At 69.5% G+C, this 55880-nt stretch carries 57 protein-coding genes (1 of these 57 only partly in view); 37 read left to right on the top strand and 20 right to left on the bottom strand.

Annotated elements, in window-relative coordinates:
* The 15 genes from R4P08_RS15485 to R4P08_RS15415 all read left to right on the top strand — a co-directional run.
* Positions 1–1061, top strand: partial view of an iron ABC transporter permease gene (locus R4P08_RS15485; protein WP_317814791.1) — the 3' portion only. Its footprint begins 613 nt before the window's first position; only the last 1061 of its 1674 coding nucleotides appear in the window; its start codon lies off the left edge, out of view; it ends in the stop codon at positions 1059–1061.
* Positions 1062–1143: 82 nt separating this feature from the next.
* Entirely contained in the window at positions 1144–2244 is a 1101-nt protein-coding gene (locus tag R4P08_RS15480; RefSeq protein ID WP_317814790.1) for an ABC transporter ATP-binding protein, read from the top strand.
* 134 nt (positions 2245–2378) lie between these two features.
* Positions 2379–3167, top strand: coding sequence for an enoyl-CoA hydratase/isomerase family protein (locus R4P08_RS15475; protein WP_317814789.1), 789 nt, complete (start codon positions 2379–2381; stop codon positions 3165–3167).
* Positions 3168–3222: 55 nt separating this feature from the next.
* A complete protein-coding gene (locus tag R4P08_RS15470; RefSeq protein WP_317814788.1) occupies positions 3223–3618 on the top strand; it encodes a Zn-ribbon domain-containing OB-fold protein in 396 nt (131 codons plus the stop codon).
* On the top strand, positions 3618–4775 hold the full coding sequence (locus R4P08_RS15465; protein WP_317814787.1) for a thiolase family protein: 1158 nt from the start codon (positions 3618–3620) through the stop codon (positions 4773–4775). The genes R4P08_RS15470 and R4P08_RS15465 overlap by 1 nt, the downstream gene beginning before the upstream one ends.
* Positions 4772–6001, top strand: coding sequence for an acyl-CoA dehydrogenase family protein (locus tag R4P08_RS15460; RefSeq protein WP_317814786.1), 1230 nt, complete (start codon positions 4772–4774; stop codon positions 5999–6001). Before R4P08_RS15465 ends, R4P08_RS15460 begins: the two co-directional genes overlap by 4 nt.
* Positions 5998–6990 (top strand): phosphotransferase family protein, encoded by a 993-nt coding sequence (locus R4P08_RS15455; RefSeq protein WP_317814785.1) that lies wholly within the window; start codon positions 5998–6000, stop codon positions 6988–6990. The genes R4P08_RS15460 and R4P08_RS15455 overlap by 4 nt, the downstream gene beginning before the upstream one ends.
* Before the next feature lie 29 nt (positions 6991–7019).
* The gene (locus tag R4P08_RS15450; protein WP_317814784.1) at positions 7020–8240 is read left to right on the top strand and encodes an acyl-CoA dehydrogenase family protein; all 1221 of its coding nucleotides are present in this window, start codon (positions 7020–7022) and stop codon (positions 8238–8240) included.
* 2 nt (positions 8241–8242) lie between these two features.
* Entirely contained in the window at positions 8243–9007 is a 765-nt protein-coding gene (locus R4P08_RS15445; RefSeq protein WP_317814783.1) for a glucose 1-dehydrogenase, read from the top strand.
* On the top strand, positions 9007–9771 hold the full coding sequence (locus tag R4P08_RS15440) for an SDR family NAD(P)-dependent oxidoreductase (protein ID WP_317814782.1): 765 nt from the start codon (positions 9007–9009) through the stop codon (positions 9769–9771). The genes R4P08_RS15445 and R4P08_RS15440 overlap by 1 nt, the downstream gene beginning before the upstream one ends.
* The gene (locus R4P08_RS15435; protein WP_317814781.1) at positions 9768–10895 is read left to right on the top strand and encodes an alcohol dehydrogenase catalytic domain-containing protein; all 1128 of its coding nucleotides are present in this window, start codon (positions 9768–9770) and stop codon (positions 10893–10895) included. The genes R4P08_RS15440 and R4P08_RS15435 overlap by 4 nt, the downstream gene beginning before the upstream one ends.
* A gap of 52 nt (positions 10896–10947) precedes the next feature.
* Positions 10948–12441, top strand: a complete 1494-nt coding sequence (locus tag R4P08_RS15430) for a class I adenylate-forming enzyme family protein (RefSeq protein WP_317814780.1) — start codon at positions 10948–10950, stop codon at positions 12439–12441.
* 87 nt (positions 12442–12528) lie between these two features.
* Positions 12529–13164, top strand: a complete 636-nt coding sequence (locus R4P08_RS15425) for a TetR/AcrR family transcriptional regulator (protein WP_317814779.1) — start codon at positions 12529–12531, stop codon at positions 13162–13164.
* Positions 13165–13271: 107 nt separating this feature from the next.
* The gene (locus tag R4P08_RS15420) at positions 13272–13598 is read left to right on the top strand and encodes an EthD domain-containing protein (RefSeq protein ID WP_317814778.1); all 327 of its coding nucleotides are present in this window, start codon (positions 13272–13274) and stop codon (positions 13596–13598) included.
* Positions 13595–14626 (top strand): MBL fold metallo-hydrolase, encoded by a 1032-nt coding sequence (locus R4P08_RS15415; protein WP_317814777.1) that lies wholly within the window; start codon positions 13595–13597, stop codon positions 14624–14626. The genes R4P08_RS15420 and R4P08_RS15415 overlap by 4 nt, the downstream gene beginning before the upstream one ends.
* A gap of 74 nt (positions 14627–14700) precedes the next feature.
* Here R4P08_RS15415 and R4P08_RS15410 read toward each other — a convergent pair whose 3' ends face one another.
* Positions 14701–15465, bottom strand: coding sequence for an SDR family NAD(P)-dependent oxidoreductase (locus R4P08_RS15410; RefSeq protein ID WP_317814776.1), 765 nt, complete (start codon positions 15463–15465; stop codon positions 14701–14703).
* Positions 15466–15575: 110 nt separating this feature from the next.
* Complete coding sequence (locus tag R4P08_RS15405) at positions 15576–16043, bottom strand: MaoC family dehydratase (RefSeq protein ID WP_317814775.1); 468 nt, start codon at positions 16041–16043, stop codon at positions 15576–15578.
* Between the two features lie 123 nt (positions 16044–16166).
* Here R4P08_RS15405 and R4P08_RS15400 point away from each other — a divergent pair, with 123 nt between their 5' ends.
* A complete protein-coding gene (locus R4P08_RS15400) occupies positions 16167–16958 on the top strand; it encodes a substrate-binding domain-containing protein (RefSeq protein ID WP_317814774.1) in 792 nt (263 codons plus the stop codon).
* Here R4P08_RS15400 and R4P08_RS15395 read toward each other — a convergent pair.
* Entirely contained in the window at positions 16955–17575 is a 621-nt protein-coding gene (locus R4P08_RS15395) for a TetR/AcrR family transcriptional regulator (protein ID WP_317814773.1), read from the bottom strand. The two genes, R4P08_RS15400 and R4P08_RS15395, sit on opposite strands and share 4 nt — an antisense overlap.
* A gap of 127 nt (positions 17576–17702) precedes the next feature.
* Between R4P08_RS15395 and R4P08_RS15390 the strand changes: the two genes are divergently transcribed.
* The 6 genes from R4P08_RS15390 (at position 17703) to R4P08_RS15365 (ending at position 25164) form a co-directional block, all read left to right on the top strand.
* Complete coding sequence (locus tag R4P08_RS15390; RefSeq protein WP_317814772.1) at positions 17703–19373, top strand: class I adenylate-forming enzyme family protein; 1671 nt, start codon at positions 17703–17705, stop codon at positions 19371–19373.
* Positions 19374–19407: 34 nt separating this feature from the next.
* The gene (locus R4P08_RS15385; protein ID WP_317814771.1) at positions 19408–20766 is read left to right on the top strand and encodes an MFS transporter; all 1359 of its coding nucleotides are present in this window, start codon (positions 19408–19410) and stop codon (positions 20764–20766) included.
* Positions 20767–20819: 53 nt separating this feature from the next.
* A complete protein-coding gene (locus R4P08_RS15380) occupies positions 20820–21893 on the top strand; it encodes a phosphotransferase family protein (RefSeq protein WP_317814770.1) in 1074 nt (357 codons plus the stop codon).
* A 59-nt stretch (positions 21894–21952) separates the two neighbouring features.
* The gene (locus tag R4P08_RS15375; protein ID WP_317814818.1) at positions 21953–22714 is read left to right on the top strand and encodes an SDR family NAD(P)-dependent oxidoreductase; all 762 of its coding nucleotides are present in this window, start codon (positions 21953–21955) and stop codon (positions 22712–22714) included.
* A gap of 22 nt (positions 22715–22736) precedes the next feature.
* Positions 22737–23942, top strand: a complete 1206-nt coding sequence (locus tag R4P08_RS15370) for an acyl-CoA dehydrogenase family protein (RefSeq protein WP_317814769.1) — start codon at positions 22737–22739, stop codon at positions 23940–23942.
* A gap of 79 nt (positions 23943–24021) precedes the next feature.
* Complete coding sequence (locus R4P08_RS15365) at positions 24022–25164, top strand: thiolase family protein (RefSeq protein WP_317814768.1); 1143 nt, start codon at positions 24022–24024, stop codon at positions 25162–25164.
* Positions 25165–25329: 165 nt separating this feature from the next.
* Here the strand turns inward: R4P08_RS15365 and R4P08_RS15360 are convergent, their stop codons facing one another.
* Entirely contained in the window at positions 25330–26433 is a 1104-nt protein-coding gene (locus R4P08_RS15360; RefSeq protein WP_317814767.1) for a zinc-binding dehydrogenase, read from the bottom strand.
* A gap of 144 nt (positions 26434–26577) precedes the next feature.
* Here R4P08_RS15360 and R4P08_RS15355 point away from each other — a divergent pair, with 144 nt between their 5' ends.
* From R4P08_RS15355 to fabG, 3 genes are read left to right on the top strand one after another with little or no spacing between them, the layout of a single operon-like run.
* Positions 26578–27774 (top strand): acyl-CoA dehydrogenase family protein, encoded by a 1197-nt coding sequence (locus R4P08_RS15355; RefSeq protein WP_317814766.1) that lies wholly within the window; start codon positions 26578–26580, stop codon positions 27772–27774.
* Positions 27771–29009 (top strand): CaiB/BaiF CoA transferase family protein, encoded by a 1239-nt coding sequence (locus R4P08_RS15350; RefSeq protein WP_411741218.1) that lies wholly within the window; start codon positions 27771–27773, stop codon positions 29007–29009. Before R4P08_RS15355 ends, R4P08_RS15350 begins: the two co-directional genes overlap by 4 nt.
* 16 nt (positions 29010–29025) lie before the next feature.
* The gene (fabG, locus tag R4P08_RS15345) at positions 29026–29766 is read left to right on the top strand and encodes a 3-oxoacyl-ACP reductase FabG (RefSeq protein ID WP_317814765.1); all 741 of its coding nucleotides are present in this window, start codon (positions 29026–29028) and stop codon (positions 29764–29766) included.
* A gap of 75 nt (positions 29767–29841) precedes the next feature.
* Here fabG and R4P08_RS15340 read toward each other — a convergent pair whose 3' ends face one another.
* Positions 29842–30606 carry a FadR/GntR family transcriptional regulator gene (locus R4P08_RS15340; protein ID WP_317814764.1) on the bottom strand — a complete coding sequence of 255 codons (765 nt, stop codon included), beginning with the start codon at positions 30604–30606 and terminating at the stop codon, positions 29842–29844.
* A gap of 64 nt (positions 30607–30670) precedes the next feature.
* On the bottom strand, positions 30671–31672 hold the full coding sequence (locus tag R4P08_RS15335) for a MaoC family dehydratase (protein WP_317814763.1): 1002 nt from the start codon (positions 31670–31672) through the stop codon (positions 30671–30673).
* A gap of 126 nt (positions 31673–31798) precedes the next feature.
* On the opposite strand from R4P08_RS15335, the gene R4P08_RS15330 reads away from it, so the two are divergent.
* The 4 genes from R4P08_RS15330 to R4P08_RS15315 all read left to right on the top strand — a co-directional run bounded on the left by R4P08_RS15330 (position 31799) and on the right by R4P08_RS15315 (position 36124).
* Positions 31799–32953 carry an acyl-CoA dehydrogenase family protein gene (locus R4P08_RS15330; protein WP_317814762.1) on the top strand — a complete coding sequence of 385 codons (1155 nt, stop codon included), beginning with the start codon at positions 31799–31801 and terminating at the stop codon, positions 32951–32953.
* A complete protein-coding gene (locus R4P08_RS15325; RefSeq protein WP_317814761.1) occupies positions 32950–33402 on the top strand; it encodes a MaoC family dehydratase in 453 nt (150 codons plus the stop codon). The genes R4P08_RS15330 and R4P08_RS15325 overlap by 4 nt, the downstream gene beginning before the upstream one ends.
* 683 nt (positions 33403–34085) lie before the next feature.
* Entirely contained in the window at positions 34086–35438 is a 1353-nt protein-coding gene (locus tag R4P08_RS15320; RefSeq protein ID WP_317814760.1) for a PhoH family protein, read from the top strand.
* Positions 35439–35563: 125 nt separating this feature from the next.
* Positions 35564–36124 (top strand): hypothetical protein, encoded by a 561-nt coding sequence (locus R4P08_RS15315; RefSeq protein ID WP_317814759.1) that lies wholly within the window; start codon positions 35564–35566, stop codon positions 36122–36124.
* A gap of 80 nt (positions 36125–36204) precedes the next feature.
* Here R4P08_RS15315 and R4P08_RS15310 read toward each other — a convergent pair whose 3' ends face one another.
* Positions 36205–37608: a class II fumarate hydratase gene (locus R4P08_RS15310; protein ID WP_317814758.1), complete on the bottom strand. Its 1404-nt coding sequence runs from the start codon at positions 37606–37608 to the stop codon at positions 36205–36207.
* A gap of 64 nt (positions 37609–37672) precedes the next feature.
* The gene (glpX, locus tag R4P08_RS15305) at positions 37673–38683 is read right to left on the bottom strand and encodes a class II fructose-bisphosphatase (protein WP_317814757.1); all 1011 of its coding nucleotides are present in this window, start codon (positions 38681–38683) and stop codon (positions 37673–37675) included.
* A 62-nt stretch (positions 38684–38745) separates the two neighbouring features.
* Between glpX and R4P08_RS15300 the strand changes: the two genes are divergently transcribed.
* Entirely contained in the window at positions 38746–39393 is a 648-nt protein-coding gene (locus R4P08_RS15300) for a DUF4245 domain-containing protein (RefSeq protein ID WP_317814756.1), read from the top strand.
* A gap of 72 nt (positions 39394–39465) precedes the next feature.
* On the opposite strand, the gene R4P08_RS15295 is transcribed toward R4P08_RS15300, so the two are convergent.
* Genes R4P08_RS15295 through R4P08_RS15285 form a run of 3 tightly spaced genes read right to left on the bottom strand, consistent with a single transcriptional unit; the run spans position 39466 to position 41371 of the window.
* Positions 39466–39699 (bottom strand): exodeoxyribonuclease VII small subunit, encoded by a 234-nt coding sequence (locus R4P08_RS15295; RefSeq protein WP_317814755.1) that lies wholly within the window; start codon positions 39697–39699, stop codon positions 39466–39468.
* The gene (xseA, locus tag R4P08_RS15290) at positions 39699–41009 is read right to left on the bottom strand and encodes an exodeoxyribonuclease VII large subunit (protein ID WP_317814754.1); all 1311 of its coding nucleotides are present in this window, start codon (positions 41007–41009) and stop codon (positions 39699–39701) included. The genes R4P08_RS15295 and xseA overlap by 1 nt, the downstream gene beginning before the upstream one ends.
* Entirely contained in the window at positions 41006–41371 is a 366-nt protein-coding gene (locus R4P08_RS15285; RefSeq protein ID WP_317814753.1) for a hypothetical protein, read from the bottom strand. The genes xseA and R4P08_RS15285 overlap by 4 nt, the downstream gene beginning before the upstream one ends.
* Before the next feature lie 71 nt (positions 41372–41442).
* Between R4P08_RS15285 and R4P08_RS15280 the strand changes: the two genes are divergently transcribed.
* Positions 41443–42423 carry a 4-hydroxy-3-methylbut-2-enyl diphosphate reductase gene (locus R4P08_RS15280; RefSeq protein WP_317814752.1) on the top strand — a complete coding sequence of 327 codons (981 nt, stop codon included), beginning with the start codon at positions 41443–41445 and terminating at the stop codon, positions 42421–42423.
* A gap of 35 nt (positions 42424–42458) precedes the next feature.
* On the opposite strand, the gene R4P08_RS15275 is transcribed toward R4P08_RS15280, so the two are convergent.
* The gene (locus R4P08_RS15275) at positions 42459–42902 is read right to left on the bottom strand and encodes a DUF6542 domain-containing protein (RefSeq protein WP_317814751.1); all 444 of its coding nucleotides are present in this window, start codon (positions 42900–42902) and stop codon (positions 42459–42461) included.
* A 59-nt stretch (positions 42903–42961) separates the two neighbouring features.
* A complete protein-coding gene (locus R4P08_RS15270) occupies positions 42962–44470 on the bottom strand; it encodes an AI-2E family transporter (RefSeq protein ID WP_317814750.1) in 1509 nt (502 codons plus the stop codon).
* Positions 44471–44580: 110 nt separating this feature from the next.
* Between R4P08_RS15270 and ychF the strand changes: the two genes are divergently transcribed.
* Together ychF and R4P08_RS15260 are read left to right on the top strand one after the other, a co-directional pair.
* Positions 44581–45660: a redox-regulated ATPase YchF gene (gene ychF / locus R4P08_RS15265; RefSeq protein ID WP_317814749.1), complete on the top strand. Its 1080-nt coding sequence runs from the start codon at positions 44581–44583 to the stop codon at positions 45658–45660.
* A 164-nt stretch (positions 45661–45824) separates the two neighbouring features.
* Positions 45825–47177 (top strand): carotenoid oxygenase family protein, encoded by a 1353-nt coding sequence (locus R4P08_RS15260; RefSeq protein ID WP_317814748.1) that lies wholly within the window; start codon positions 45825–45827, stop codon positions 47175–47177.
* 151 nt (positions 47178–47328) lie between these two features.
* Here R4P08_RS15260 and R4P08_RS15255 read toward each other — a convergent pair whose 3' ends face one another.
* Both R4P08_RS15255 and R4P08_RS15250 read right to left on the bottom strand, forming a co-directional pair.
* Positions 47329–48366, bottom strand: coding sequence for a methionine synthase (locus R4P08_RS15255; RefSeq protein WP_317814816.1), 1038 nt, complete (start codon positions 48364–48366; stop codon positions 47329–47331).
* Between the two features lie 20 nt (positions 48367–48386).
* Complete coding sequence (locus R4P08_RS15250) at positions 48387–49379, bottom strand: putative oxygenase MesX (protein ID WP_317814747.1); 993 nt, start codon at positions 49377–49379, stop codon at positions 48387–48389.
* Between the two features lie 124 nt (positions 49380–49503).
* Here R4P08_RS15250 and R4P08_RS15245 point away from each other — a divergent pair, with 124 nt between their 5' ends.
* Together R4P08_RS15245 and R4P08_RS15240 are read left to right on the top strand one after the other, a co-directional pair.
* Entirely contained in the window at positions 49504–50451 is a 948-nt protein-coding gene (locus R4P08_RS15245; protein WP_317814746.1) for a LysR family transcriptional regulator, read from the top strand.
* Positions 50452–50574: 123 nt separating this feature from the next.
* Positions 50575–50883, top strand: a complete 309-nt coding sequence (locus R4P08_RS15240; RefSeq protein WP_317814745.1) for a monooxygenase — start codon at positions 50575–50577, stop codon at positions 50881–50883.
* 124 nt (positions 50884–51007) lie between these two features.
* Here the strand turns inward: R4P08_RS15240 and R4P08_RS15235 are convergent, their stop codons facing one another.
* Both R4P08_RS15235 and R4P08_RS15230 read right to left on the bottom strand, forming a co-directional pair.
* The gene (locus tag R4P08_RS15235) at positions 51008–52003 is read right to left on the bottom strand and encodes a hypothetical protein (RefSeq protein ID WP_317814744.1); all 996 of its coding nucleotides are present in this window, start codon (positions 52001–52003) and stop codon (positions 51008–51010) included.
* A gap of 23 nt (positions 52004–52026) precedes the next feature.
* Positions 52027–52509, bottom strand: coding sequence for a hypothetical protein (locus R4P08_RS15230; RefSeq protein WP_317814743.1), 483 nt, complete (start codon positions 52507–52509; stop codon positions 52027–52029).
* Positions 52510–52674: 165 nt separating this feature from the next.
* Here R4P08_RS15230 and R4P08_RS15225 point away from each other — a divergent pair, with 165 nt between their 5' ends.
* Both R4P08_RS15225 and R4P08_RS15220 read left to right on the top strand, forming a co-directional pair.
* Entirely contained in the window at positions 52675–52839 is a 165-nt protein-coding gene (locus R4P08_RS15225; RefSeq protein WP_317814742.1) for a hypothetical protein, read from the top strand.
* 408 nt (positions 52840–53247) lie between these two features.
* The gene (locus R4P08_RS15220; protein WP_317814741.1) at positions 53248–53622 is read left to right on the top strand and encodes a DUF2255 family protein; all 375 of its coding nucleotides are present in this window, start codon (positions 53248–53250) and stop codon (positions 53620–53622) included.
* A gap of 84 nt (positions 53623–53706) precedes the next feature.
* Here R4P08_RS15220 and R4P08_RS15215 read toward each other — a convergent pair whose 3' ends face one another.
* The 3 genes from R4P08_RS15215 to R4P08_RS15205 form a co-directional block, all read right to left on the bottom strand.
* The gene (locus R4P08_RS15215; protein WP_317814740.1) at positions 53707–54147 is read right to left on the bottom strand and encodes a hypothetical protein; all 441 of its coding nucleotides are present in this window, start codon (positions 54145–54147) and stop codon (positions 53707–53709) included.
* Positions 54148–54533: 386 nt separating this feature from the next.
* Positions 54534–55067: a YceI family protein gene (locus tag R4P08_RS15210; protein WP_317814739.1), complete on the bottom strand. Its 534-nt coding sequence runs from the start codon at positions 55065–55067 to the stop codon at positions 54534–54536.
* A gap of 187 nt (positions 55068–55254) precedes the next feature.
* Positions 55255–55827 carry a YdeI/OmpD-associated family protein gene (locus R4P08_RS15205; RefSeq protein WP_317814738.1) on the bottom strand — a complete coding sequence of 191 codons (573 nt, stop codon included), beginning with the start codon at positions 55825–55827 and terminating at the stop codon, positions 55255–55257.
* Positions 55828–55880: the final 53 nt, after the last annotated feature.

Genomic DNA, 55880 nt, shown 5'->3' with positions numbered 1-55880 from the left:
TCTACGGCGCGGGCGTGGCCCTCCTGCTGGGACTCGGTCAGTTCACCGCCCCGCTGCTGTTGGGTCAGAACGAGGGCGTCAAGGTGCTCGCCACCGAGATGTACCTCCGGGCCTCCGAGTCGCCCATCAACTTCGGCGCGGCGGCGGCAGCGGGATCCCCGCTGGTCGTCATGGGCATCCTCGTGGTCCTCGGACAGCGGGCACTGCTGGGGAACCAGACCCGGTTCGTCACCCATGGTGGCAAGTCCTTCTCCCCGGTCGGCGGGACCTCTCGCTGGGCCGCCGTGATCGTCGCCCTGTACGGGCTCGTCGCGCTGGTACTCCCGCTGGCCGGAGTGATCATCGTGTCCCTGACGCCGTACTGGTCGGGCGAGCTCTCCTTGGACCTGTTCACCCTGTCCAACTACCAGGCGCTCCTCACCACCCCGGGCATCGTCGACTCGGTCGTCACCAGTGTGACGACGTCGATCATCGCCGTGCTGATCTGCGTGCCCATCGGGTTCGGTGTCGCGAACCTCATGGTGCGCAGGCAGGACCTGCCCATCCTGCGCACGATCGCCGACCTCATCACGGCCCTGCCGATGGGCATCCCCGCCGTCATCTTCGGCGTCGGGTTCCTGCTCACCTACACCGAACCGCCGTTCATCCTCTACGGCACCAAGGCCGTCATCGTCCTGGTGTACGTGGTGCTGATGATCCCGTTCGCCACGCGCATGCAGTTGACCGCCCTCATCTCGATGGGCGACAAGTACGAGGAGGCCTCCGCGGTCTCCGGCGCCGGCCCGCTGGCGACGATGGCCAGGGTCACGCTCCCGATGCTCCGGCCGACGATCCTCAGCTCGATCGCGCTGATGTTCATCCTCCTGACCCACGAGTTCGCGGCATCGCTGATGGTCCGCTCGGCGACCACCCAGGTGATGGGCACGCTGCTCTACGACCACTGGAGCAACGGCTCCTACACGCTCGTGGCGGCCATGGCGATCCTCATGTCGGCGGTCACGGGTGCCGGCGTCGCCGTAGCGATGTTGATCGGCGGCCGCAACGTCCTGGAGAAGTTGTGACGTCGCCCCGCGGGTGCGCGCCCGCCCTGTTCCGAGATCGCCCAGCCGAGCGTCTTCGCCGGCAAGAATGTGAGGAAGACCAATGACCGCCAAAATCGAGATCTCCGGTCTCACCAAGACGTACGGAACCAATACCGTGGTCGACGAACTGGATCTGGAGATCGACGCCGGGGAGTTCCTCGTCCTCCTCGGGCCGAGTGGGTGTGGCAAGACCACCACCCTGCGCTGTCTCGCCGGCCTCGAGACCCCCGAGAAGGGGTCGATCAGCTTCGACGGCAAGTCGATGTTCGACGCGGACGGCCGGGTCAACGTGCCGCCCAACAAGCGGAGCATCGGCATGGTGTTCCAGTCCTACGCCCTGTGGCCCAACATGACGGTGCGGAAGAACATCGCGTATCCGCTCAAGGCCCGCAAGATGAAGGAGGCGCTCGCCGCCGGACGGGTGGAGCAGGCCGCCGACATGGTCGACTGCGGCCATCTGCTCGACCGTTATCCCTCGCAGCTGAGCGGTGGTCAGCAGCAGCGGATCGCCGTGGCCCGCGGGATGGCGGCGCGGCCGGACCTCGTCCTGTTCGACGAGCCGCTCAGCAACCTCGACGCGCTGCTGCGTGACCAGGTGCGCACGGAGATCCGTCGGTTGCACGACGAGCTGGGTTTCGGCGCCGTCTTCGTCACCCACGACCACTCCGAGGCGTTCGCGCTCGGAGACCGCCTCGCCATCATGAAGCAGGGCAAGATCGAGCAACTCGCGACGCCCCAGGAAGTGTTCGATCATCCGGGCAGCGAGTACGTGGCCGACTTCATCGGGATGTCCAACCGGCTCGAGCTCCACCGTTCCGGGCTGGAATGGACCACAGCGGCCGGCACCGAACTGCCCCTGCGCTGCGACATGGGCGACGACCGCGCGGTGTCCGCACGGCTGTGGCCGGATGACATCACCCTCCACGGGCCGGGCGAGGACGTCTCTTCGCGTGAGATCACGCTGGACGCCACGCTGCTGTCCGCGGAGTTCGGCGGGCGGTACTACGACGTCCAGGTCGGGTCGGGGTCGGAGGAGTACCGACTGCGGGCCTCCGCCGCGGTCCACGGCGACTGGCTCCGCCGGTCGAAGAGGGGCGAGCCCGTCGTCATCAGCTTCCGTTCCGAGAGCCTGAAGATCTATCCCCTCGAGCAGCCCGCCTGAGAGGTCTGACCGGCCACAATCGGCCCGTTAGAGACCAAATTGAACTTAGTTCAACCAAAAGGTTGACTAGCCCATCACGACCCTGTAGACATGAACTGAATCCAGTTCAGGAAGTTCCACGAAAGGGAAAGATCATGGTTCAGACCGATCACGTGCTGTTGGAGAAGGACGGCGACGTCGCCCGGGTGTGGCTCAACCGCCCGCACGTCAAGAACGCCGTCACCGTGGAGCTGCTCCACCGCCTCGACGAGATCATCAAGGAGGTCGACGCGGATCCCGACCTCAAGGTGCTCGTGCTCCGCGGCGTGGAGAACCAGTTCTGCTCGGGCTTCGACCTCAACGAGCTGCTGGGCGACTTCGTCGGCACCACCAACGCCATGGACGTCGGCGTCCTCTCGGCCCAGGTGTGCGACCGCCTCTACTCGATGAACAAGCCGTCCGTGGCCGTCCTCGAGGGCTACGTCACCGCCGGTGGCTTCGAGCTCATGATCTCGTGCGACTTCGCGATCGCCTCGGACGACGCCAAGATCGGCGACTTCCACATCCGTCGCGCCCTCTTCGGTGGCGCCGGCCCCATCTACCGCCTCCCGCGGATGATCGGCCTGCGCAAGACCAAGGAGCTCATGCTCACGGGCAAGCTGCTCTCGGGCCAGGAGGCCAAGGACTTCGACCTCATCAACGACTCGGCCCCCGCCGACAAGCTCGATGAGACCGTCGAGGCGTTCGTCGGCACCCTGACCGACAAGAGCCCGTTCATGATGAAGCTGACCAAGATGGCCGTGAACCAGGGCCTGGACGCCGACATCAAGTCGCTCATGATCATGGAGCACTTCGCAGTCGGTAACTCGCTGCAGTCGGCGGACGGCAAGGAGGGTGTCCAGGCATTCCTCGAGAAGCGCGAGCCCAAGTGGGTCGGCCGCTGATCTGACGGTCTGATCACGGAGCGGGAAAATTCTACGGAAGCCAGGAGTGCACACGATGACCGAGAACCAGAACCTCTCACCGCGGCTGCGGGGGAGTCGGTGCGAGCACTGCACGACCGTGGCGTTTCCCGCCTCCGTGAGCTGTCAGCGCTGCGGTGGGTCCGAGACCACCGAGATCGACCTGTCCACCACCGGCACGGTGTGGACCGCGACCATCCAGCGGTTCCCCCCGAAGTCGCCGCCGTACGTGCCGCCGGCCGGGGGCTTCCGCCCCTACGCCGTCGGATACGTCGCACTCCCCGAGGGCGTCAAGGTCGAGGCCCTGCTGGACGGGACCTCGCCGACCGACCTGATCGGCCGGGACGTCGTCCTGGTCGGGTCCGACCCGGTCCCGAGCTTCGCGCTCGCCGCCACCACGAACGCCGCCACCACGAACGAGGAGGAGGTCTGATGTCGGACGTGCACATCGTCGGCGCCGGACTGTCGAAGTTCGGCCGCCAGGACGGGGTCACCGGTCGTCAGATGGCCGTCACCGCCATCCGGACCGCCCTCGCCGACGCGGGCCTGCAGTGGTCCGACGTCCAGATCGCCTTCGGCGGCAGTGACAGTTCTGGCCTCGCGGACACGCTCGTCGCGGATCTGGGCCTGACCGGCATCCCCTTCACCAACGTCAAGAACGGCTGCGCGACCGGGGGCAGTGCCCTCGTCTCGGCCGTCAACGCCATCCGCTCCGGCGCGGCCGAGGTGGCGCTCGCCGTCGGGTTCGACAAGCACCCCCGGGGCGCGTTCGACCCCAAGCCGGAGGAGTGGGGCCTCACCGAGGGCTACGGCACCCACGGCCTCATGGTCACCACCCAGTTCTTCGCCATGAAGATCACGCGGTACATGGCCCGTCACGGCATCTCCGAGACCACGCTGGCGCGGGTGGCGGAGAAGGCCTACCGCAACGGCAGTATCAACCCGAACGCCTGGCGGCGCGATCCCAAGACGCTCGAGGAGGTCCTCGCGTCCCCGATGGTCAACGACCCGCTCACCCAGTTCATGTTCTGCAACCCGGGGGAGGGCGGGGCCGCGATCCTGCTCGCGTCCGAGTCTGTCGCGGCCCGGATGGGCGGACGCGCGGTCGCCGTCCGCGCGGTCTCCACCGGCACCAGGCCGTTCGGGACCTTCGAGGTGTTCGCCCCGTCCGTCCAGGGCGAGGGCGAGCCCAGCAGTGTGAGCACCGAGGTGGCGCGCCGCGCGTTCGAGACCGCGGGCGTGTCCCCATCCGACATCGACGTGGCCCAGCTCCAGGACACCGAGTCCGGCGCGGAGATCATGCACCTGGCCGAGTGCGGCTTCTGCGAGGACGGCGAGCAGGAGGGGATGCTCGAGCGCGGCGAGACCGAGATCGGCGGTCGCCTGCCCGTCAACACCGACGGCGGGTGCCTGGCGAACGGGGAGCCCATCGGCGCCTCCGGCCTGCGCCAGGTCTACGAGATCGTCACCCAGCTGCGCGGGGAGGCCGGCGAACGCCAGGTCCCCGGAGACCCGCGGCTCGGGTTCACCCACGTGTACGGCGCGCCCGGTATCAGCGCCTGCACCGTCCTGGAGAGAGGCCGACGATGACCGGCGCCACCACCGACCAGCACGGTACTGATCAGCAGGACGGCCTCCGGGGCTTCCTCGACGCGGCCCGCCAGTGGCTGGAGTCGGTCGCGAGCCCCCGCGAGTCCCGCCCCTGGGGCGAGGGTTCGGATGCCGTCGTGGTGTTCGAGAATTGGACCGCCGAGCAGGAGCGCGCGGAGACCGACCGCCGACGCACCTACGAGCAGGCCAAGTTCGACGCCGGCTTCGGCGCCGTCACCTGGGGGCCCGAGTACGGCGGCAGGGACCTCCCGATCGCCTACGACCTGGCCTTCCGGCGCCTCGAGGCGGACTACGACCTCCCGCAGCGCACCGAGATGTTCCCGGTGACCCAGCAGCTCATCGCCCCGACGATCGCGCAGTGGGGGACGCCGGAGCAGCGGGCGGAGTACGTCCGGGCGATGCTGCGGACCGACGTCATCGCCTGCCAGCTGTTCTCCGAGACCGAAGCCGGGTCCGACCTGGCCGCGGTGCGCACGCGCGCCGTGGAGAAGGACGGCCGCTGGGTGATCAGCGGCTCCAAGGTGTGGACCTCCGGCGCCGGGGTGTCCGACTACGGCGTCGCGGTCTGCCGCACCGACCCGGACGTGCCCAAGCACCAGGGGCTCACCGTCTTCATCGTCCCGATGGACGCCGCCGGGGTGACCGTCCGCCCCATCCGCCAGATGACCGGCGGGACCTCCTTCAACGAGGTCCTGCTCGACGACGTCGAGCTGGACGACAGGTACCGGCTGGGCCCGGTCGGGCAGGGCTGGAAGGTCGCCCTCACCGTCCTCGCGGCCGAGCGGCTGGACTCCGGGAACCTGGGTCTGGACAACGCCGACCAGGCCGTCGAGCTGGCCCGCAACGCGGGCCGCGAGCTCGACGCGCTGGAGCGGGACGCGGTCGCCGACCTCGTCACCCGCAGCTTCGTGCAGCGACTGGTGGGCATGCGGGTGGCCGCCGCCGTCGGCGCCGGGCTCGATCCCGGCCCCGAGGCGTCGGTGGGCAAGCTGCTCGCCACGGACACCATGGCCCGCACCTCCGAGACGGTCCGGCAACTGCTCGGCCCCGAACTGACCCTCCGCGGCGAGAAGTGGGGAACCTGGGCGTGGACCGAACACGTCCTCGGCGCCCCCGGTTACCGCATCGCCGGCGGAACCGACGAGATCCAGCACAACATCCTCGCCGAGCGTGTGCTCGGTCTTCCCCGGGAGCCACGGCCATGACGACCACCGAGACGACGAACGACACGGCAACCCACGAGTCGCAGTTGCGCGACCGGGTGATCGCCGGGCTCGAGGCGCAGGGGGTGCAGGGGCCGTTCGGGCCGCTCGATCCCATGCTGGGCGGCCACTCCGGGCTGACCTACCGCATCGCGGGCGCGTCCGAGGAGTTGGTGATCAAGTCGGTGCCGCCGGGCCAGAAGGCCGTCGGGCGACACGACATGCTCCGACAGGCCCGCATCATGTCGGCGCTCGCCGACACCGCCGTCCCGGTCCCCGCCATCCGGGCCACCGATGACCAGGCGCCTGCCTGGTTCGCGATGGACCTGGTGCGCGGGGAGTCCCTGGAACCGGTGCTCGACGACCCCGCGGTCGAGCCGGCCCTGGCCGCCGCACGCATGCGGCGGGCCGCGGAGATCCTGCCCGCGCTCCACGCGGTGCCGCTGGACTCGCTGCCCGTCGACGGCGAGGTGCTCTCCCCGGCCGACGAGCTCGCACGCTGGGTCCGCACGATGGGCGCGGTCCCGCCCGAGCTGGTCCCCGACGCCGACAGGCTCGAGACGCTGCTCACCGCGGCGATCCCCGAGCCGGTCGACCCGGTGCTGGTCCACGGCGACTACCGGCTGGGCAACATCCTCTGCGACGGGACCGAGCCGGCCGCCCTGATCGACTGGGAGATCTGGAGCCCGGGTGACCCGCGGGTGGAGCTCGGGTGGTTCCTGGTCTTCGCCGACGGCACCAACTTCCCCGGCGTGGGCCGCGAGGTCGCCGGGCTGCCCGAGCCCCAAGAGCTCATCGACATCTATTCCGCCGCTGCCGGCGCGCTCACGGACTTCACGTGGTTCGACGCCCTGGGCCGGTTCAAGATGGCGGCCATCATGGGTCACAACCTGCGGCGGCACCGCGAGGGTCGGCACCACGACCCCGCGCAGGAGCTCCTGCCCGAGACCATCCGCCAGCTCATCGTCACCGGCATCGCCCGGCTGGCCTGACGCGCACACCCCAGAAACGAGAGAACACGATGGATTTCGCCTATTCCGACCGCACGGCGGAGCTCGCCGAGAAGCTGTACGCGTTCATGGACGAGCACGTGTACCCGGCCGAGAAGGTGTACGACAGCCAGATCGCCCAGAACGACAACCGGCACGAGCAGCCGCAGATCATGCGCGACCTGCAGGCCACCGCGCGCGAGCAGGGGCTGTGGAACCTGTTCATGGCACATGACGGGCTGGGCGCCGGGCTGACCAACCTCGAGTACGCACCGCTGGCGGAGATCGTCGGCCGCTCGATCATCGGCAACGAGGCCATCAACTGCTCGGCCCCGGACACCGGCAACATGGAGATCCTCGCCATGTACGGCACCGAGGCCCAGAAGCAGCAGTGGCTGCGGCCGCTGCTGGACTGCCAGATCCGGTCGGCGTTCGCGATGACCGAGCCGGACGTGGCGAGCTCGGACGCTCGGAACATCGGCACCACCATCCTGCGTGACGGCGACGAGTACGTGATCAACGGCCACAAGTGGTACTCCTCGGGCGTGCTCGACCCCGACTGCAAGCTCATGATCGTCATGGGCAAATCGGATCCGGACGGCCCCGCGTACCGCCAGCAGTCGATGATCCTGGTCCCGACGGACGCCGCGGGCATCGAGATCGTCCGCGACCTGCCGATGCTGGGCTACCACGACCGGCTGGGCCACGGCGAGGTCACGTTCACCGACGTCCGGGTGCCGGCCGAGAACATGCTCGGTCAGGAGGGCGACGGCTTCCTGATCGCCCAGGGCCGCCTGGGGCCGGGCCGGATGCACTACGCGATGCGCGGCATCGGCATCGCCGAGCGGGCGCTGGAGATGATGTGCCAGCGAGCACAGGACCGGATCGCGTTCGGCGAACCGCTCGCCAAGCGGGGGGTCGTCCGCGAGTGGATCGCCCGCAGTCGCATCGAGATCGACCAGATCCGCCTGCTCACCTTCCAAGCCGCGTGGCTGATGGACACCCAGGGCAACGCCGCCGCACGGATGCAGGTGGCCGCGATCAAGGTGTCCGCGATGGAGACCGCCCACAAGGTGGTCGACCGCGCGGTGCAGACCTACGGCGCCGCCGGCGTGAGCGACGACAACGTGCTGGGCCGGTTCTACGCACTGACGCGGGCGCTGCAGATCGCGGACGGCCCGACGGAGGTCCACCTGCGCACCATGGCCCGCCTGGAGCTGAAGAAGTACACCCCCACCGCGACGGAGGCCTGATCATGAGCGAGAAGTCCACCCTCCTGGCCGGTAAGGTCGCGCTCGTCACGGGCGCGACCCGCGGGCTCGGCAGGGCGACGGCCCTGGCACTGTCGGAGGCCGGAGCCACGGTGATCGTCTCCAGCCGCAAGGCTGACCAGTGCGAGGCCGTGGCCCGGGAGATCTCCGAGGCCACCGGGACGCCCGCGCACCCGCTGGCCCTGCACGTCGGGGACTGGGACTCCATCGAGCCCGCGGTCGACAGGATCATCGCCGACCATGGTTCGATCGACATCGTGGTCAACAACGCCGGGATCGCGCCGCTCGCCCCCTCCGCCCTGGAGGTGTCGGAGGCGCTGTTCACCAAGACGGTCGACGTCAACCTCAAGGGCCCGTTCCGCCTCATGGCCGTGGCCGGGGACCGGATGGTCAAGGCCGGGGGCGGCTCGATCATCAACATCTCCAGCATCGGCGCCGAGCGGCCGAGCCCGCCGGAAGCGACGTACGCCGCCTCCAAGAACGGTCTCAACGCGCTGACCCGGGCCTTCGCCCAGGAGTACGCGCCCTCCGTGCGCGTGAACTGCATCATGCCGGGTGCCTTCGCCTCGGACATGGCCGCGGACTGGGACGAGGAGTTCCTCGGGCTGGTCGTGGGCAGGCTGCCAGCCGGTCGCCTCGGCGATCCCCGCGAGCTCGCGGGCATGGTCGTGCACCTGGCCTCCGATCAGGCCGGATACACCACGGGTGCACTGATCCCCGTGGACGGTGGACGGACGGCGGTGTACTGATGGCCACTCCAGCAGAAATGTTCGACCTCACCGGCCGGGTCGCCGTGGTCACCGGTGCGTCCTCCGGGCTGGGCGACGGGTTCGCCCGCACGCTGGCCGCGGCCGGCGCCACGGTCGTGGCCGCCGCGCGCCGGGCGGACCGCCTCGCGGCGCTCGCCGCGGACCTGCCGGGCGTGGTCCCGGTGGAGTGCGACATCACGGTCCCCGGGGACCGCCAGCGCCTGATCGACGTCGCGGCCCAGATCAACGGGGGGGTCGACATCCTGGTGAACAACGCGGGTCGGCCGGGCCCTCCCGACGCCCTGTCCGAGAGCGCCGAGGAGTTCGACGACATCCTGCGCGTGAACCTGACCTCGGGTTTCCACCTGTCGGTGGCTGCGGTCAAGGCACGGCCCGAGGACCGGCCGATGTCGATCATCAACGTCTCGTCGGTGATCGGACTGGTCTCGACCGCGCCGATCGGCGGCGCCGGATACGCGGCGAGCAAGTCCGCGGTCATCGGCACCACCCGCGAGCTCGCGGGGCAGTGGGGCCGCAAGGGGATCCGGGTCAACGCCGTGGTCCCCGGGTGGTTCGACACCGAGATGACCGACGGCTTGTTCGCCAATGACAAGTCGGCGGGCTGGGTCCGTCGCAACTCGATGCTGGGCCGCGGCGGGCAGGCCGGAGAGGTCGACGGAGCCGTGCTGTTCCTCGCCTCGGACGCCTCCAGTTACGTAACCGGTCACGTCCTCACCGTGGACGGCGGGTGGACGGCACGATGACCACCGGGGCTGCGGAGAACGCCGGGTCGGTGGATAACGCCGGGTCGGTGGAGGACGCCGGGCCGGCTGAGAACACGGGGGAGATCCCGGAGACGATGCGGGCGGTGCGCCTGCACTCCTGGGGCAGTGCCCCCACGCTCGACCGGGTTCCCGTGCCCCGACCCGGCCCCGGGGAGGTGCTGCTCCGCGTCGACGCCGCGGGTCTGTGCCACTCGGACCTGCACATCATGGATTCCGCGGACGGGGTCCTGCCGTACGAGTTGCCCTTCACCCTCGGTCACGAGGTCGTGGGCACCGTCGTCGCCGTGGGCGACCGCGCCGATTCCGGGTGGATCGGCGCGACCTGCGGGGTCCACGGTGTCTGGTCGTGCGGCGACTGCCGCAAGTGCCGCAGCGGTCGGGACAACTACTGCGTCCAGCTCACCGGTCCGATCGGCGGCGGTACCGGGTACGACGGCGGGTTGGCCGATTTCATGCTGGTGCCCTCCGCACGCCACCTGGTCCGGGTCGATCCGTCGGGCGGCCCCGCGCTGGCCCCCCTGACCGACGCCGGGCTCACCGCCTACCACGCCGTGGTGTCACAGCCTGTCGACCCGAGCGGCGCGATCGTGGTGGTGGTCGGTATCGGCGGGCTCGGCCACCTGGCACTGCAGGTGCTGGCCTCCCGCTCGCCCGAGGTCGTGGTGGCCGTGGACCCGCGGGAGTCCGCCCGCGAGCTCGGCCTGAGGCTGGGCGCGCACCACGCCGTCGACTCCGTGGACGCCGCCCGCGAACTCGTGGGCCGGTTGTCCGGGGACACCGGCGCCGACCTCGTCCTGGACTTCGTCGGCGCCCCGGACACGCTGGATGCCGCACGTCTGATGATGGCGACGGGCGCGGCCCTCGTGGTGGTCGGGTCCGCCGGGGGCGCGCTGACCGTAGACAAGAAGGGCTCCGTGCCGCGCGGCTGGCGGGTCGAGGCGCCGTTCTGGGGCCCGCATCGCCACCTCGACGCCGTGTTCGACCTGGCCGCCGCCGGCGGGCTGTCGGCCGTCGTCGAGGTGCGGGACCTCGACGACGTCCTCGCGGCGTACGAGGACCTGCGGCACGGTCGGGCATCCGGCCGCCTCGTCGTCGTGCCCTGACTTCCGCGTCGCCCCGGCGACCCCACACCCTCATCTCTAGGAGAACGCCACAATGAAGCAGCTCGCCCAGGACGTCATCGAGCGCGCGGCCCACACCCCCGGGGACCTCGCGGTGGTGGACGGGGAGGGGGCCCACGACATCGCGGAGATCCTCCGTGAGGCGCGGGCGCTCGCCGAGGTGATCGGCGGAGCGGTCGACGGCCCGCCGACCGTGCTGATCCGCGCCGACAACTCCTGGCGGACGGTGTCCGCGGCCGTGGCCGTCGGGCTCGTGGGCGGGCTGCTCGCCGTGATGAGCGGCCACGCCACGCGCTCGGAGTTCGACATCGCGGCCGAGGACCTCCAGCCGGACGTCGTGGTGACCACCGCCGACATCGCCGAGGTGTGGGGGCTGGCCGAGCACGGTTTCGTCGAGGCCGGCCGCTCGCTGGGCGACTGGGTGGTGGCGGGGCGGTCCGACGGACGCTCGAAGGGCGTCGAGCGCTGGAACGGTGGCGCCGTGGCCGCCATGACCTCCGGGTCGACCGGCCGCCCGAAATGTGTGATCCAGACCGAGGACGCACTGCGGTACGCGGGCCGGGCGACCATCGAGGCCGTGGGGCTCGAGCCCGGCGACGCGGTGGGCGCACTGGTCCCGCTGTCCTCCGCGGCCGCGATCTGCTTCGGCATGTACCTGCCCACCATGCTCGGCGGCGCGATGGTGGCCTCCGAGAAGTGGAACCCGGAGGCGGCGCTCGCGCTCCTGCGCGAGCAGCGCGTGGCGTGGACCATGCTCGTGCCGACCATGGCCCTGCAGCTCACCCTGGCCGACGGGGCCGAGGGCGCGTTGTCCGCGATGCGCGCCATGACCGTCGGCGGCGGCCCGATGAACCAGAAGGCCCTGCACAATGCGGAGCTGAAGCTCGACACGACCCTGCTGCGGGTGTTCGGCATGTCCGAGTGCCTCGGCCACACCACCCCGCTGCCGTCGGATGACGTGGAGGTGCGACTGGGCCGGGACGGTCGCCCGTTCCCCGGCACCGAGGTGCGCGTGGTGGACGAGGCCGGGTCGGTGGTGGAGCCCGGAGAACTCGGGTCGCTGCAGGTCCGCGGACCGTCGCTATTCATCGGTTACGCCCGCCAGGGCGTCCCTGTCGCGCCCGACGTCAACGCCGAGGGTTACCTGGCCACCGGTGACCGGGCCGTGATCCACGACGACGGCAGCGTGAGCATCCGCGGCCGCGAGAAGGACCTCATCATCCGTGGCGGGCGGAACATCGACATCAACGAGGTGGAAGACGCGCTCGCCGCCATCCCGGGGATCCACCAGGTGTGCGTGGTCCCCGTCCCCGACCCGGTCCTGGGCGAGCGGGCCGCCGCGCTCGTGGTCTCGGACGGCGAGGCTCCCAGCCTCGAGGTGATCCGCCGGCACCTCGAGGCCGCGGACTTCCCCAAGTTCAAGTGGCCCGAGTTCGTGCGGTCGGTCTCCACCCTGCCGCAGTCCCGGGTCGGCAAGCTCGACCGCAAGGGCGCGGCGGGTCTCGCCGCCGAGATCTTCAACGACTGATCGATTCCGGTGCACTGAAGCGGATATCGGTGCGCGTATGCCGATTACGGTGTGAATTGAACTCACATTGTTTTAATCTGGAGGACGATGACTAACACGGGGGTACGGGCGATGGCACCGGCTAAAACGGAGGGTCCGCGGTCCAAGAGGAAGGACATCCTCGAGGCGGCGGTCGCGAACTTCGGCAGTGTGGGCTACGAGCACACCAAGTGGGCGACCATCGCGGGTGAGGTGGGGATAGGCCAGACCGCGCTCTACCACTACTTCGAGTCCAAGGCCCACTGCCTGCTCACCATCATGAGCACAGAGCTCAACCGTTACCACGAGCGGTTCACTGTGGCGGTGGAGGACGCGGCTGACGCCGAGTCCGCGCTGCGGGCGGCGATCGCCAGCGCCTACGACATCACCGAGGCCGAGGCGCTCCAGGCTCGGATCCTGCTGCACCACATCGACATGCTCGCGTCCCCGCGTTCGTCCGAGCGCGAGGAGGAGGAGCGCGTCCGCGCCCGCGAACTCGTCCGGGTGGTCGAGCGGGACTGGACCGGGCTGCTGGAGCGAGGCATGGACTCGGGGGAGTTCCCCGAGCGCGATGCGGTCGAGCTCGGGCGGTTCGTGCTCGGTCTGATCAACTCGGTGTGGAACTGGTACCGCCCCGGCGGCAGCCAGACCCTCCCGGAGGTCTCGGAATCGGTCATGGGGGCCTGTTTCCGTCTGGTGCACTGAAGGAGCCCGATCCGGTCCTGTCGGGTCCCTGCGGACCAGGGCATCACTTCCGAACGCGGTGGTACCGTGTCCACAGAGCTTGAAGTGAATTCAACTATGGAGGAACCATGTACAACCTCATCGTCATGGCATCGAAGCCCACCGGGTGGACGCACGAACAGTTCATCGAGTGGTGGCGCGGCGAGCACGCCGACGTGACCTACCCGCTCCCGGGCCTGCGCCGTTGGTCACACACGGCCGTCAAGGAGACCGGCGGGAACAAGCACTCCCTCGGCTGGGACGGGGTGTCGGTCCTCAGCTTCGACTCGAAAGAGGCCTACGACGCGATGCTCGAGAGCCCGGAGTGGGCGAAGGCAGCCGAGCACGTGGGCTCAATGGGCGGCCGCGCCATCATGGTGATGGGCGAAGAACAGGTCATGGTCTCCGACTCGTGACCGGCGTGGGGGCGGACTGGACCGAGCTCGGCTGCCACCCGGTGACCGAGTCGGTCCACCGGATCCCGCTGCCCATGCCGCAGGACGGGCTGCGCGCCATCAACGTCTACGTGGTGGAGGGCGCCGACGGGGTCTCGCTGATCGACGCGGGCTGGAACGTGCCCGGCAACCTCGAGATCCTCCGTGACGGCCTGGCCTCGATCAACGTGGGGCTGGACGAGGTCACCGACGTCCACGTGACGCACATCCACCGCGACCACTACACGATGGGGCCCGAGCTCAGGCGGCAGGTGGGCAGCCGCATCCACCTCGGGCGCGGCGAGCACCCCGGGCTCACCGCACTCCGTGAACTCCGGAGCGCCGTGCCGGCGGATTCGCTGGTCGTGCTGCGCAGGGCGGGCGCGTCGGAGATCGCCGAGGCCTCCCGGGTCCACGCGCTCACCGAGCCGTGGCTCGCCGCCGACTGGGAACTCCCCGACGAGTGGACCGAGCAGGGGCTGGTCACGGTGGCCGGGCGGCCGATGCAGGCCCGCCAGACCGCCGGCCACACCAAGGGGCACCTGGTCTTCGAGGACCCCGCGCTGGGCGTGACCTTCACCGGCGACCACGTCCTGCCGAGGATCTCCCCGTCGATCGGCTTCGAGCTGGGCGGGTGGGACAACCCGCTGGGGGACTACCTCGCGTCACTCGAGGCCATGCTGCACCGGCCGGATTCCGAGATGCTCCCCGCCCACGGCGCGGTCGGGGGGAGCGTCCACGTCCGGGTGCGCGAGCTGCTGGATCATCACGACGTCAGGCTGCACGCGACGCGTGAACAGGTGCGGGCCCGCGAGGGGGTCACCGGGGCGGACGTGGCGGCGGGCCTGCCGTGGACCCGCCGCGAGCGCGCGTTCTCCTCGCTCGACGAGTTCAACCAGATGATCGCCGTGTGCGAGACCGTCGCGCACCTGGACGTCCTGGTGGCCCGGGGCGAGCTCGTCGTCGACGAGGTCACGGCGGACGGCGCCGAGCGGTACGTCACCGCCTGACAGGTCGTACCGGAATGCGGGCCCGCGGGGGACTTCCCGACGGGCCCGCTGTCGTCCGAGCGGTCGGACCGGTGTCAGCGCGCCGTCCAGCCGCCGTCGGCGTAGAGCTCGCTGCCGGTCATGAACCCGGCGTCATCGCTGGCCAGGAAGGCCACGCAACCGGCGATCTCGGCCGGGGTCCCGAGCCGACCCATCGGCGTGCCCGCGAGCATCCCGCGGTGGCGCTCGCTGCCCTCGTAGCGCTCGAGCAGCTGCGGCGTCTCGATGAAGCCCGGGTGCAGCGAGTTCACCCGGACACCTTTGGTGGCCCAGTGCATGGCCGCGTTCTTGGACATCGTCCGTACCGCACCCTTGGCGGCGTGATAGGCGAAGCTGTTACCGAATCCGCCGACGCTGCCGAGGATCGAGCAGACGTTGACGACGGCTCCGCCGCCGGAGCGTTCGATGGCCGCACCCGCGTGTTTCATGCCCAACCACACGCCGGTCTGGTCGACGTCGATGACGCGCTGCCAGTGCTCGGGAGTCTCGTCCTCCAGCGACTTGATGCTGCCGATCCCCGCGTTGTTCACCAGGGCGTCCAGCCGGCCGTGGGCCTCCATGATCCGCGTGACCGCGGCGGTCCACTGCTCCTCGGACGCCACGTCGAGTTCGACTGTCTGATGAGGTGCTGTCTGGTGGGGAGCGGCCGGGAGGGAGGAGGCCACCTCGTCGAGGGGGGTGCCGGGGAGATCGGCGACGACGACGACCGCACCCTCGGCGGCGAGCCGACCGCAGATCTCCGTCCCGATACCGCCGGTCGCACCCGTGACGAGGACTACGCGGTCCTGAAAACGCTGCATGTGTTCGGCCCTTCTGGAGCTGGAGAGAGGTGTACCTCTCCACGGTATCTGAATTGAACTGAATTCAGTAGACACTGGGCGGTTCCGGTGAACCCGGCGAACCCGCCGGGTCAGTCCTCCGGCGGGAACGCCACCATGAGTGCTTCGGCGACGCAGGCCGGGGTGTCGCGGCCCTCGACCTCGATCGCATAGTGCACGGACGCCAGGACGCCGCCGGCCGACGCGTCACGCGTCCACGCCACCCGTCCCCGAGCCCGGACCCGGTCGCCGGGGCGCACGTAGGACGGGAAGCGCACCTTGTCGAGCCCGTAGTTGATCGCGCGCCCCACGCCCTCGAACGTGAACAGCCCCGAGCTGAGCCGGGGGATGAGCGACAGGGTGAGGTAGCCGTGCGCGACCGTCGTGCCCATGTCGGACGCCGCCGCCCGGTCCGGGTCGACGTGGATCCACTGCCAGTCCTCGGTGACGTCGGCGAAGGCGTCGATGCGGTCCTGGGTGATGGTGAACCAGTCGCCGGCACCGAGGTCGAGGCCGGCGGCGTCGCGGAACTCGGCGACGCTGCGGAACACGTGGGTCATGGGTCCTCCTTGGCGGGGTGGGGCCGGACGGGATCCCGGCGGTTCGCACGGTAGCGCGCCGAGATGTGGCGCGGCCGCCGTTTCCCGAATCGGGTTCAGTCCGGCAGGGGCTACCGTTGTGGGGTGAATGACGAGAGCAGTCCGGACCGCCGTCGCCTGGCCATCGGCTACGTCCCCGGCGTGCAGCCCGACAAGTGGCTCACCCGGTGGCGGGAGCGGAATCCGGAGGCGCCGGTGTCCGCGCGGCGCGTGAGCGACCCGAGGTCCGTCCTGGCGGCCGTCACCGGCGACGCCGGCTTCGACGTCATCTTCTTCCGGGAGGCCGCAGGCGCCCCGCGCTCGGCGCCCGACGGGCTCCTGCGCGTCCCGCTGTACACCGAGACGATGGCCGTGCTCGCCCCCAAGGACCACGCGATCACGGCCTTCGAGTCGCTGGCCGCGGCAGACCTGGAGGGTGAGCGCTGGCTCGACCCCGTCGACGCGATCTCCGCCACGCTGGACGAGGTGTCCGCAGCGGTGGACCTTGTGGCCGCCGGGGTCGGACTGCTGGTTCTGCCGATGCCGTACGCGCGGGCGCTGAGCCGCCGGGACGTCGTCGAACGGCCGCTCGAGGGCGTCCCGGCCACCCGGATGGGCGTGGCGTGGTCGGCGCGGCGTGAGGGCGACGAGTTGATCGACGAGTTCGTGGGGATCGTGCGCGGCCGCACCGCCGCCACCACGCGGGGCGCGGGAGAGCCGCCGCGGGAGAAGCGCAACGCCAGGCAGAAGACGGCCGCGAAGGCGGCAGCGCGAGGTGAGAAGGCTCAGGGTGGGAAAGCTCAGGGTGGGAAAGCGCAGGGTGGGAAAGCGCAGGGCGGGAAGGCGCAGGGTGGGCCCGCACCACGGACACAGGCCCGCTCCAAGCGCTGGAGTTAGCCGACGGGTGCCGCGGACGGTGCCCGGCCGGCGCCGACCATGCCGCGGGCGAAGTCCAGGTGGCGGGCCACCACGTCGTCGGCGGTGAGTGGGCCGTCGGGGCGGTACCAGGATGCGATCGACACGCACAGTGACGACACGGCCCGGGCCGCGTCCTCGGGGTAGGCGCTGGCGAAGTCCCCGGACTCGACGCCCGCGCGGACGACGTCCTCGATCATCTGTTGCTGGGCGTCGCGCTGCCCGATGTGGTGCGCCCGGACGTCCGGCTCCATGCTCCGCATCTCGGAGGAGGCCACGAACGCCTGGTCGCGCCGGGCCATGTGGAACCGTGCCAGGCACTCCACGACGTTGTCGAAGCGGGTGACCGCGCAGCTCCCGGCGTCCTCGACGGCTGCGCCGGTGTGCGCGAGCATCTCCGCCATCGCGGTGTCGACCACCGCCGCCAGGAGTGCCTGCTTGGAGCGGTAGTGGTGGTAGATGCCGGGTACGGACAGGCCCGCCTCCTCGGCGATCATCCTGATCGAGGCCCCGTGATACCCGTGCCGGGCGAACACGGCCAGGGCGGCCGTGAGCACGGGGGGGAGTGGATCCGGCGCGAACTCCCGCCAGTCGCTCATCGGTGGCCTCTCTTTTCGATCATCGGGGGAACCCTGGTTCCAGAACGGTTGACAGGCGATGTGCTGTAGGTAACACTACCTCACACCGAGCGATCGATCGGTCGGTACGACGGAACGGAGGCTGACGATGAGCGAACTGGACTCGCGCCCCTGGCGCGAGCTGTACCGCCCCGGGCTCGACGAGAGCCTCGCGGGGCAACCGGCAACGCTCGTCGACGCGTGGCGGGAGAGGGTCGCAGCCAACCCGGACCGGACCGCCATCGCGTACTTCGACACGGCACTGACCGCCCTCGAGGTCGACCGGTTGTCGGACGCCCTCGGCGCAGCACTGCAGGACCGCGGGGTGGGTGCCGGCGACCGTGTCGGTATCCACCTCCAGAACATCCCGCAGTACGCACTGGGGATGCTCGCGCTCTGGAAGATCGGTGCGGCGGCGGTGGTGCTCAACCCGATGTACTTCGGGCGCGAACTCCGGCTTCCCGTCGAGGACTCCGGAGCGGTCGGGATCATCGCCACGGACACCGACGTCCCCGCCATCCGGGACAGCGTGGCCGGCACCGACACCGCGTGGATCCTCAGCACCAGCGAGCGCGATCTGCAGACCCGCGACGATCCCCGGGCGTTCGCCGGCGACGAGCCGAACGATGTGTCCGAGGACGGCGACCTGCTCGCGCTCATGCGTGAGTACGACGGCCGGTCCCCGGAGCCCGTCACCGCGACTCCGGGCGACCTCGCGCTGCTGACCTACACGTCCGGGACCACCGGCCCGCCCAAGGGCGCGATGAACTCCCACGCCAACGTGGTGGCCGTGGCGCGCAGCTTCGCGGACTTCGTCGGCGTGGTCCCGGGAGACGTCGTCCTGGCGATCGCTCCGCTGTTCCACATCACCGGCGCGGTCATCAACGCCACGCTGGCCCTGCTCGCGGACACCACCCTCGTCTTTGCCGGACGGTTCCGGCCCGGAGTCGTGCTGGACGCGTTCCGCGAGCACGGGGTGACGTACACGATCGGCTCGATCACCGCCTACAACGCCCTCATGCGACTGGACGAGGCCGGCCCGGAGCACTTCGCCGCGGTCAAGACCCTCTACAGCGGGGGAGCGCCCATCCCGCCGTCCACGGTGGACCGATTCCAGGAGCGGTTCGGGCACTACATCCACAACGGGTACGGGATGACCGAGACGACCTCCGGGGTCGTCGCCGTCCCGCCCGGGCTCCGCGCGCCGGTGGACGAGACCAGCGGCACCCTCTCCATCGGGGTGCCGCTCCCGGGGATCGACGCGAGCGTGGTCGGCGCCGACGACCGGCCCGTGGCGGCCGGCGAGCAGGGCGAGCTCGTCCTGTCCGGTCCGCAGATCGTGTCGGGCTACTGGCGCAACGAGGTGGCCACCGCCGGGGCGATGCCGGGCGGCAGGCTGCACACCGGCGACGTCGCGGTCATCGACGAGGCCGGCTGGGTGTACCTCGTGGACCGACTCAAGGACCAGATCAACGCCTCCGGGTACAAGGTCTGGCCGCGGGAGGTCGAGGACGCCCTGTACGAGCACGACGCCGTCTTCGAGGCGGCCGTCGTCGGGCTCCCCGACGCGTACCGCGGTGAGAAGGTCGTCGCCTTCGTCTCCCTCAAGGCCGGGCTGACCGCCACGGAGGACGAGCTGGTCGCCTTCGCCGCCACCCGACTCGCCGCCTACAAACGGCCGACCGAGGTCCACGTGGTCCGCGAACTCCCCAAGACGCAGACCGGAAAGATCCGCCGCCGCGAACTGCGCGACGAGCACACCCCCGCCCAGACCTCCTGATCACAGACCCACACCCCACCCGAAGGGAAACGACATGGCCGAGGCCACCATCCATCCGGACCAGCCGGGACAGCCGCCCACCCCGGACGTCGTGCCCGCGCAGTCCGCGTCGGGAAACAAGAACGCGATCAGGTCGCTGGCCGCGAGTACCACCGGGCAGCTGTTCGAGTGGTACGAGTGGACCGCCTACGCGGTCTTCGCCCCGTTCATCGCCGCCGCGATGTTCAACAACGACGACCCGGTCTCCGCGCTGCTGGCCACCTTCGCGGTCTTCGCGGTCGGCTTCCTGGTCCGCCCGCTCGGCGGCATCGTCTTCGGCCGCATCGCGGACGTCAAGGGACGCAAGTTCGTCCTCATCACCACGATGCTCATGATGGCGGCGGCGAGCCTGCTCATCGGGCTCCTGCCCAGCTACGAGACGCTGGGGATCTTCGCCTCCGCGCTGCTCCTGCTCTGCCGCATGATCCAGGGCTTCGCGCACGGCGGTGAGTCCGCCACCGCGTACACCTACGTCGCGGAGATCGCGCCGCCTCACCGCCGCGGCATGTGGGGCAGCCTCGTCTTTGTGGCCATCATGGGTGGCACGGTCATCGCCTACGGCATCGGCGGCAGCATCACCGCGCTGCTGTCCGAGTCCGCCGTCGGCCAGTGGGGTTGGCGCATCCCGTTCCTGCTCGGCGCCGTGTTCGCCCTCTTCGTCCTCTACCTCCGGGCCGGCATGGAGGAGTCGGACGTCTTCGACAAGGCCGCCGCCGCCGCCGAAGCGGACCCCGACTCCCCGGTCGCCACGTTCTCCAAGGGCCGCCTGGCCCGCGCCATCGCGCTGGTCGTGACCATGGTCTCCGGTGTGACGGTCGCCCACTACACCTGGAGCTCGTACGCCTCCACGTTCGCGATCACGCAGCGCGACATGGACGCGGGCGCCGCGTTCTGGATGATCTTCGGCAGCCAGCTCATCGCCCTGTGCACCCTGCCGCTGTGGGGCCTGCTCTCGGACAAGATCGGCCGCCGCCCGGTGATCTTCATCTTCGCCGTCGGCACGATCGTCACCACCCCCTTCCTCATGGGGATGATCGACGACCGGCCGTGGACCCTGTTCCTGACCTCGCTGATCGCCATGACCCTGGTCGCCGCCGCGGGTTCCATCCTCTCCTCGTTCATGTCCGAGGCCTTCCCGACCAAGATGCGCACGGCGGGCATCGGCTTCGCCTACTCGCTCTCGGTCGCGGTGTTCGGCGGCAGCGCGCCGTACCTCAACGCCAAGTTCATCGATCTGGACCTCTACTGGATGATCAGCGCCTACATCATCGTGCTGTGCGTGTGCACCATCATCGCCACGGCGATCATGAAGGAGACCAGGGGACACGACCTGCACCGGGTCGGGCACCACTAGTCCGCCCGCCTCCCAGCCACCCCGACCGCTCACCGATCGCGAGGATCCACCTCATGACCACCTCACCTCCCGTGTCCGACGGCCTGCCCGTCGACCAGTTGCTCAACCCCGCCGTCGTCGGCCCCAGGATCGCCCAGGCCACCGGAGACAAGGCCTGGGAGGATTTCTCCGCCGAGCTGATCGCCGGCGGCAAATCCAACCTCACCTTCACGCTCCGCTCGGACGCCGGGGAGCTGATCCTGCGCCGACCGCCCACGGGCGAGCTGCTGCCGAGCGCCCACGACATGGGCCGCGAGGCCCGGATCCAGCTGGGGTTGGCCACCACGGACGTCCCGGTCGCCGAGATCGTGCTCTACGAGACCTCCGGTGAGGACCTGGGCGTGCCGTACTACGTGATGGAGAAGGTGGTCGGTCACGTCATCCGTGACGAGCTCCCGGCGGGATACGCCCGGAGCGACGACGACAAGGCGGCCATGGCCGACGCCCAGATCGATGCGATGGTCGCGCTTCACGCCGTGGATCAGGAGTCGGTCGGACTGGGGGACCTCGGTCGCCCGGAGGGCTACCTGGAGCGGCAGCTCCGCCGGTGGCTCGGTCAGTCGGAGAAGGCGAGCGACACCGTCCGCGCCGATCGCCTGCCCGACCTGGCCGCGCGTCTCGGGGAGAGCCAGCCCACCTCGCCGTCGTCGCGGATCATCCACGGTGACTACCGCATGGACAACTGTGTGGTGGACCCCGACGACCCGGGGCGGATCAAGGCGATCCTCGACTGGGAGCTGTCCACGCTCGGCGATCCGGTCGCCGACCTGGCCCAGACGGTCCTCTACTGGGGCGACCCCGACGGGCCGGTGGTGCCGCTCATCCCCAGCCTGACCACCGAGGCGGGGTGGCCCGGACCGCAGCGACTGCTGGAGCGGTACTGCGCGGCCACCGGCACCGATCCCGCGCAGATGCCCTGGTACCTGGCGTTCGCGACGTTCAAGTTCGCGGCGATCGCCCAGGGCGTGGCCACCCGTTCGGAGGCCGGCGACATGGCCGGCCAGGACTTCGGCGACATCGGTCCGCAGATCCGCGAGCTGGTGGAGTACGGCCACTCGATCCTCGACACCCGGAAGGGGACCCACTGATGACCGACCCAGACAACCGCGCCGTACCGGTCGATCCCCGCACCGGTCCGCAGCACGCGATCCCCGTTCTCGACCGTTTCCGCCTGGACGGACGCGTCGCCGTGATCACCGGGGCCTCCTCGGGGCTCGGCGTCGGGTTCGCCCGCGCGCTGTCCTCGGCCGGCGCCACCGTCGTGCTGGCCGCGCGGCGGCGGGACCGCCTCGATGCCCTCGCCGAGGAGCTCCGCGCCGCCGGCGGCACGGCCTCGACCGTGGCGTGCGACGTCGCCGACCCCGAGGCGTGCGCGGCGATGGTCCGCGCGGCCATGGACTCCCACGGGCGGATCGACATCCTGGTCAACAACGCCGGAATCGGCACAGCGGTGCCCGCGCTCAAGGAGACCCCCGAGCAGTTCCGGGGCGTGGTGGACGTCAACCTCCACGGCGCCTACTGGGCGGCCAAGGAGTGCGCGGCCGTCATGGAACCCGGCTCGAGCATCGTCAACGTCGCCAGTGTCCTGGGCCTGACCGCCGGATTCGCGCCGCAGGCCGCCTACTCCGCATCCAAGGCCGCGGTGCTGGGACTGACCCGCGACCTGGCCGCGCAGTGGGGGAGCAGGCGCGGGATCCGTGTCAACGCGCTCGCCCCCGGCTACTTCGCGTCCGAGATGACCGACGAGATCCCCGAGAAGATGCTCGCGGACATCACCGGCCGCACGATCTTCGGACGGCTCGGACTCCAGCCCGAGCTCGACTCGGCCCTGGTCTTCCTGGCCTCCGACGCCTCATCGTTCATCACCGGATCGACGCTCACCGTCGACGGTGGGATGACCCTTCACTAGATCGTCTAGACAGGACACAACAATGGATTTCACCCAGAGTCAGCGCAGCGTGGAGCTGCAGGAGAACATGTGGGAGTTCATGCGGGAGCACGTGCTGCCCGCGGAGCCGGTGTGGGCCGAGTACCTGCGCGAGCACGGTGACAACGCCTACCCGCCGGTCATGGAGGACCTGAAGGCCGAAGCCCGCCGCCGCGGACTGTGGAACCTCTTCCTGCCCGAGTGGTCGGGGATCTCCAACCTCGAGTTCGCCGCGGTCTCGGAGATCACCGGCTGGTCGCCGGTCATCGCCCCGGAGGCCATCAACTCGCAGGCCCCCGACACCGGGAACATGGAGACCTTCCACCTGTTCGGCACCGACGAGCAGAAGGCCAGGTATCTCGAGCCGCTCAAGGAGGGCAGGATCCGGTCGGCGTACGCCATGACCGAGCCCGACGTCGCCTCCTCGGACGCCACCAACATCCAGACCGTCATCCGCCGCGAGGGCGACGAGTACGTGATCAACGGCCGCAAGTGGTGGATCACCGGCATCGCCGACACCCGCTGCGAGATCCTCATCGTCATGGGCAAGACCGACGAGTCGGCCGAGACCCACCGCCAGCAGTCGATGGTCCTGGTCCCGCGGGACACCCCCGGCCTGACCATCGAGCGCAACCTGCCGCTGTTCGGCTACCAGGACCAGCACGGGCACTGCGAGATCGTCTTCGACGACGTCCGGGTGCCCGCAGAGAACCTGCTGGGCGAGGAGGGCGCCGGATTCGCGATCGCCCAGGCCCGCCTCGGGCCGGGCCGCATCCACCACGCCATGCGCGCCATCGGCATGGCCGAGCGGGCGCTGGCCCTCATGGTCGACCGCGCCAAGTCCCGCCACGCCTTCGGTGGCGCCCTGTCCGAGCAGGGCGTGGTGCAGGAGCACATCGCCAACTCGCGGATCGAGATCGATCAGGCCCGCCTGCAGGTCCAGCACTGCGCGTGGATGATCGACACGGTCGGCGCCAAGGACGCGCGCTTCGAGATCTCCGCCATCAAGGTGATCGCCCCGCAGGTCGCGTGCGCCGTGATCGACCGGGCCATCGAGGTCTTCGGCGGCGCCGGCGTCTCCGGCGACACCCCGCTGGCGTACTTCTACGCGTGGGCCCGGGCCCTGCGGATCGTCGACGGCCCGGACGCCGTCCACCGTCGCACGATCGCGCGCGGCGAACTCCGGCGGACGCCGCCCTTCGTGGGCTGACGCCGGGCACACTGACTGCTAGACCACCACCTTGTAGACCACCATCATCACCGAACGACGACAAGAACAGGAACAAGACATGGGAGCAGTAATCGTCGAGGCCGTGCGCAGCGCGGTCGGCAAGCGTAATGGCGGATTGGCGGGCGTCCATCCGGCCGACCTGTCGGGCAAGGTGCTCAAGGCGCTGGCCGAGCGCGCGGGAATCGACCCGGCCGTCGTAGAGGACGTCATCTGGGGCTGCGTCACGCAGGCCGGTGAGCAGACCGGTGACATCGCCCGCACCGCCGTCCTGTCCGCGGGCTGGCCGGAGACGGTCACCGGTGTGACGATCGACCGTCAGTGTGGGTCGTCGCAGCAGGCGCTGAGCTTCGCCGTCGCAGTGGTCGAGTCCGGCTACCACGACGTGGTGGTGGCCGGCGGCGTCGAGTCCATGAGCCGCCAGCCGATGGGCAGCTCGATCACCGGTGAGGGCATCCCCTACGGGGAGGACTTCCTCGGCCGGTACGACGGCACCATGCCCAACCAGGGCATCGGCGCCGAGATGATCGCCGAGCGGTGGGGCCTGTCCCGGACCCAGCTCGACGAGTTCGCCGTGGCCTCGCACGAGAAGGCCGCCGCGGCGCAGGACGCGGGCGTGAACTCGGGACACATCGTCCCGGTCACGACTCCGGACGGCGTGTTCGACGCCGACCAGGGCATCCGCCGCGGCAGCACCGTGGAGGGGTTGGCAGCGCTCAAGACCCCGTTCAAGTCCGACGGTGTGGTCAGCGCCGGCAACGCCTCGCAGATCTCCGACGGCGCTGCCGCCATCCTGGTGATGAGCGAGGAGGCGGCCGCCAAGTACGGCTGCACCCCCATCGCACGGGTGCACACCGCGACGCTTGCCGGTGACGACCCGGTCATCATGCTGACCGCCCCGATCCCGGCCACGGCCAAGGCGCTCGAGCGCTCGGGCCTGACCATCGACGACATCGGCGTGTTCGAGGTCAACGAGGCGTTCGCCTCCGTGCCGATGGCCTGGCTGGCCGAGACCGGTGCCGACCCGGCCAAGCTCAATCCCAACGGCGGCGCGATCGCCCTCGGACACCCGCTCGGCGGGTCCGGCGCCCGGATCATGACGGACATGGTCCACCACATGAAGGCCAACGGGATCAAGTACGGCCTGCAGACGATGTGTGAGGGCGGCGGCCAGGCCAACGCCACCATCATCGAGCTGCTCTGACCCGGCTGAGCTGACCGGTCTGCCCAAGCGGACCCGACACACCGCGACCCCCGCACTCCACTCCAGGAGGGCGGGGGTCGCGGTGTTCCGCGTCGACAAGTGCGTTTCGCACGTATCGCCCGAGTGGGAACGCGCGAAACGGTCTTCTCGACGAGGTGGGGGGATCTACTCGCCGGTGAGGACCACCGCGCGGCCCAGGATCTCGCCGCGGTCGAGAGCCTGGTAGGTCTCCGGCGCCTCGGCCAGCGGCACCCGCCGGGAGATCACACTGCTCAGGTCCAGCTTCCCGGCGGCCAGGAGTCGGATGAGGGCCGGGATGTCCTGCCGGGCGCGGGCGCCGTAGGAGCCCTTGATCTGGATCTTCCGGCGGACGATCCGCGCCAGGTCCACGTCGAGGGAGGTCCCCGCCGGCGGGATGCCCACCACCACGACCCTGCCGCCCTCGCGGACGATGTCCGTCGCCTGACGCGTGGTGGCGGCCGATCCCAGGGCCTCGAAGGCGGCGTCGACGCCCCGACCCCCGGTGAGCTCCAGGACCGCCTCGGCGGCGTCGATCTCGGCCGAGTTGATGGTGTGGGTGGCGCCCATGCGGCGTGCCAGGGCGAGCTTGTCGTCGTCGATATCTATCGCGATAACCGATTCGGCGCCGCTCACCGCGGCGAGTTGGACGATGTTCAGCCCGACCCCGCCCACGGCCACCACGGCCACGGACTCCCCGGTCCGGACGTCGCCGACGTTCCGCACGGCGCCGTAGGCGGTGAACAGCGAGCACCCCAGGATCGCCGAGTCCGCCAGGTCGAGTTCCTCCGGGAGGACGAAGGCGGCGGTCGCGGGCGTGACGCTGTACTCGGCGAGTCCGCCCATGGAGTACATCGACAGCGGCTCACCGTTCGCGCGGTGCAGGCGCGTCTCGCCGTCGTACAGGGTCCCGCGCAGGCGGTTGAACTCGAAGAACGTCGAGCACAGGTCCTCCATCCCGCGCGCACAGTTCTCGCACGTCCCGCACGGCATGATGAACGAGCCCACCACCCGGTCGCCTGGCTTGACGTTGGTCACGCCCCGGCCGACCTCGGCGACGATGCCCGACACCTCGTGCCCGAGGACCCCGGGGAGGGGGAAGCCGACCTCGCCCTTCATCACGTGCAGGTCGGTGTGGCACACCCCGCACGCGGTGCTGTGGATGAGCACCTCGCCCTCGCGGGGTCCGGGGATTTTGATGTCCTCGATCACCAGGGGTGAACGGGTATCGACACACACCGCAGCCTTCATGGGGGCGACTGTACCCAGCCGTCAGCGGCCGGGGCGGCCGTGGCTGTTGTCCGTCCGGGCAATTCATGATAATAATTGGAATCATACGGCGCGGGCTGCGATCCGCGGACGACCATCTCGACCAGCATCCGAAGGGCCAGAACGATGAGCGAACAGCCCACGCCGACCGCGTCCGAGGTGGACGCGGAGGACTTTGCCGACATCCTCGCGGCGACCCGGGACTACATCCGCACCGTGGTGGTGCCCCGCGAGCAGGAGATCGCGGACACCGACGCCATCCCGGACGAGATCCGCGCCGGCCTGGCCGACATGGGTCTGTTCGGGTACGCGATCCCGCAGCAGTGGGGTGGGCTCGGTCTGGACCTCACGCAGGACGTCGAGCTGGCCATGGAGTTCGGCTACACCACGCTCGCGATGCGCTCGCTCTTCGGCACCAACAACGGGATCGCGGGCCAGGTGCTGGTCAACTTCGGTACCGACGAGCAGAAGACCGAGTGGCTCGAGCGGATCGCCTCCGGCGAGGTGATCGCCTCCTTCGCGCTCACCGAGGACGGCGCCGGCTCGAACCCGGCCGGACTGGCCACCAAGGCTGTCCGAGACGGCGGCGACTGGGTCATCGACGGCAACAAGCGCTTCATCACCAACGCACCGCTGGCCGACCTCTTCGTGGTGTTCGCCCGCACCCGGCCCGCCGACCAGAGCGGGACCGGCATCGCCGTGTTCCTGGTCCCGGCGGACGCCCCGGGCGTGAGCGTCGGCCCCAGGGACAGGAAGATGGGCCAGGAGGGCGCCTGGACCGCTGAGGTCAGCTTCCAGGGCGTGCGGGTTCCCGATTCCGCGCTGGTCGGCGGGAACGAGGACGCCGGGTACCGTGCGGCAATGACCTCGCTGGCCCGCGGCCGCGTCCACATCGCGGCGCTCGCGGTGGGCTCCGCGCAGCGGGCGCTCGACGAGTCGCTGGCCTACGCCGCGACCACCACCCAGGGTGGCGAGGCCATCGGCGGATTCCAGTTGGTCCAGGCCATGCTCGCCGATCAGCAGACGGGCGTCATGGCGGGACGCGCGCTCGTGCGGGAGGCCGCCGCCAAGTACGTCTCCGGAGAGGACCGCCGGATCGCCCCCTCGGTGGCCAAGCTCTACTGCACCGAGATGGCCGGCGAGGTCGCCGACAAGGCGGTCCAGATCCACGGCGGAACCGGCTACATGCGTGGTGTCGCTGTCGAGCGGATCTACCGCGACATCCGGCTCCTGCGCCTGTACGAGGGCACCAGCGAGATCCAGCGCCTCATCATCGGCGGCGGGCTCGTGCGCGGCTGGTCCGAGGGGGCGGGTTCCAGGTGACGGGCACGGCTCAACCGGGCCCGGGTGAATCGGGCGCCGCCGAACCGGGCACGACCGCCGAGTCCGACCTGCCGCTCGCCGGGATCACCGTGGTCGCGATCGAGCAGGCCGTGGCCGGACCGCTCGCCACCCGGCACCTCGCCGACCTCGGCGCCCGGGTGATAAAGATCGAACGCCCGGGGGAGGGCGACTTCGCCCGCTCCTACGACGACACCGTCCACGGGCTGGCCTCACATTTCGTCTGGCTGGGCCGGGGCAAGGAGTCGATAGAACTCGATCTGGCCTCCGAACACGGGCGGCGGATCGCCCTCGACCTGGCCGACCGTGCGGATGTGGTGCTCAGCAACCTGGCCCCCGGGGCGATGGAGCGGTTGGGCCTGGGCGCCGCTGCGCTCAGGGAGCGGAATGACGACCTCGTCGTCGTCACCATCTCCGGATACGGCGACGGCGGGCCGTACTCGGACCGCAAGGCCTACGACATGCTCGTGCAGGCGGAGTCCGGGCTGTGCTCGATCACCGGCACGCCCGCGGCCGCCACCAAGACCGGGGTGCCGGTCTCCGACATCGCGACCGGCATGTACGCGCTCTCGGCCGTTCAGGGGGCGTTGTTCCGGCGGGAGCGCACCGGGCGCGGCGCCACCGTCGAGGTCTCGATGCTCGAGGCGACCGCCGAGTGGATGGGCCACCCCATGTACATCCGGATGTACTCGGGCCGGCAGGTCGGGCGGATGGGGCTGTCGCACGCGTCGATCTGCCCGTACGACGCCTTTCCGACCCGGGACGCCTCGGTGCTGATCGGCGTCCAGAACGACCGAGGGTGGGCCGCCCTGGTGCGCGACGTCCTGGGGCGGCCGGAACTGGTCGACGACGAGCGGTACGCCACCAACATCGCCCGCGTCGCCCGCCGCGCGGAGGTGGACGCGATGATCGGCGCACTGACCCGCGGTTTCGGCGCCGACGAGCTGGCGGAGCGGCTCGACCGCTTCGGCGTCCCGGCCGCCCGACTCAACGACGTGGCCGGGCTGGTCGATCACCCGCAGCTCGAGGCGCGGGACCGGTGGCGGGACGTCGACACGCCCGCCGGGCCGGTCCGGGGACTACTGCCCCCGATGACGTTTACGGATGTAGAGCTGCCCATGAGGCCGGTCCCCGCCCTCGGTCAGCACACGGAGGCGATCCTCGCCGAGCTCCGGCAGGACGCTCCACACCGCAACACCACCACCATCGACTCATAGAGACAGGACACACATCATGGGAATGCTCGAGGGTAAGACCGCCGTCGTCACCGGAGCCGCACGCGGAATCGGACTGGAGATCGCGCGGACGTTCATCGACCAGGGTGCGCGAGTGGTCGTCGGGGACATCGACGACGAGGCCGGCGCGGCCGCCGTCGCCGAACTGGGCGGCGAGGACAAGGCCCGCTACGTCCGTTGCGATGTGCGCGACGGCGCGGCGGTCGAGGCGATGATCGACGTGGCCGAGGAGGCGTTCGGCCCGCTCGGGGTGTTTGTCAACAACGCCGGCGTCACCCGCGACGCCACGATGCGCAAGATGACCGAGCAGCAGTTCGACGACATCATCGCGATCCACCTCAAGGGCACCTGGAACGGCACCCGCGCGGCGGCCGGTCGCATGCGCGAGTACGGGGGAGGGGCGATCGTCAACGTCTCCTCGATCTCCGGCAAGGTCGGGCTGATGGGGCAGACCAACTACTCCGCCGCCAAGGCCGGGATCATCGGGCTGACCAAGGCCGCCGCCAAGGAGGTCGCGTTCAAGAACGTCCGCATCAACGCCATCCAGCCCGGGCTCATCCGGACCGCCATGACCCTGGCGATGCCGGAGCACATCTACAAGGAGAAGCTGGCCGAGATCCCCATGGGGCGGGCGGCCGAGCCGAGCGAGGTCGCGCAGGTCGTGCTGTTCCTGGCCAGCGACATGTCCAGCTACATGACCGGCACGGTCCTGGAGATCACCGGCGGCCGCCACATCTGATCGAAGGTCTGGCGCGCGTCTGATCGCCGTCCCGCGCCCCCGGTCGGTGGCCGGGGGCGCGCTGCTGCCTCTCGCTCAGCCCAGATCCCAGCGGATCGGCTGCGCGAGCTCGGAGTGGAACCGCTTCTCCAGGAACGTGGTGTGCTCCTGGATGTGCGCGGACATCAGGCGGGCGGCGGTGTCGGGGTCCCGGTCGGCGAGGGCCGCGTAGATGTCGTCGTGGATGTCGCAGGTCAGCTCGCGCTGCCGTCTGGGGTACGTGATGCCCATCGAGGCGCCGGCGATGAGGCCGGTCAGGGCGTCGAAGAGGTACCCGAAGAGGGTGTTCCCGGAGCTCCAGGCGATCAGCTCGTGGAAACGCTCGGACTGGGCGGAGAACGCGTCCTGGTCGCTCAGCTGCTCCCGCGTCTCGCGCAGGTTCTCCCGGAGTCGCAGCAGTCCGGCGTCGTCGATCCGCGTGGTGGCCAGCCGTGCGATGGAGGGCTCGAGTGCGGCGCGGGCCTCCATGATGGTGGAGAACGGGGCGTTCTCGAACTGCAGGAGCAGACTCAGCGTGGCGGCGAGCGTGCTCCCGTCCGGCTGCTGCACGATGGGCCCCCCGCCCGGGCCGGGCTTGAGGCTGATGACGCCCTGGAGTTCCAGGTACCGCAGCGACTCGCGCAGCGTGCCGCGGCCGACCCCGTATTCCTCCAGCATGCGGTGCTCGGGGGGCAGGCGGTCACCCACGGTGTTGCCGTGCCGGGAGATGTCCTCGACGATCTGCTGGGCCACGAGGAGCGCGGTCTTCTTCGGTCGACCGACCCCCGGACGCGGCGACCTGCCGCCGTCGGATGAACTCATGACAACCATTATCCCTGTCTCCCGCCCTGTCCGTGTCCCCGTCCCCGGCTCGCGGCAGGAGGGTTCACGGCATGAGGACGGTGTAGGCCCAGTCGAGGACCGGCGCGTCGCCGTCCTCGCGGTGCGCGGTGACCAGTGACCGCAGGTCGAGCGCGACTCCACCACCGGGCAGGTCGGTGGCGGCGCCCACCACGACGTCACTGCTCAGCGTGTCGCCCTCGCGGACCGGACCCACGTGATCGCAGGAGTGCCAGCCGAGCACCGTGAGCATCGAGGGCAGGGCGCGGGTGGCCTGCGCCAGGGCCAGGCCGATGGTGTGCCCGCCGTAGACCAGCCGGCCCGCGCCGGAGACGCGTGCGTCGTGGTGGGTCTCGGCGACGTTCACGGTGAGGCGCGCCAGCTCGGGAGCGCTCGAGACCACGTCGGCACCGGGGCGCAGGACGGTGCCCTCGCCGGGCGGCGGCGTCCGGGCCCCCGGGACCCGCGCACGGTAGGCGCCCAGGTCCCAGCCCTCGGGCGCGGTCCACGGCTGGGGGAGCCCCGTGCCGATCGTCGACAGGTCGTCGGCGTGCACGGATGACTCCGGGTCGACCCCCTCGGCCACCGGCAGCATGGCGCAGCGGTGGAAATCCAGGACGGGCCGCCCGTCCTGGTCGGTGGTGGTCATGCGCAGTGCGGCCAGCCCGGTGGCGGCGCGTCCCGGCTTGGGTCTGTTCGACCTGAGCCCCACGACCTCGGTCCGGGTGGTGAGCGTGTCACCGATCCGCGGGGCGGCGAGCAGGCGCAGGCCCCGGTAGAAGAGGTTGGCCTTGACGTGTCGGGTCAGAGAAGTGGACTGGCCGATCGCCACGTCGGTGACGAGGCCGGGATGCGCGACCGTGCCGCCGGTGACCGCGCGTGCCAGATGGTGGTCCAGCGGCAACCGCAGGCGGTCCCCGAGGATGGCCTGGTGCGCAGCCGCGAGGCCGTCGGTCAGCGTGACCGACGGGGCGTCGTCGAAGACCCGGCCCACCTCGAGCTGGTCGAAGTAGGGTCCGCCGACCGCGGTGGGGTGTGAGGCGTCCATGCCGCCACCCTACACAATTCATGCGCATGATTATTGACTATTGGGCGCGGGGTTGCGACGATGGGCGGCGTGACCCCGCCGGGGCGGCGGGTCGACTGGTGACGACGACGACGAGGTGTTCTCCCAATGCCGGACCTGAACGACGAAGAGGCCTACCTGGTCGCCACCGTGCGCCAGTTCATCGACCGGGACGTCAAACCGTCCGTGCTCGAGATGGAGCACGCGAACACCTACCCCGAGCGGTGGATCGAGCAGATGAAGCAGATCGGGATCTACGGACTGGCGGTGCCCGAGGAGTACGGGGGCACTCCCGTCTCGATGCCCTGCTACGTCCGCGTCACCGAGGAACTCGCCCGCGGCTGGATGTCGCTCGCCGGAGCGATGGGCGGACACACCGTGGTGGCCAAGCTGCTCACCCTGTTCGGTACCGAGGAGCAGAAGCAGACCTATCTGCCGCGGCTCGCGACCGGCGAGATGCGGGCCACCATGGCGCTCACCGAACCGGGCGGTGGGTCGGACCTGCAGGGCATGAGCACCGTGGCCCGGGCCGATGGCGACGACCTGGTGATCACCGGTGCCAAGACGTGGATCACCAACGCCCGCCGCTCCGGACTCATCGCGCTGCTGTGCAAGACCGATCCCGACGCCACTCCTCAGCACAGGGGCATCTCGATCGTGCTCGTCGAGCACGGCCCGGGCCTGACGGTGTCCAAGGACCTGCCCAAGCTGGGCTACAAGGGGGTGGAGACGTGCGAGCTGGCCTTCGACGGCTACCGCACCCCGGCCACGCAGATCCTCGGCGGCGAGCCCGGCAAGGGGTTCGGCCAGATGATGAAGGGCCTGGAGACCGGCCGCATCCAGGTGGCCAGCCGAGCGCTCGGCGTGGCGGCCGCCGCGCTCGAGGACTCGCTCGCGTACGCGCAGCAGCGTGAGTCCTTTGGCAAGCCCATCTGGAAGCACCAGGCCGTCGGCCACCACCTCGCCAACATGGCCACCAAGCTCACCGCCGCCCGTCAGCTCACGCTGTTCGCGGCCGAGAAGTACGACTCAGGCGAGCGCTGCGACATGGAGGCCGGGATGGCCAAGCTGTTCGCCTCCGAGGTGGGGATGGAGATCGCGCTGGACGCGGTCCGGATCCACGGCGGGTACGGCTACTCGACCGAGTACGACGTGGAACGCTACTTCCGGGACGCCCCGCTGATGATCGTCGGCGAGGGCACCAACGAGATCCAACGCAACGTCATCGCATCGCAGCTGGTGTCACGAGGAGGACTGTCATGAGGGTGTTCGAGGGACTGGATCAGGTCGAGGCCGCCATCGGCGAGCACGTGGGTTACAGCGAGTGGATGGAGATCACGCAGGAACGGATCGACGCGTTCGCCGACGCCACCGGCGACCACCAGTGGATCCACGTCGACCCCGAGCGGGCGGCACAGGGGCCGTACGGCGCGACCATCGCGCACGGGTACCTCACCCTTTCCTTGCTTCCGGTCCTCGGCGCGGAGGTCATGGACATCCAGGGCTTCCGGATGATGATCAACTACGGCCTCGACAAGGTGCGCTTCCCGGCACCGGTTCCGGTCGGGTCGCGCATCCGCGCGGGGATCACACTGACCTCGCTCGAGCGGAAGCCCGCGGGGATCCAGCTCAACAGTCTGGTGACCGTCGAGGTCGAGGGAGGGGACCGGCCGGCCGTCGTCGCCGAGACCGTGCGGCTGATGGTGGAGTGACATGAATCCCCGCACGGCTGACGCACCGGCGGCGGCGTTCGAGACGGTGCAGTGACCCGTCTCGACCTGTCCGTCTACGGCCGCGGGGTGGCGGAGACCCGCTACCCGGCAAGAAGTGGAGTGGCTGCGGCCCGATGCCGACCACCCGGCCGACCTCTCCGTTCACATCCGGATCCCCGAGCTCGACCCCGGTGCGGCGCGGGCCTACGCGGACTGCGATCAACGACGCCGTCGTGGTGTGAGCCGATCTGCTGCCGCCCCTGACGGGCGTGCACACCCGCGACGTCGCGGCATTCAAGGACGCCGCTCGGGTGCTCGGGTTCCGGCGGGCGGACGGGGAGCCGGAGGCGATGGTGTCGTACAGCTAGGACCCACGACCGGACCCGCGACCGGACCCGCGACCGGACCCGCGACCGGACCACGCGGCCCATCGGACGATGCTGCCCCCGCAGAGTTCACAACGAGTTAACTCACAGGCATGTCATTACTGGTGTCGCCGGCGCTCCTGCGGGCGTACTGTCTGGCGCAACGGTCGGTGGGGAAGCCGACCGTCGGGAGGTCCCAGCAGATGATCGTCATAAGCGATCGGGAGGGGGCCGGCACCCGGCCCCGTCACCACCAGGTGACCTGAGCCGACCGGTCCATCCCAACACGCCCACGGTGCCGTGGGCGAGGAGCCCACCGTGACCGACACCGTACGTACCTACGTCCTCGACACCTCGGTTCTGCTGTCCGACCCGTGGGCCGTCACCCGCTTCGCCGAGCACCGCGTGGTGCTGCCGATCGCGGTCATCGGGGAGCTGGAGGCCAAGCGCCACCATCCCGAGCTGGGGTACTTCGCCCGGGAGGCACTCCGCCTGCTCGAGGATCTCCGGCTCCGGCACGGTCGGCTCGACGGCGACCTGCCGATCACCGAGCAGGGGGGCACCCTCCGGGTCGAGCTCAACCACACTGATCAGGCGATCCTGCCCTCGGGTTTCAGGAACACCGGCGAGGACTCCCGGATCCTCGCGTGCGCACTCAACCTCCGTGCGGAGGGCCTCGACACCGTGCTGGTCTCCAAGGACGTCCCGCTGCGGGTCAAGGCCGGATCGGTGGGACTGCCGGCGGACGAGTACCACGCCCAGGACGTGGTGCTGACCGGGTACAGCGGGGTCTCGGACCTGTCGGCGACCCAGGAGTTGGTGGACACCCTGTTCTCCGCGGGCGGGGCCTCACCGCTCGCGGCCCACGCCGCCGGCCTCGGCGAGGAGACGCCGGTGCACTGCGGGGTCCGGGTACACACCGAGTCGTCATCCGCGTTGGCCCGCGTCACGGACGAGGGCGGACTCAAGCTGGTCCGCGGCGACGTCGAAGTGTTTGGCCTGCGCGGCCGCTCGGCCGAGCAGCGCATCGCGATCGACTGTCTGCTCGACGAATCGATCGGCATCGTCTCCCTCGGGGGCCGGGCGGGGACGGGCAAGTCCGCGCTCGCCCTGTGCGCCGGCCTCGAGTCGGTGTTGGAGCGGCGCCGCCACCGCAAGATCGTCGTCTTCCGACCCCTGTACGCCGTGGGCGGTCAGGAGCTCGGCTACCTCCCGGGCAGTGAGTCGGAGAAGATGTCGCCGTGGGCGCAGGCCGTGTTCGACACCCTCGAGGGACTGGTCAGCGAGAACGTGATCGACGAGGTCCTGGACCGCGACATCCTCGAGGTCCTGCCGCTGACCCACATCCGCGGCCGCAGCCTGCACGACTCCTTTGTGATCGTCGACGAGGCGCAGTCGCTCGAGCGGAACGTCCTGCTCACGGTCCTGTCGCGGCTGGGCACGGGCTCCCGCGTGGTGCTCACCCACGACGTCGCCCAGCGGGACAACCTGCGGGTCGGCCGCCACGACGGCGTCCAGGCCGTGGTCGAGAAGCTCAAGGGGCACCCCCTGTTCGCGCACGTCACGCTCAACCGCTCGGAGCGCTCCGCTATCGCCGAGCTCGTGACCGAGATGCTCGAGGAGTCCCATCCCGGGGCGCAGCCTGAGCTGCGCCGCATCCACGCAGCGTGACCAGACGGCCGAAGGTGCTCGCCTGACGAGGTGAGATGATCGACTCCGGACTCCGGGCTCCGGGCTCCGTACCCGGACCCGATCCACGCGCCCGGACCCATCTCCCTAGCCCACGGAGGTCTTCTGTGTCCCGCCGTTCATGCCTGGCGTTCGCCATGCCCGCCGTCGCCGCGTGCGCACTGGTGCTGACCTCCTGCGGGGAACAGACCCCGGGCGGGTTGCCTGCCGGAGGGCAGCCGCAGTCCTCCGCCGGATCGACCCCCGCAGCTGCGGTTACCGAGGAGCCGGTCACCGCTCGGGACGACGTCTCGGACGCGGACGACCCGATCGTCGTCAAGATCGGTGAGCGGGAGTTCGCGACCAACATGGCGATCTACCGCAAGTACGACGGGGCCAAGGGCGGCCCGCTGGATCTGCAGGCTCCGGTCGCTCCGGCCGAGGAGCTGGTCGGCGGCAAGAAGCAGGATTATGTCTCCGGGACCATCTACTGGTCCCCGGAGACCGGGGCGCAGATCGTTCGTGGGCAGATCCACGTCGCCTACCTCGACAACGGGGGACCGACCGGCCAGCTGGGCTGGCCGGTCGGCGATGAAATCATCGAGGGCGCCGCGGTCTTCTCCGACTTCCAGCGCGGGCAGATCCGTCTGGAGAACCAGGCGATCCGGATCATCGAGCACACCAGCTAACCCGGCCGAGTACCCCGGCCGAGTGACCTCAGCCGCGGACCCCGGCCGCGGCGCCCTTGCGGAGTGGGCCGGGGAGGGGGTCAGCGCTCGCGGTCGAGTCCCGTCATGCCCAGCACATCGAGTCGACGGTCCAGTTCCTCCTCGGTCAGCGGGTCGGGGACGAAGCCCAGGGCGATCACGGACTCGCGGATGGTGATCCCCTCGGCCAGGGCGTGCTTGGCCACCCGGGCGGCCTCCTCGTAACCGATCGCCGAGTTGAGCGGGGTGACGATCGAGGGGGACGACTCGGCGTACCGACGCAGCCGGTCGACGTCGGGCTCGATCCCGTCGATGCAGCGCTCGGCGAACAACGCGGAGGACGTCGCGAGGATGCGTGCCGATTCGAGCACGTTGCGCGCCATCACGGGGATCGCGGTGTTGAGTTCGAACGCGCCGCTCGCGCCGGCCCAGGCCACAGCGGCGTCGTTGCCCACCACCTGGGCGGCGACCTGCGCGACCGTCTCGCAGAGCACCGGGTTGACCTTGCCGGGCATGATCGACGAACCGGGCTGCAGGTCCGGGAGGTGGATCTCCGACAACCCGGTCATCGGACCGGAACCCATCCAGCGGACGTCATTGGCGATCTTCGTGAGCGAGACCGCGAGCGAGCGCAACGCCCCGGAGAGCTCGACGAGCCCGTCACGAGCCGACTGCGCCTCGAACGGGTCCACTGCCAGCCGCAGCTCCTCGAGTCCGGTGAGGGAGCGCAGCTCCTCGACCACCGCGGAGCCGAAACCGTCCGGGGAGTTGAGACCGGTTCCGGCCGCCGTGCCGCCGATCGGGAGCTCGCCCAAGCGGGGCAGGGTGGTGCACACCCGCTCGATCCCGGCCCGGATCTGGCGGGCGTACCCGCCGAACTCCTGTCCCAGGGTCACGGGGACCGCGTCCATGAGGTGGGTGCGACCGGACTTGACCACGTCCCGCCATTCGGTGGACTTCTTCTCGAACGACGCGGCGAGCACATTCAGCGCGGGGAGGAGCTCGGTGAGGGTCAGCTCCGTCGCGGCGACGTGCGTGGCGGTGGGGAACGTGTCGTTGGAGGACTGCGACATGTTGACGTCGTCGTTCGGGTGGACGGTCACGCCCGCGGCCGCGCACAGCGAGGCGATGACCTCGTTGGCGTTCATGTTGGAGCTGGTCCCGGACCCGGTCTGGAAGACGTCGACGGGGAAGTGCTCGTCGACCTCACCGTCGGCGATCCGCCCGGCGGCGGCGACGATGGCGTCGACCTTGGCCTGGTCGAGCAGGCCCAGGCGCCCGTTGACGGTGGCGCAGGCGGATTTGAGCAGGCCGAGCGCGCGGATCTGTGCGCGCTCGAGGCCGCTGCCCGAGACGGGGAAGTTCTCTACGGCCCGCTGCGTCTGCGCCCGCCAGAGCGCGTCGACGGGCACTCGGACCTCGCCCATGGTGTCGTGTTCGATGCGGAATCCACTCTGATCGGCCATACCGGTCAGCGTAGGCGGGCCCGCCGCGCCGTGCAGGAGTCCGGCGCAGCGGGCCCGAACGGGATTACTTGTCCCGGAGATCCTGACCGTAGTCGACGGCCGAGAACTCACGGAGCTTCTCCATCCGGTGGCGGCCCTCGACGTGCCGGACGGTGCCGGACTTCGAGCGCATGACCAGCGACCTGGTCACCGCACCGTTGGAGCGGTAGCTCACGCCGCGGACCATGTCACCGTTGGTGATGCCGGTCGCGGCGAAGAAGCAGTTGTCGCCCTTGACCAGGTCGTCGGTGCCGAGGATCGCGTCGACATCCAGCCCGGCGTCGACGGCCTTCTGGCGCTCGGCCTCGTCCTGCGGCCAGAGCTGACCCTGGATCTCGCCGCCCATGCACTTCATGGCGCAGGCGGTGATGATCCCCTCCGGGGTGCCACCGATCCCCATGAGCATGTCCACCGAGCTGTCGTCGGAGGCCGCGGCCACGCCTCCGGCGACGTCGCCGTCCATGATCAGGCGGACCTTGGCGCCCGCCGCGCGGATCTCGGCGATGAGCTCGGCGTGGCGCGGCCGGTCGAGGACGCACACGCTGAGGTCACCGACGTCCTTGCCCTTGGCCTCGGCCACGGACCGGATGTTCCACTCGGTGGACTCGGACAGGTCGATCTTGCCGACGGCCTCGGGGCCCACCGCGATCTTGCGCATGTAGAACACGGCAGACGGGTCGAACATGGCGCCGCGCTCGGCCACGGCGATCACGGCGATGGAGTTGGGGCGTCCCTCGGCCATGAGGCGGGTGCCGTCGATCGGATCCACTGCGACGTCCACGGCGGGGCCGGTGCCCGTGCCGACTTTCTCACCGTTGTAGAGCATCGGCGCCTCGTCCTTCTCGCCCTCGCCGATCACCACCACGCCATCCATCTCGACCGTGCCGATGAGCGAGCGCATGGCGTCCACTGCGGCGCCGTCACCACCGTTCTTGTCACCCCGTCCCACCCAGCGGCCGGCCGCCAGGGCGGCGGCCTCGGTGACTCGGACGAGCTCCATGGCGAGGTTTCGGTCGGGACGTAGGGCGTCTGACATATGGCGTCGGGCTCCTCGGGTAGCTCCGCGGCGCGATGAGGTCACGCGCGGCACGATGTGGGATGTCCGGCCCATTGTTCCACTTCGGCGCGGCCGTCGGGGGCCGCGCGCCCGACATGCCCCGGGTGGGTGGGATACTTTCCCTCGTGGCCGAGGCGAAACCGAGAATCCTGCAGGGCAACCGCGACATGTTCTGGTCGGTGGTGGTGCTCATGGTGATGGTCGGGATCTTTGCCGGTGTCGCCGGCCAGTGCACCTTCAGCCCGTCGGGACCCCAGCAGGGGGCGATCCCCGAGTTCGATGCCGACGCTTCTCTGCGTCAGGACGCGCGCAGTCTCCCCTTCCCCATCCGGTCCCCCGAGGTGCCGGAGGGGTGGACCTCCAACTCCGGTCGCGTCGAGTCCTTCGCCGGCACGAGCTCGAGCCACGTCGGCTGGGTGACGGGGGAGCGCAGCTTCGTGGAACTGGTCCAGTCCGATGCCCCCGAGGACGCGTTCCGGTCCCTGGGCGGCGGGCCGCGCCCGGATCGCACCATCATTCCCGTGACCGGTCAGGAGTGGACCGTGTTCACCGGTGACGACGTCCGGCCGGTGTGGGTGCTCGACCTGGATGACGTCCGCGTGGCCGTCACCGGCTCGGCGGCGACCTCGGACTTCGAGGCGCTGGCCGCGTCCGCCCAACGCGCGGAGCCGTTGCCGCGAGAGCGGTGACCCGGGCTGAGGCTCGAACTGACCCAGCCCGGGCGGCGGCGCCTGCTCTGACCTGAGTCAGCCCTGACCGGCTCAGTTCGCGCGGTTGCCGCCCTCGTCGTCGTCGCCCAGAACCGCGTCGATCCGGTCGCGCGCGCCATCCAGGTGCTCGTTGCACCGCGCGGCGAGTTCCTCGCCGCGCTCCCACAGGGCGAGGGAGTCGTCCAGGTCCTGGCCGCCGGCCTCGAGGATGCGGACCACCTCGATCAGCTCGTCGCGGGCCTGCTCGTACCCCAGCTCGGAGACGGGGGTCTGCTCGTCGGACATCAGGACTGCTCCTCGGGTGTGGCGGGATCTGCGGGATCGGGGCTGGCGGCGGGATGCCGTCCGGCGGCGGGGGTCGAGCCGAGCACGGCGGCGGACAGTGCGCCGTCGGCGACGCGGATGCGCAGCTGCGAACCCGGCGGCGCGTGGGCGATCGACGAGACCACCCTGCCGTCGTGGCCCCCGGCGACGGACTGGACCACGGCGTATCCGCGGGCGAGGGTGGCCGCCGGGCCCAGGGTGGTCAGGCGCGCGGAGAGGTGGCCCAGCGACGTGGACTCGGTGTGGACGATCCGGGTGATGTCCCGGCGGGCGGCCCGGAGCGCCTCGGCCACCACCTCGGCTCGAGAGTCGACGATGCCGTACGGGTTGGCCATCACCGGGCGGGAGCGGACGGCGGAGAGCTGGTTGCGCTCGCGCTCGACCCACCCGCGTAGGGCGCGGGCGGTGCGGGCGCGGGCCTCGGCGATCCGGCGCCGCTCTTCCACGACGTCCGGGACCACGCGCTTGGCCGCGTCGGTGGGCGTGGCCGCACGCAGGTCGGCGACCAGATCCGAGAGCGGGGAGTCCGGCTCGTGGCCGATCGCGCTGACCACGGGGGTCCGGCACCGGGAGATGGCCCGGATCAGTGCCTCGTCGGAGAAGGGCAGCAGGTCCTCGACCGAGCCGCCGCCGCGGGCGAGGATGATCACGTCGACGAGGGGGTCGGCGTCGAGCTGGGCGAGCGCGTCGAGGATCTGCGGCACGGCGGTCGGGCCCTGGACCGCGGTGTTGCGGACGGCGAACCGGACGTCCGGCCAGCGGCCGCGGGACACCTCGACGACGTCGCGCTCGGCCGCACTCGCGCGTCCGGTGATCAACCCGACGCAGCTCGGGAGGAACGGCAACGGACGCTTGAGCCGCGGGTCGAAGACCCCCTCGGCGGCCAGGGCCTGCTTGAGACGCTCGATGCGGGCGAGGAGTTCGCCGACGCCCACCGGGCGGATCTCGGAGACCTGCAGCGAGAACGAGCCCCTACCGGTGTAAAAGCGGGGGGTGCCGCGGACGATGACCCGGCTGCCCTCGGTCACCGGGACCGGTGCCTCGGAGATGAGCTTGGGTGGGCAGGTGAGGGACAGCGAGTTGTCCACCGACGGGTCGCGCAGCGTCAGGAACGCCATCCGCGTGCCCGGTCGCAGGCTGAGCTGGGTGATCTGTCCCTCGACCCAGACGGCGCCGAGTCGGTGGATCCAGGCCGCGACCTGGTCGGCGACCACCCGGACCGGCCACGGCTGTTCGGGGCTACTGGGGGTCCTGGCCGAGCCGGCGGTCACGTGCTGCGCGGGGTGATGCGGCCGGTCGGGACCGTGGGGTCGTCGCCGTCCGGCCCGGTCCCTGAACTGGATCCGTACCCGTCCTGTGCGTCCGCCTGGTCCTCGTCGAACGTCGCCCATTCCGGCAGATCGGACCGGGACGGGAAGACGGCCCCGATCACCCGGTCCCCCTTGACCGCGAGGTCAGTGAGGGTCTGGCCCGCGTGGAGGTACGACTGCACGAGGCCGCCGGCGACCCGCACCGGGAGGGCGGGCAGGGTGGCGACGGCCTCGATCGCGCGGCCGGGTAGGGCCACCGCATGCTCGACCGCGGAGGCGGCGAGCCCGATCGAGGCTCGGGTGAGGAGGAAGGGGCGGAACATGGGAACCTCTCTGCCGGGGGCGTCCGGGAGGCGTAATGGTCGAAATCCAGTATGAACCGTACCCTGGGGACATGACCGAGCAGACCCACATGATCGCCGAACCGGCCACCAAGCGAGTGCTTCTCGCGGAACCGCGCGGTTATTGCGCCGGCGTCGACCGGGCCGTCGAGACGGTCGAGAAGGCCCTGGCCAAGCACGGCGCGCCGCTGTACGTGCGCAAGGAGATCGTCCACAACAAGCACGTCGTGGAGTCCTTCCAGGACCAGGGCGTGGTCTTTGTGGACGAGACCGACGAGGTCCCCCGTGGGGCCAACCTGGTGTTCTCCGCTCACGGCGTCTCGCCGGCCGTGCGGGAGAGCGCCCTGCGGCTCGAGCTCAACACCTTCGACGCGACCTGCCCCCTGGTGACCAAGGTGCACACCGAGGTCAAACGCTTCGCCCGCGAGGGTTACCTGATCCTGCTGGTGGGCCACGAGGGCCACGAGGAGGTCGAGGGGACCGCGGGGGAGGCCCCCGACGTGGTGACCCTGGTCGACGGCCCCGAGTCCGTGGAGAAGTTGGACATCCCCGTGGACACCGAGAAGCTCATCTGGCTCTCGCAGACCACTCTGAGCGTGGACGAGACCATGGAGGTGGTGCGCCTCCTCAAGGCCAAGTACCCCACACTCATCGACCCGCCGTCGGACGACATCTGCTATGCCACGCAGAACCGCCAGACCGCGGTCAAGACCATGGCCCCGCAGTGCGACCTCGTGATCGTGGTGGGCTCGCAGAACTCGTCCAACTCGGTGCGGCTGGTGGAGGTGGCGCTGCAGGCCGGGGCCCGCGCCTCATATCTGGTCGACTACGCCAAGGAGATCGACACCTCGTGGTTCGAGGGCGTCACCACCGTCGGGGTCACCTCGGGCGCCTCGGTGCCGGAATTGCTGGTCCGCGGCGTGGTGGACCTGCTCGCCGATCACGGCTTCAACGACGTCTCGACGGTGCGCACCGCCAAGGAGACCATCACGTTCTCGCTTCCCCGCGAGCTCCGTCTGAGCAAGAAGGCCTGACCCGCCAGCAGTACCCGCGCCCCGGTTCTCCAGGACTAGCGACGGGCGTGTGCCGGGGCGCTGCGCTCTACCCGGGCGAACGCCGGGCGGGCGGGACGGGGCTCGAGGACGAACGCCCGGATGAGCGCGAGTGCGGCCACGACGAGTGTCGTGGCGAGCATGAGCGGGAACCGCGAGGCCAGGGGCAGGACCAGCGAGATCAGCTGGGTGCGGGAGAAGACACCGGTGGTCAGTCCGGCTCCGGCGATCACCGAGGCCAGCGGGACCAGAACCGCCATGATGATCGGCGGCTGGACGCCGACCACGAACAGCGCGCGCCGGGAGACGGCCAGGACCGCGATCAGGCAACCGAGGAAGTACGCGACGGTGAACCCCGCACCCAGGCCGCCGCTGGCGGAATCGATCGCCACGCCGGTCAGGGTGATGGCCACCGCGAGGAGTACCGCGGTCCAGGCGGGGAGCCCGCGTACGGACGACATGACGGACCTCTCGTCCGCGGGGACCCGTCCACTCCTGCGTGTGCTCACAGGGTGAGACTCTAACCCTCGAGTCGACGGGCGAGGAATCGACCGAAGCGACGCAGGGGGGTGGTCTTGTCCTCCGCCGGCGAGGGACGTTCGCCGTCGACGGCGTCCGGATCGACGGGCCCCGTCTGCGGCCACGGCTCATCGGCGGACCCCGCGGGGGCCTCGGGGGAGGGGCTGGGAACCTCGTCGTCGTCCCCTCCACCGGTGAGCACCGCCGCGCCGCCGGGAACGGGCGCCGCGCCCGGGTCCACGACGACCGCGCCGTGCCCGGGGCGGGCTTCCATCATCCCGGCCAGCATGGCGCTGCTGCTCTTGCGTAGGGGAGCGAAGCGCGAGCTCGACATCTCACCCAGGAAGGCCGTGAGGCGCCCCTCGTCGGTGGCCGACGCGAGGTCGGAGGCGGTGACGTCGCCGGTCCGCAGGTCGATCTGTTCTCCGAGGTACCGCAGGACCACCGCGACCACCGCGAGCAGCGGCACCGCGAGGAACGCGCCGACGATGCCGAACAGGGTGCTGCCCGCCGCCACACCCAACAGGACCACGCCCGGGTGCAGGTTCATCGCCCGCGACTGGAGGATGGGCTGGAGGATGTTGCCCTCCAACTGCTGCACCGCGATGATCACGACCAGCACGATGATCGCCGTGGTGAACCCGTTGGCGACGAGCGCGATGAGGACCGCCAGCGCGCCGGCGGTGAACGCACCCACGATGGGGATGAATCCGGCGAGGAAAGTGATCACGGCCAGCGCCCACGCCAACGGGACGCCGAGGACGACCAGGGCTGTACCGATGAGGGTCGCGTCCACGAACGAGACGATCGCCTGCGTCCGGATGAAGCCGCCCAGGGTGTTCCAGGAGCGGGTGCAGACCTCGGTGAGGTGCCGGCCGGCGGTGCGGCCGGTGATGCGACGCACGAACGGGAGGAACCGCGGCCCGTCCTTGATGAAGAAGAACGTGAGGACCAGGACCAGGACGAGGGTGACGACCAGCGAGCCCACCGCGGTCACACCGGTGAACACCCCGTTGGCGATCTGGTCACCGCGGTCCTGGAGGGTGGAGCTGAGCTGGCTGAGGACCCCGTCGAGCTGCTCGTCGCGGATGTTGAGCGGCGGTCCGCGCAGCCAGTCCTGAACCTCGGCGATCGCCTCGGAGGTCTGGTCCGCCAGCTGGACGCTCTGCTCGACGATCGACGGGGCGATCAGCGCGAGGACGCCGGCGACCACCCCGAGCGACCCGATGATCGAGATGAGGGCGGCCAGTGACTTGGGGACACCGTGCCGGGACATCCACCCCGTGGGCGGCCACAGCACCGTCGAGATGATGAGCGCCAGGAGGATCGGCAGGATCCCCACCCACAGCGCGCCGCCGACCTGCGCGATCATCCAGCACGCGATCAGGACGATGGCCAGCCGGAGCGCCCAGTCCGTGAGCCAGCGACCGCCGAGACCGATGAGGACGGAGCGGTCGACGTGCTCGTCCTCCGTAGCGACCGGGGGTGGCGGTTTCGGCTCGTCACTCATGGCTCACATGATGACAGAGGCCACGGGGGCGCGCTCCCGCGACGGGTCGGGGTGGCGCGGCGGGGTGGCGCGGCGGGACCCCGGGGACCCGGGCCGTAGACTCGGGCCTCGTGAGCCTCACCCTCGGAATCGTCGGACTGCCCAACGTCGGTAAGTCGACCCTGTTCAACGCCCTGACGAACAATGACGTCCTCGCGGCGAACTACCCGTTCGCCACGATCGAGCCCAATGTCGGCGTGGTGGACCTGCCCGACCCGCGGCTGGCCCGGCTCGCCGAGATCTTCGGCTCCGAGCGGATCCTGCCCGCCGTGGTGTCCTTTGTGGACATCGCCGGCATCGTCAAGGGCGCCAGCACGGGTGAGGGAATGGGCAACAAGTTCCTCGCCAACATCCGCGAGGCCGAGGCCATCTGTCAGGTCGTGCGCGTGTTCGACGACCCGGACGTGATCCACGTCGACGGCAAGGTGGACCCGATGGCCGACATCGAGGTGATCGCCACCGAGCTGATCCTGGCGGACATGGAGACCCTCGAGAAGGCCGTCCCGCGGCTGGAGAAGGAATCCCGCAAGGACAAGTCCCTGGTTCCGCAGCTCGAGGAGATCCGCAAGGCGCAGGCCGTGCTCGATGACGGCCGCACCCTGTTCCGGGCCCAGGACGAGGTGGACAAGACCCTGCTGCGGGACCTCCACCTGATGACCGCCAAGCCGTTCCTCTACGTGTTCAACGCCGACGAGGGCGTGCTGACCAACGAGGAGCGCAAGGCCGAGCTCCGCGCCGCCGTGGCTCCGGCAGACTGCGTGTTCCTCGACGCCAAGGTGGAGTCAGAGCTCCGCGAACTGGACGACGACGACGCCATGGAGCTGCTCGAGTCGATCGGCCAGACCGAGCCGGGCCTGAACGCGCTCGCCCGCGCCGGCTTCCACACCCTGGGCCTGCAGACCTATCTCACCGCCGGCCCCAAGGAGTCGCGCGCGTGGACGATCCGCAAGGGCGACACCGCGCCCAAGGCGGCCGGTGTGATCCACACCGACTTCGAGAAGGGCTTCATCAAGGCCGAGATCGTCTCCTTTGACGATCTCGACGCCGCCGGGTCCATGGCCGCGGCCAAGGCCGCCGGCAAGGTCCGCATGGAGGGCAAGGACTACGTGATGGCCGACGGCGACGTGGTGGAGTTCCGCTTCAACGTGTGACCCACTAGTACGAGAAAGTTGGGCGGGTGGGGCGAGGTGCGTCCACGGTCCGACCAGGCTCGGAGAGAGTTTCCTCGGTGCCGACACGCGGCGTGTTGACGCGTGGCCGGAGAGGGTGTCTATTGGAGACGTCAGCTCGGCGGCCCGGTGCAAGGGAGCAGACGATGACAGCTGCGAAGTACCTCGACGGCAACTTTGCGCCGGTGGCCGCTGAGGTGACCGCCACGGATCTCGAGGTCACGGGCGCGGTGCCGCCTGACCTGGCGGGAAGGTACATCCGCACCGGCCCCAACCCGTTCGCAGCGCAGGCCGACACGTACCACTGGTTCGCGGGCGACGGCATGGTGCACGGCATCGACCTGCACGGCGGCCGGGCACGCTGGTACCGCAACCGCTGGGTGCGCGGCCCCGAAGCCAGCGCGCACCTCGATGAGTCCCCAGTGCCCCACGAGGACGGTGGGTGGCACTCCGGTTCGGGCAACACCAGCGTGTTCGCCCACGCCGGCCGGATCCTCACCGTGACGGAGGGCTCGCTGCCCTATGAGCTGACGGTCGACCTGGATACGGTCGCGACGCGCAATTTCGGCGGCCCTCTCCCTTCCGGCATCAACGCTCACCCCAAGTTCGACCCGATCAGCGGCGAGATGCACGTCATGAGCTACGGCCTCGACAACCCCGCGTTGCGCTACCACGTGATCGACTCTGCCGGGGAGCTCGTCAGCACAGTCGACATCGACCTTCCGGCTCCGGTCATGCTCCACGACATGGGCCTGACCGCTTCCCGGGTCGTGCTCTTCGACCTGCCTGTGCTCTTCGACCTGGAGCTCGCCCTCCAGGGTGTCTCCCTGCCCTTCCGCTGGCGCCCCGACAACGGGGCCCGGGTCGGGCTCCTGCCCCGGGCCGGCACCGGGTCCGACGTGGTGTGGATCGACGTCGAGCCGTGCTACGTCTACCACCCCCTCAACGCCTTCGACGACGGTGATCGAGTAATCATCGACCTGGTGGTGCACGACCACGCCTTCGCCGAGGACGGCGAGCCCGTATCCGATCGCCCCCGTCTGGAGCGCTGGACGATCGACGGGCGGAAACGCAAGGTCCTCGCCGAGACGATCGACGATCGCGGCACGGAGTTCCCGCGCGGGGACGGACGACTCACCGGCCACCGCCACCGCTACGGCTACACGATCGGCTTGTCCTCGGTGCGCGACCTGGGCGCCCTGGGCGATGACCCCCGGACCCCTGTGCGAAAGCACGACCTCGTCGCCGGTACCACCGTCGAGGTGGACCTGGGCTCCGGCCGCATCGCCAGCGAAATGGTGTTCGTTCCGGCCGGCAGCGCGGCTGGCGAGGACGACGGTTGGCTCATGGGCTACGTGTACGACGCCGCGCGCGACGCCAGTGACTTGGTGATGATGGATGCCCACGACTTCGGACATCCGGTGGCCGCGGTCCACCTGCCGGCCCGGGTGCCGCAGGGATTCCATGGGAACTGGATCCCCGATTCCGCCCTCGTCTGAGCAATGAACTTCGGGATCCGAGTGGATCGTCCTGTGGTGTCGCGGAGCGTGCCGAGCTCGGCCGGGGCCGTTCTCAGACCGGTTCGGGCATCGTCGACGAGCTACGGTCCGACGACGCTCCCGCTATCCGTTGAGTTGCGGCGCCGATAGGTCAGGGCTTGGCGGAGAAGAGCTCCTCGCGAACGATGCGCGTACCCGCGCTGAGCGCGCTCAGCTTCGCCAGTGCGATGTCCCGGGAGAAGGGCGCCATGCCACAGTTGGTGCTAGGCAGGAGTTTGTCCTCGTCGACGAACCTGAGCGCGTTCCGGATGGTGGCGGCGACCTCCTCTGGGGTCTCGACCTTCTCATTCGCCACGTCGATGGCCCCGAGCATGACCTTCTTGCCCCGGACGAGTTCGACGAGGTCTATCGGGACACGGGAGTTGTGGCATTCCAGCGAGATGATGTCGATGCTGGACTGCTGCAGGAGGGGGAACGACTCCTCGTACTGTCGCCATTCGGAGCCGAGGGTTGCCTTCCAGTCGGTGTTCGCCTTGATCCCGTAGCCGTAGCAGATGTGCACTGCGGTCTCCGCGCGTAATCCCTCTGCTGCCCTCTCCAGCGTCGCCACGCCCCAGTCCTTCATCTCATCGAAGTAGACGTTGAACGCGGGCTCGTCGAACTGGATGATGTCGATCCCCGCAGCCTCCAGGTCTCGTGCCTCCTGGTTGAGGATCGTCGCGAACTCCCACGCCAGCTTCTCGCGGCTGGAGTAGTGGCCGTCGTACAGCGTGTCGATCATCGTCATGGGGCCGGGGAGTGCCCACTTGATCGGCTGATCGGTCTGCTGTCGGAGGAATCTCGCGTCGTCGACGAAGACCGGCTTGGAGCGGCTCACGTCGCCGACCACGGTGGGCACACTCGCGTCGTAGCGATTGCGGATCCGAACCGTCTCGCGCCGCTCGAAGTCGACCCCGTCGAGATGCTCGATGAATGTCGTTACGAAGTGCTGACGGGTCTGCTCGCCGTCACTGACGATGTCGATTCCGCGATCGCTCTGCTCCTTCACGGCGATACGCAGCGCATCCTGCTTACCCTCGACCAACTCATCGCCCTGCAACTTCCAGGGCGCCCAGAGGGTTTCAGGCTGGGCGAGCCACGAGGGCTTGGGCAGGCTGCCGACGGTGGACGTGGGCAGGATCTGGTTCATGGTCGACTTTCCTCCGGTGGTCATCCGACGAGAACGGGGTAGCGGGCGGCCCACTGCTCGAGGAGCTCGCGGTGGGGCTTGATGAAGCGTTCTTCCGTGTACGTGCCCTGCTTCTTCGCGAGCTGACTGCGCTCGTCACGGTCGTAGATGATCGGGGTGGGCGAGTGGTCCGGCTGATCCAGGGTCGGTCGGTAGATCTCTGCGGCGGGGGAGGTCGCGTTGTAGATCTCCGGACGGTAGATCCGCTGGAACGTCTCCATCACGCTGATCGTGCCGATGAGCTGCAGGTCGGTGTAGTCGCTGAGCAGATCGCCGCGGAAGTAGAACGCGAGCGGCGCGACACCGCCGGGCGGCAGGAAGTACCTGACTCCGAGCCCCATCTTGCGGAAGTACTCGTCGGTCAACGAATAGTCGTCCTGCTGGTACTCGACACCGAGGGTCGGGTGGTGGTTGCCGGTCCGTCGGTAGGTCCGGCTCGTGGACACACTGATGCAGATCACGGGATCCACCTCGAAGCGCTCCCGGTAGGCCTCGGAGTCGAGGAAGTGCTGGAACAGCTTGCCGTGCAGGTCGCCGAAGTCGCGAGGCACGATCAACTCGGTGGTGCCCTCGTTTGCCGCGGGCAGCCGAACGCTGAAGTCGTAGTCGCGGACGTAGGACGAGAAGTTGTTCCCGACGATCCCGGGGATGCGGGCGCCGGTCTCCCGGTCGACGATCTGGATATCCAGTACCTCGATCAGGGGGAACCGGTGGTCCGCGCCGTCCGAGCTGAACTGCAGCTCGGCCGAGACGATCTCGATCTCGACGGAGTATCGGTCCCCGGTCGGATTGTCGCGGCGTGCGAGGTCATTGAACCGATGGTTGATAATCGACAGGGTTCGGCGGAGATTCTGCTGACGGTGCTCACCCCGGGCCAGGTTCGCGAAATTCGTGGTGGCTCGGGAATCCTCCGACGGTGAATAGTTCTCGTCGAAGCGGGTGGTGGAGATGCGATGCGTGAATTCGTTCGACATGTGCGTCCAATTCGGGTCTCGATCGGCCGGGCTCGGCGCTGCGGGAAGTCTGGGCCCCATCCTGCAGTCCCAGTTCAGCTATCGGGTAACTACCATTTGTTATGGATCTGTATAGCCTCTAGCTATGCGTCGAGAATCAAGGGGAATCACCCTCCAGCAGCTGCACTACTTCATCGAGGTCGCGGCGGAAGGCTCGATCACCGGCGCTGCGGAACTGCTCTATGTCGCCCAGCCGACCATGTCCGCCTCCATGAAGGACCTGGAGAACAGAGTGGGTCGCGCCCTCCTCGTCCGATCCGCCCGAGGAGTGACGCTCACCGACGAGGGCGCGGAGTTCCTCGGCTACGCCAGGCAGGTCGTCGAGCAGATGTCGCTGCTGGAGCAGCGCTACCTCGGTCAGCCGCCGTCCCGCCGACTGCTCGGGGTGTCGGCGCAGCACTACTCGTTCGTGGTCGAGGCGTTCATCCGGATGGTGCGATCCGGCGAGGCGGAACAGTACGAGTTCTCGCTTCGTGAGACGCGAACCTGGGACATCATCGAGGACGTCCGGACCCTCCGCAGTGAGGTGGGCGTGCTCTACCGGAACGACTTCAACCGGAAGGTCATCGACAAACTCCTCCGCGATTCCGGCCTGGCCTTCCACCCGCTCTTCCTCGCGGTGCCGCACGTCTTCATCTCCAGGCAGAACCCGTTGGCATCCCGCGAACGCGTCATCATGGACGACCTCGCGGACCTGCCCAGGCTCACCTTCGACCAGGGCGCGAACAATTCGTTCTACTTCGCCGAGGAGATCCTCTCCACCCGGTCGAGCAAGAGGGAGATCAGGGTCTCCGACCGCGCGACCATCTTCAACCTCATGATCGGTCTCGACGGGTACACGATCTCCACCGGCATCATCAGCGACGACCTCGACCCGGAGATCGTCGCCATCCCGCTCGACGTGGACGAGAGCATCGAGATCGGCTGGATCAGCCATTCCGGAATCCCGCTCACGGCGCAGGCGCAGCGCTACCTCGCCGAGGTACGGGCCGTCGTCGCCGACTACGGAATCGAGCTGCTCGACTCGCCGTGAATCAGGGCGGCGAGTGCGGATCACGGTCGGCGACAAGGCGGCCCTCAGACCGGAGCGTGACCGGCCGGCCCCGGCGCCCCTCACCAGCAGTATCCTGGTGTTTCGAGACGGATCAGGAGAACGATGATGGCTGTGTTGGTACAGGTGAACTTCGCGATGCAGGGCCCCTGGGGATCGGAGATGTCCGAGGCCTTTCGAGGGCTGGCCGAGTCGATCAACGCTGAGCCGGGCTTCATCTGGAAGGTCTGGATCGAGGACGAGGCGGCTGGCCGGTCCGGCGGAATCTATCTCTTCGACACCCGCGAGAATGCCGAGGCGTATGTCGCTATGCACACCGAGAGGCTCGCCGGTTTTGGTATCACCGAGGTGAGTGCCACCTTCTCTGGCGTCAATGAAACCCTGAGCACGCTCAACCGCGCCCCGCTGGCCTGACCACAGGCCCCCGCCCGTGGCGGCACCGAACCCCCGGTTCCGCCAGGGGTTCGGGTGGTTGGAGTGTGGCGGAGGTCCCGAGGGCGGCGAAGTGCGGTTTTTCCTTAGCCGGATCTGGGGGATGTCAGCAGGGGTCTGTGTATTCCGCTGACGCAGTGAGCAGCCTCGCATTACCGCCGCGAGTCGTCTTGTCGCGGCACAGGGCCGCGGTGTCGTGCCCGTGGTCGATATAAATCGGGTAGACGCGGGCTCCGTTGACATCGCCTCGAAGTGAGGGGCACTGGCCCGGAGTGGCGAACTCGGCGCCCGGGTGGCGGTCAAGAATAGCCGCGATGCCCTGCTGGGGTCGAGGGTTCTCGACGAACGAGTCGAGGATGAGAATCCCTCTGCCGTCACAAGGCGGGGTGGAGGCGGTCACCAGAGGCCTGGAGGACGTGCGGACGCCACTGACCAGACCTGTGGCACCGAGGTACTCACGAGGCTGTGGGACGGAGGTGCCGGGCGAGTCAGCGGACGACGATCCGTCTGCGGAATCGGCGCCGGGATGGTCGGCGACATCTCGCTCGGCGAGCACGGTTCCTGACGTGGTGATGGCCTGGCCGGGTCCGCGGATGGTGAACGAGTTGTCTGCAGAGCGACATTCAAGCGTGTCTGCGTTTGGCTTGGCACATCGAAGTTCGCCGATCTCCACCTCCTGACCGTTTCCAAGTCGGGCGGACACCGGCGGTACGCCCTCGACAAACGAATAGCGCAGGCCGGCTGCGCCGAGTTCGATCGCACCGGGGCGGCCGGGAAAGTGCTCGATGAGATCCGGTATGGATGGGCCAGCCTTTCCTGTGCAGGTCACCGCATCGCGACCGGAGACACACAGTCCCACGTGCGAGCCGCCGGTGGAGTAGTTCCACGCGTACACGCCCGGATTGTGCGGTGAGGCGAAGCTGCCGGGGTCCACGCTGGTCAGGCTGTTCTGCGCAGTAGTGGGGGAGGCCGCGGGGACGCTCGTGGTCTCGGTGGAGCCGGTGGACGAACCCGCGGCTTGTTCGGCCTGCTCGCCGGTCTGCCCGGCCGCGCATCCGGCAGTGAGGAGGACTGCGCCGCATAACACCAGTGCTCGTGCCACCCTGGCACCTTTCGCCCGTCGGGTCATCGTGCCGCCTCCCATCCCGGAGGCGGGGCGATGGCGGTTGCTCCGCACCTCCACCCGCTGTGGAACTCTTCGAATGCGGAAGGTGGCGAACCGATTGCCTCTGCCTGCTGTCGGATCCCGATGAACCAGCTGCAATACTCCCGGTCGGTGAAGTAGGTCGCCTCTGTGGGGGATCCGAGACCACGATGGATCTCGTCCGCCACCTGCTCGACGGTTGTCGAGGGCAGCACCACAAGCTCGCCGATCCGAGGGAACGACGCCGCGGTTGCCCGGAACACAGCATCGTCATCACGCGCCGGCAGATTCACTCCCGAACGCAGATTGGCCGCGGTCGTGACCTCGATCCGCCACCAGCCGACAGCGCCGAAATAGGGCAGGACTCGGATGCCGGTGAGGCCACGTTCGTGCAGCCGCTGGACCGCGGCGAGAAGAAGGCGCCAACACAGGTGAGGGTCGAGATTCCGCTCGGTAAGGGGCATCGGTATTCCTCGGATCTGTGAGACGGACCTGTGGGGGATCGGTGCGCGGAACGAGACTATGGCACGGGGGTCCGACAGCGCCGTCCGCTTCGCTCAACGTCAGCCGCCTCGGTGAGCGAACTGTCAGCCGGACCAGGCAGCTCTGCATCGTCAAGGAGGGCGCCCGTGGAAGTGCGCATGGACAAGGGCAACCGGTTCGTCGAGGAGACGCAGTCTTTGAGAGCGCTCCCGCCCGGAGGTAGCAGCTCGACCAGCATTCTCTTGTCGTACAGCGATGTCCCCAAGACGTTGGCAGCGATGCGGCGCATGAGCTCGGAATTCGGCGACTGAGTGGCTGAATTGTCGTCGTCGCCACACCGCACCGCGCCCCCGTCGGGTCGCTCAGGCGGGCGGACGCGACAATCACGCGGAACGAAGCGATGGTCTCGGAATTCGAGGGGCCCACCAGCCGCAGGAGCCGCTGCCCGGAGGCGGTGTGGCCGTCGCGTTCCCCTTGTCGGATCAGACTCTCCGCGTCCGACGGGTCGAGGGTAGAGGACAACGAGGGAGTTAGTGGCTCATCGTCGCAGGATTTTACGACCGCCCCCATGAAGTCGGGAATGTGTGGGCCGTCCGCGTTTGCCGCTTCTCGATCTGCACGAAGTCCGCCGCCCGATCACCAAGGAGCGGCACCTTGCGGGCTGCCTCATGGCTGCTCGGGGTAGCCCGGGCGCGCGTCGCTGGTCATAGAATTCGACGGTGACCAATGTTTGGTCTCCCGATGAGTTGCGTCTGCTCGAGACGGCTGCTGAGTTGGAGATCGCCGTCAGGCGCGACGACGGCAGGCTGCGGCCGTGGGTCCCGATCTGGGTCGTTTGTGCTGGTGGACAGGTGTATGTGCGGAGCTGGCACCGGCGAGACACAGGATGGTTCGGTCGTGCCGTTCGTTCCCGCCGCGCCAGGATCCGCGTGGCGGGTGTGGAATCGGATGTGATGATCGAGGATATTGGCTCGGCTTCGGCCGAGGTCACTGCCGACGTCGACGCCAGCTACCGCACCAAATACGGCGGCGGTGCCGGTTCGATGGTGACGGTAACGGCGGCAGCCACCACCTTGCGACTCATCCGAGCGTAGGGCGCGGCAACGTCTGACCATGAAAGGGCAAGTCCCACGGACGCTCTTCTCTCGAATTCGGCTCCGTCGTGCTCCCCGCGGCACTCACCCCGCCATCGCTCCCAGGCTGCCGTTCCGCGCCGCCCGGCCGCCGACGATCACGACGGAGTCGGTGTCCGCCACCCCGAACGCGAGCAGCGACTGACCGGAGGCGTCGAGTACGTCCTCGACCGAGCGCAGCCATCCCCGCACCACGCTGCTCGCGAGTCGGCGCCGAGACGAGACGGCCACCACGAACCCTGCCGCGGGGAGCTGAGGCAATACCGCTAGTCCGCGACGGCGTTCGGCGTACGTCTCCGACCAGTCGGTCTCACCGACGACGAGCGGCGCCGGCAGGCCCACGTCGTAATGGTCGCACGGTAGGACGAGCATCGAGTTCCGCAGCCGGTCTGCGTAGCCGAGGATCAGGTCGATCACGCCGGCGGCCAGCGGCGCGTCGTCGAGTGGGAGGTGGGTCCAGTTCTCGGGCAGTTCGTCGAATTTCATGCTTTGAGTCTTCGGGAGCAGGCCGGGCCCCGGAACCCCCTGATGGCTGACTCTGGATTGCGGACTCGGGGCTGTGGATAACGTGCCCAGGTTGAACCGCGGGAGGTTGCCGACCGTCTCGACCTAGCGGCGGTCGCCCTCGTCGTCGTAGCTTCTTCACGAGCGGGGGACCGATCACGGCGACGTGAGCTGCGAGGTCAGGCGACCGATCCGCTGCTCGAGTGCGTCCCGGTCGTCGGCGAACCCTAGGGCGAACGACGCCTCGTGTGGTTGATGGGGAAGACCTCGATCGGCTCGCCGCGGTCGAACACCCGTCGGGCCGGTTGGTTCCCGGCGCTCAACTCGGTGGTCCGTCGCGCGCCTTGACCGTCAGGTGTCGGCGACCGTCAGGTGTCGGCGGTGAGGAGCAGGTCGACGTCGAGGTCCAGGTAGCGCCCGATGATGAACGAGGGCACGCTCATGCCCAGGCCCTTGCGGTCGAGCCGGCCGCGCACCTGAACCCGGATCCCGCCATCCTCCTCGCTGAGGGGGGTGGCCTGCAGGGTCAGAGGGCACTGTGCGCCACGTGCGGCCAAGGTCGCGGCCAGCTCCCAGCCCTGAGGCCCCGGAGTACTGGGCCCGGCCGTGACGACGACAACTGGGTGAGCGGCGGTGTCCAGGATCCCCGGCTTGGCGAGATCGCGGTCTCGGTGGGCGTTGCCGGTGTCAATGGACGTGGCGTCGAGCTCGACACTGGCCTGCGTCAGGAGGCCAGCGGAAGCCAGCGTGGCGTTTCCCGATCTGATCGGCACGGTGCCGTGCACGGTCGTCACGAGCTTGTCGCGGACGGTGAACCCTGCCGTGCTGGACTCGGGGATCACGCGCCAATCGCCGGAGCGAATGCCGGAGATCGTCGGCGGGCGGGGGTTCCGGCCGGTCATCGCGACACCGAGACCGTGAGTCCGCCGTCGGGCGACCGACGGCCCTGGCGCTTGCGGACCGTCTTCTGCACTGTCATGACACTCCTTCTGGAAGCAGCGGTCATGCATTGGTGCGCTCAGTGTGCGCCGCTCGAACGCCGATGACAAGGGGCCCGACGACGCGTCAACGCGAGCGTGGAGAGTGCGGTCACGACACCGTGAGCCGGGCGATCAGGCGTTCCACCCGCGTCTCAAGGGTGGCGTCGTCCGGAGCTGTGAGCAGGGGGAAGAACGCGACAAAGCGTTCGGAACGGGTGAGTCGAGCGAAGGCCGCTTCCGCCGCTGGCGCTGCCTCCAGGGCGAGGGTGAGCGCCTCCGGCGGCTGCGCGGTCGCCTGGCCGGGATAGGCGCGGTCCCAGCGGCCGTCGGATCTGGCTCGCTCGATCTCGGCGACGCCCCGCGGCCGGAGGCGATCGTCGCCGGCGAGGCGCGCGACGATCCCGACGTTCCGCCGTGACCAGAGCGAGCGCGCCCGGCGCGGAGTGAACCGCTGCACGTAGGTCCGCTCGTCGTAGCCGTTGCGCTGGCCGTCGATCCATCCGCTGCACAGCGCCTCGTCGAGCGCCTCCGGATAGGTGAGCGAGGTCGGTGCGGTCACGCCCTTCTTGGCGAGCATCAACCAGGTGCCGTCGGAGCTGTCGTCGTTCGAGATCAGCCACTCGCGCCAGTGTGCGACGCCCGCCAGGATCAGCGGTGCGGCAGGGTTCTGCGTCTGGCTCATGGCCCCAGCGTGTCAGGTGAAGAGGACGCGTTCCGTCCTCAATTAACGCCGGG

This window comes from Rhodococcus sp. IEGM 1408 (genome assembly GCF_033142235.1).
In the GTDB taxonomy this organism is placed as follows: Bacteria; Actinomycetota; Actinomycetes; order Mycobacteriales; family Mycobacteriaceae; genus Dietzia.
The sequence above is the reverse complement of the archived record's forward strand: the minus strand, read 5'-3'. Positions and strand labels throughout refer to the sequence as shown.

Bases quoted from the DNA above. Each gene is read 5' to 3' on its own strand.
- R4P08_RS15480 (WP_317814790.1), top strand. From the start codon at position 1,144: ATGACCGCCAAAATCGAGATCTCCGGTCTCACCAAGACGTACGGAACC.
- R4P08_RS15440 (WP_317814782.1), top strand. From the start codon at position 9,007: ATGGCCACTCCAGCAGAAATGTTCGACCTCACCGGCCGGGTCGCCGTG.
- R4P08_RS15245 (WP_317814746.1), top strand. From the start codon at position 49,504: ATGCGTCGAGAATCAAGGGGAATCACCCTCCAGCAGCTGCACTACTTC.
- R4P08_RS15325 (WP_317814761.1), top strand. From the start codon at position 32,950: ATGAGGGTGTTCGAGGGACTGGATCAGGTCGAGGCCGCCATCGGCGAG.
- R4P08_RS15360 (WP_317814767.1), bottom strand. From the start codon at position 26,433: ATGAAGGCTGCGGTGTGTGTCGATACCCGTTCACCCCTGGTGATCGAG.
- R4P08_RS15240 (WP_317814745.1), top strand. From the start codon at position 50,575: ATGATGGCTGTGTTGGTACAGGTGAACTTCGCGATGCAGGGCCCCTGG.
- R4P08_RS15405 (WP_317814775.1), bottom strand. From the start codon at position 16,043: ATGACCCACGTGTTCCGCAGCGTCGCCGAGTTCCGCGACGCCGCCGGC.
- R4P08_RS15425 (WP_317814779.1), top strand. From the start codon at position 12,529: ATGACTAACACGGGGGTACGGGCGATGGCACCGGCTAAAACGGAGGGT.
- R4P08_RS15270 (WP_317814750.1), bottom strand. From the start codon at position 44,470: ATGAGTGACGAGCCGAAACCGCCACCCCCGGTCGCTACGGAGGACGAG.
- R4P08_RS15370 (WP_317814769.1), top strand. From the start codon at position 22,737: ATGGATTTCACCCAGAGTCAGCGCAGCGTGGAGCTGCAGGAGAACATG.
- R4P08_RS15430 (WP_317814780.1), top strand. From the start codon at position 10,948: ATGAAGCAGCTCGCCCAGGACGTCATCGAGCGCGCGGCCCACACCCCC.
- R4P08_RS15355 (WP_317814766.1), top strand. From the start codon at position 26,578: ATGAGCGAACAGCCCACGCCGACCGCGTCCGAGGTGGACGCGGAGGAC.
- R4P08_RS15230 (WP_317814743.1), bottom strand. From the start codon at position 52,509: ATGCCCCTTACCGAGCGGAATCTCGACCCTCACCTGTGTTGGCGCCTT.
- R4P08_RS15420 (WP_317814778.1), top strand. From the start codon at position 13,272: ATGTACAACCTCATCGTCATGGCATCGAAGCCCACCGGGTGGACGCAC.
- R4P08_RS15475 (WP_317814789.1), top strand. From the start codon at position 2,379: ATGGTTCAGACCGATCACGTGCTGTTGGAGAAGGACGGCGACGTCGCC.
- R4P08_RS15410 (WP_317814776.1), bottom strand. From the start codon at position 15,465: ATGCAGCGTTTTCAGGACCGCGTAGTCCTCGTCACGGGTGCGACCGGC.
- R4P08_RS15460 (WP_317814786.1), top strand. From the start codon at position 4,772: ATGACCGGCGCCACCACCGACCAGCACGGTACTGATCAGCAGGACGGC.
- R4P08_RS15295 (WP_317814755.1), bottom strand. From the start codon at position 39,699: ATGTCCGACGAGCAGACCCCCGTCTCCGAGCTGGGGTACGAGCAGGCC.
- R4P08_RS15310 (WP_317814758.1), bottom strand. From the start codon at position 37,608: ATGGCCGATCAGAGTGGATTCCGCATCGAACACGACACCATGGGCGAG.
- R4P08_RS15445 (WP_317814783.1), top strand. From the start codon at position 8,243: ATGAGCGAGAAGTCCACCCTCCTGGCCGGTAAGGTCGCGCTCGTCACG.
- R4P08_RS15275 (WP_317814751.1), bottom strand. From the start codon at position 42,902: ATGTCGTCCGTACGCGGGCTCCCCGCCTGGACCGCGGTACTCCTCGCG.
- R4P08_RS15435 (WP_317814781.1), top strand. From the start codon at position 9,768: ATGACCACCGGGGCTGCGGAGAACGCCGGGTCGGTGGATAACGCCGGG.
- R4P08_RS15395 (WP_317814773.1), bottom strand. From the start codon at position 17,575: ATGAGCGACTGGCGGGAGTTCGCGCCGGATCCACTCCCCCCCGTGCTC.
- R4P08_RS15365 (WP_317814768.1), top strand. From the start codon at position 24,022: ATGGGAGCAGTAATCGTCGAGGCCGTGCGCAGCGCGGTCGGCAAGCGT.
- R4P08_RS15340 (WP_317814764.1), bottom strand. From the start codon at position 30,606: ATGAGTTCATCCGACGGCGGCAGGTCGCCGCGTCCGGGGGTCGGTCGA.
- R4P08_RS15215 (WP_317814740.1), bottom strand. From the start codon at position 54,147: ATGAAATTCGACGAACTGCCCGAGAACTGGACCCACCTCCCACTCGAC.
- R4P08_RS15335 (WP_317814763.1), bottom strand. From the start codon at position 31,672: ATGGACGCCTCACACCCCACCGCGGTCGGCGGACCCTACTTCGACCAG.
- R4P08_RS15250 (WP_317814747.1), bottom strand. From the start codon at position 49,379: ATGTCGAACGAATTCACGCATCGCATCTCCACCACCCGCTTCGACGAG.
- R4P08_RS15380 (WP_317814770.1), top strand. From the start codon at position 20,820: ATGACCACCTCACCTCCCGTGTCCGACGGCCTGCCCGTCGACCAGTTG.
- R4P08_RS15210 (WP_317814739.1), bottom strand. From the start codon at position 55,067: ATGACCGGCCGGAACCCCCGCCCGCCGACGATCTCCGGCATTCGCTCC.
- R4P08_RS15260 (WP_317814748.1), top strand. From the start codon at position 45,825: ATGACAGCTGCGAAGTACCTCGACGGCAACTTTGCGCCGGTGGCCGCT.
- R4P08_RS15280 (WP_317814752.1), top strand. From the start codon at position 41,443: ATGACCGAGCAGACCCACATGATCGCCGAACCGGCCACCAAGCGAGTG.
- R4P08_RS15255 (WP_317814816.1), bottom strand. From the start codon at position 48,366: ATGAACCAGATCCTGCCCACGTCCACCGTCGGCAGCCTGCCCAAGCCC.
- R4P08_RS15205 (WP_317814738.1), bottom strand. From the start codon at position 55,827: ATGAGCCAGACGCAGAACCCTGCCGCACCGCTGATCCTGGCGGGCGTC.
- R4P08_RS15330 (WP_317814762.1), top strand. From the start codon at position 31,799: ATGCCGGACCTGAACGACGAAGAGGCCTACCTGGTCGCCACCGTGCGC.
- R4P08_RS15465 (WP_317814787.1), top strand. From the start codon at position 3,618: ATGTCGGACGTGCACATCGTCGGCGCCGGACTGTCGAAGTTCGGCCGC.
- R4P08_RS15390 (WP_317814772.1), top strand. From the start codon at position 17,703: ATGAGCGAACTGGACTCGCGCCCCTGGCGCGAGCTGTACCGCCCCGGG.
- R4P08_RS15450 (WP_317814784.1), top strand. From the start codon at position 7,020: ATGGATTTCGCCTATTCCGACCGCACGGCGGAGCTCGCCGAGAAGCTG.
- fabG (WP_317814765.1), top strand. From the start codon at position 29,026: ATGGGAATGCTCGAGGGTAAGACCGCCGTCGTCACCGGAGCCGCACGC.
- R4P08_RS15455 (WP_317814785.1), top strand. From the start codon at position 5,998: ATGACGACCACCGAGACGACGAACGACACGGCAACCCACGAGTCGCAG.
- R4P08_RS15470 (WP_317814788.1), top strand. From the start codon at position 3,223: ATGACCGAGAACCAGAACCTCTCACCGCGGCTGCGGGGGAGTCGGTGC.
- R4P08_RS15385 (WP_317814771.1), top strand. From the start codon at position 19,408: ATGGCCGAGGCCACCATCCATCCGGACCAGCCGGGACAGCCGCCCACC.
- glpX (WP_317814757.1), bottom strand. From the start codon at position 38,683: ATGTCAGACGCCCTACGTCCCGACCGAAACCTCGCCATGGAGCTCGTC.
- R4P08_RS15285 (WP_317814753.1), bottom strand. From the start codon at position 41,371: ATGTTCCGCCCCTTCCTCCTCACCCGAGCCTCGATCGGGCTCGCCGCC.
- R4P08_RS15300 (WP_317814756.1), top strand. From the start codon at position 38,746: ATGTCCGGCCCATTGTTCCACTTCGGCGCGGCCGTCGGGGGCCGCGCG.